Origin of the sequence: Azospirillum sp. TSH20 (assembly GCF_003115935.1) — a bacterium.
Classification (GTDB): Bacteria; Pseudomonadota; Alphaproteobacteria; order Azospirillales; family Azospirillaceae; genus Azospirillum.
This window is the reverse complement of sequence record NZ_LGQU01000048.1, coordinates 1-55,627: the sequence shown is the minus strand read 5'-3', so window position 1 is coordinate 55,627 and position 55,627 is coordinate 1. Positions and strand designations below refer to the sequence as shown.

The 55,627-nt window shown below is 66.6% G+C and carries 57 protein-coding genes, 1 pseudogene and 1 riboswitch (1 of these 59 cut by a window edge); of the genes and pseudogenes, 25 read left to right on the top strand and 33 right to left on the bottom strand.

Translation table 11 applies throughout. The features are described from left to right. The 15 genes from thiC to ffh all read right to left on the bottom strand — a co-directional run. A protein-coding gene (thiC, locus tag TSH20_RS13950) for a phosphomethylpyrimidine synthase ThiC (RefSeq protein ID WP_109075303.1) crosses the window boundary here: on the bottom strand, positions 1-247 show its 5' portion. Its footprint begins 1,493 nt before the window's first position; 247 of the gene's 1,740 nt are visible here — the first part of the coding sequence; it begins with the start codon at positions 245-247; the stop codon falls past the left edge of the window. 119 nt (positions 248-366) lie between these two features. Beyond that, positions 367-500: riboswitch (TPP riboswitch) on the bottom strand. Positions 501-576: 76 nt separating this feature from the next. Then, positions 577-1,563, bottom strand: a complete 987-nt coding sequence (locus TSH20_RS13945; protein ID WP_109075302.1) for a CorA family divalent cation transporter — start codon at positions 1,561-1,563, stop codon at positions 577-579. 55 nt (positions 1,564-1,618) lie between these two features. Then, on the bottom strand, positions 1,619-1,906 hold the full coding sequence (locus TSH20_RS13940) for a hypothetical protein (protein WP_109075301.1): 288 nt from the start codon (positions 1,904-1,906) through the stop codon (positions 1,619-1,621). A 20-nt stretch (positions 1,907-1,926) separates the two neighbouring features. Beyond that, the gene (gene argB, locus TSH20_RS13935; RefSeq protein ID WP_085088015.1) at positions 1,927-2,826 is read right to left on the bottom strand and encodes an acetylglutamate kinase; all 900 of its coding nucleotides are present in this window, start codon (positions 2,824-2,826) and stop codon (positions 1,927-1,929) included. 82 nt (positions 2,827-2,908) lie between these two features. Beyond that, positions 2,909-4,198 carry a cation:proton antiporter gene (locus TSH20_RS13930; RefSeq protein ID WP_109075300.1) on the bottom strand — a complete coding sequence of 430 codons (1,290 nt, stop codon included), beginning with the start codon at positions 4,196-4,198 and terminating at the stop codon, positions 2,909-2,911. 12 nt (positions 4,199-4,210) lie between these two features. Beyond that, complete coding sequence (yihA, locus tag TSH20_RS13925) at positions 4,211-4,894, bottom strand: ribosome biogenesis GTP-binding protein YihA/YsxC (protein ID WP_199231866.1); 684 nt, start codon at positions 4,892-4,894, stop codon at positions 4,211-4,213. Positions 4,895-5,005: 111 nt separating this feature from the next. After that, positions 5,006-6,733 carry a membrane protein insertase YidC gene (yidC, locus tag TSH20_RS13920; RefSeq protein WP_109075333.1) on the bottom strand — a complete coding sequence of 576 codons (1,728 nt, stop codon included), beginning with the start codon at positions 6,731-6,733 and terminating at the stop codon, positions 5,006-5,008. A 55-nt stretch (positions 6,734-6,788) separates the two neighbouring features. Further along, complete coding sequence (gene yidD / locus TSH20_RS13915; protein ID WP_109075299.1) at positions 6,789-7,118, bottom strand: membrane protein insertion efficiency factor YidD; 330 nt, start codon at positions 7,116-7,118, stop codon at positions 6,789-6,791. Positions 7,119-7,133: 15 nt separating this feature from the next. After that, positions 7,134-7,520: a ribonuclease P protein component gene (gene rnpA, locus TSH20_RS13910; protein WP_109075298.1), complete on the bottom strand. Its 387-nt coding sequence runs from the start codon at positions 7,518-7,520 to the stop codon at positions 7,134-7,136. A gap of 8 nt (positions 7,521-7,528) precedes the next feature. Continuing rightward, complete coding sequence (gene rpmH, locus TSH20_RS13905; protein WP_098740538.1) at positions 7,529-7,663, bottom strand: 50S ribosomal protein L34; 135 nt, start codon at positions 7,661-7,663, stop codon at positions 7,529-7,531. Positions 7,664-7,764: 101 nt separating this feature from the next. Next, positions 7,765-8,160, bottom strand: a complete 396-nt coding sequence (gene rplS / locus TSH20_RS13900; protein ID WP_012973145.1) for a 50S ribosomal protein L19 — start codon at positions 8,158-8,160, stop codon at positions 7,765-7,767. Positions 8,161-8,201: 41 nt separating this feature from the next. After that, positions 8,202-9,011: a tRNA (guanosine(37)-N1)-methyltransferase TrmD gene (gene trmD / locus TSH20_RS13895; RefSeq protein WP_109075297.1), complete on the bottom strand. Its 810-nt coding sequence runs from the start codon at positions 9,009-9,011 to the stop codon at positions 8,202-8,204. Next, positions 9,008-9,589, bottom strand: a complete 582-nt coding sequence (rimM, locus tag TSH20_RS13890) for a ribosome maturation factor RimM (protein ID WP_109075296.1) — start codon at positions 9,587-9,589, stop codon at positions 9,008-9,010. Before rimM ends, trmD begins: the two co-directional genes overlap by 4 nt. Positions 9,590-9,665: 76 nt before the next feature. Then, positions 9,666-10,022: a 30S ribosomal protein S16 gene (rpsP, locus tag TSH20_RS13885; protein ID WP_063633821.1), complete on the bottom strand. Its 357-nt coding sequence runs from the start codon at positions 10,020-10,022 to the stop codon at positions 9,666-9,668. Between the two features lie 61 nt (positions 10,023-10,083). Then, positions 10,084-11,469, bottom strand: coding sequence for a signal recognition particle protein (ffh, locus tag TSH20_RS13880; RefSeq protein WP_109075295.1), 1,386 nt, complete (start codon positions 11,467-11,469; stop codon positions 10,084-10,086). Positions 11,470-11,802: 333 nt separating this feature from the next. Between ffh and TSH20_RS13875 the strand changes: the two genes are divergently transcribed. Next, complete coding sequence (locus TSH20_RS13875; protein WP_109075332.1) at positions 11,803-13,155, top strand: pentapeptide repeat-containing protein; 1,353 nt, start codon at positions 11,803-11,805, stop codon at positions 13,153-13,155. Positions 13,156-13,188: 33 nt separating this feature from the next. Here the strand turns inward: TSH20_RS13875 and TSH20_RS13870 are convergent, their stop codons facing one another. The 4 genes from TSH20_RS13870 to TSH20_RS13855 form a co-directional block, all read right to left on the bottom strand. After that, positions 13,189-13,806, bottom strand: a complete 618-nt coding sequence (locus TSH20_RS13870; protein ID WP_247871119.1) for a hypothetical protein — start codon at positions 13,804-13,806, stop codon at positions 13,189-13,191. 146 nt (positions 13,807-13,952) lie between these two features. Next, the gene (locus TSH20_RS13865) at positions 13,953-14,585 is read right to left on the bottom strand and encodes a hypothetical protein (protein ID WP_109075294.1); all 633 of its coding nucleotides are present in this window, start codon (positions 14,583-14,585) and stop codon (positions 13,953-13,955) included. A gap of 31 nt (positions 14,586-14,616) precedes the next feature. After that, positions 14,617-15,945, bottom strand: a complete 1,329-nt coding sequence (locus tag TSH20_RS13860; RefSeq protein WP_109075293.1) for a DUF2336 domain-containing protein — start codon at positions 15,943-15,945, stop codon at positions 14,617-14,619. Continuing rightward, on the bottom strand, positions 15,942-17,663 hold the full coding sequence (locus tag TSH20_RS13855) for a diguanylate cyclase (RefSeq protein ID WP_109075292.1): 1,722 nt from the start codon (positions 17,661-17,663) through the stop codon (positions 15,942-15,944). Before TSH20_RS13855 ends, TSH20_RS13860 begins: the two co-directional genes overlap by 4 nt. Before the next feature lie 237 nt (positions 17,664-17,900). Between TSH20_RS13855 and TSH20_RS13850 the strand changes: the two genes are divergently transcribed. The 6 genes from TSH20_RS13850 to TSH20_RS13825 all read left to right on the top strand — a co-directional run bounded on the left by TSH20_RS13850 (position 17,901) and on the right by TSH20_RS13825 (position 22,010). After that, positions 17,901-18,632 (top strand): pyrimidine 5'-nucleotidase, encoded by a 732-nt coding sequence (locus TSH20_RS13850; protein WP_109075291.1) that lies wholly within the window; start codon positions 17,901-17,903, stop codon positions 18,630-18,632. A gap of 107 nt (positions 18,633-18,739) precedes the next feature. Further along, positions 18,740-19,582, top strand: a complete 843-nt coding sequence (dapD, locus tag TSH20_RS13845; RefSeq protein WP_085087980.1) for a 2,3,4,5-tetrahydropyridine-2,6-dicarboxylate N-succinyltransferase — start codon at positions 18,740-18,742, stop codon at positions 19,580-19,582. A gap of 84 nt (positions 19,583-19,666) precedes the next feature. Continuing rightward, entirely contained in the window at positions 19,667-19,921 is a 255-nt protein-coding gene (locus TSH20_RS13840; RefSeq protein ID WP_109075290.1) for a type II toxin-antitoxin system HicA family toxin, read from the top strand. After that, positions 19,918-20,244, top strand: a complete 327-nt coding sequence (locus tag TSH20_RS13835) for a type II toxin-antitoxin system HicB family antitoxin (protein WP_244560729.1) — start codon at positions 19,918-19,920, stop codon at positions 20,242-20,244. Before TSH20_RS13840 ends, TSH20_RS13835 begins: the two co-directional genes overlap by 4 nt. A gap of 25 nt (positions 20,245-20,269) precedes the next feature. Next, positions 20,270-21,418, top strand: coding sequence for a succinyl-diaminopimelate desuccinylase (dapE, locus tag TSH20_RS13830; protein WP_109075289.1), 1,149 nt, complete (start codon positions 20,270-20,272; stop codon positions 21,416-21,418). A 22-nt stretch (positions 21,419-21,440) separates the two neighbouring features. Then, on the top strand, positions 21,441-22,010 hold the full coding sequence (locus tag TSH20_RS13825) for a hypothetical protein (protein ID WP_109075288.1): 570 nt from the start codon (positions 21,441-21,443) through the stop codon (positions 22,008-22,010). 185 nt (positions 22,011-22,195) lie between these two features. On the opposite strand, the gene cobT is transcribed toward TSH20_RS13825, so the two are convergent. Both cobT and TSH20_RS13815 read right to left on the bottom strand, forming a co-directional pair. Then, positions 22,196-23,221 carry a nicotinate-nucleotide--dimethylbenzimidazole phosphoribosyltransferase gene (gene cobT / locus TSH20_RS13820; protein ID WP_109075287.1) on the bottom strand — a complete coding sequence of 342 codons (1,026 nt, stop codon included), beginning with the start codon at positions 23,219-23,221 and terminating at the stop codon, positions 22,196-22,198. Positions 23,222-23,334: 113 nt separating this feature from the next. Beyond that, positions 23,335-24,381 carry a hypothetical protein gene (locus TSH20_RS13815; RefSeq protein ID WP_109075286.1) on the bottom strand — a complete coding sequence of 349 codons (1,047 nt, stop codon included), beginning with the start codon at positions 24,379-24,381 and terminating at the stop codon, positions 23,335-23,337. A gap of 220 nt (positions 24,382-24,601) precedes the next feature. Between TSH20_RS13815 and TSH20_RS13810 the strand changes: the two genes are divergently transcribed. Then, on the top strand, positions 24,602-26,398 hold the full coding sequence (locus tag TSH20_RS13810; protein WP_109075285.1) for an acyl-CoA dehydrogenase: 1,797 nt from the start codon (positions 24,602-24,604) through the stop codon (positions 26,396-26,398). A 175-nt stretch (positions 26,399-26,573) separates the two neighbouring features. Here the strand turns inward: TSH20_RS13810 and TSH20_RS13805 are convergent, their stop codons facing one another. The 9 genes from TSH20_RS13805 to ykgO all read right to left on the bottom strand — a co-directional run bounded on the left by TSH20_RS13805 (position 26,574) and on the right by ykgO (position 38,260). Continuing rightward, positions 26,574-27,890 (bottom strand): hydroxyacid-oxoacid transhydrogenase, encoded by a 1,317-nt coding sequence (locus TSH20_RS13805; protein WP_109075284.1) that lies wholly within the window; start codon positions 27,888-27,890, stop codon positions 26,574-26,576. Positions 27,891-27,972: 82 nt separating this feature from the next. Beyond that, positions 27,973-30,744 (bottom strand): DUF2339 domain-containing protein, encoded by a 2,772-nt coding sequence (locus tag TSH20_RS13800; protein WP_109075283.1) that lies wholly within the window; start codon positions 30,742-30,744, stop codon positions 27,973-27,975. Positions 30,745-30,876: 132 nt separating this feature from the next. After that, positions 30,877-31,632, bottom strand: coding sequence for a DUF72 domain-containing protein (locus TSH20_RS13795; RefSeq protein ID WP_109075282.1), 756 nt, complete (start codon positions 31,630-31,632; stop codon positions 30,877-30,879). Beyond that, positions 31,632-32,612 (bottom strand): cation diffusion facilitator family transporter, encoded by a 981-nt coding sequence (locus tag TSH20_RS13790; RefSeq protein WP_109075281.1) that lies wholly within the window; start codon positions 32,610-32,612, stop codon positions 31,632-31,634. The genes TSH20_RS13795 and TSH20_RS13790 overlap by 1 nt, the downstream gene beginning before the upstream one ends. Before the next feature lie 224 nt (positions 32,613-32,836). Further along, a complete protein-coding gene (gene pcsA, locus TSH20_RS13780) occupies positions 32,837-33,544 on the bottom strand; it encodes a phosphatidylcholine synthase (RefSeq protein ID WP_109075280.1) in 708 nt (235 codons plus the stop codon). Positions 33,545-33,739: 195 nt separating this feature from the next. Further along, complete coding sequence (gene glcF, locus TSH20_RS13775; RefSeq protein WP_109075279.1) at positions 33,740-35,077, bottom strand: glycolate oxidase subunit GlcF; 1,338 nt, start codon at positions 35,075-35,077, stop codon at positions 33,740-33,742. A gap of 17 nt (positions 35,078-35,094) precedes the next feature. Continuing rightward, the gene (locus TSH20_RS13770) at positions 35,095-36,393 is read right to left on the bottom strand and encodes an FAD-binding protein (RefSeq protein WP_109075278.1); all 1,299 of its coding nucleotides are present in this window, start codon (positions 36,391-36,393) and stop codon (positions 35,095-35,097) included. A gap of 16 nt (positions 36,394-36,409) precedes the next feature. Further along, positions 36,410-37,897 (bottom strand): FAD-linked oxidase C-terminal domain-containing protein, encoded by a 1,488-nt coding sequence (locus tag TSH20_RS13765; protein WP_109075277.1) that lies wholly within the window; start codon positions 37,895-37,897, stop codon positions 36,410-36,412. Between the two features lie 237 nt (positions 37,898-38,134). Further along, on the bottom strand, positions 38,135-38,260 hold the full coding sequence (gene ykgO / locus TSH20_RS13760; protein WP_012973122.1) for a type B 50S ribosomal protein L36: 126 nt from the start codon (positions 38,258-38,260) through the stop codon (positions 38,135-38,137). A gap of 689 nt (positions 38,261-38,949) precedes the next feature. On the opposite strand from ykgO, the gene TSH20_RS13755 reads away from it, so the two are divergent. The 9 genes from TSH20_RS13755 to TSH20_RS34630 all read left to right on the top strand — a co-directional run bounded on the left by TSH20_RS13755 (position 38,950) and on the right by TSH20_RS34630 (position 46,320). Further along, positions 38,950-39,918 (top strand): tripartite tricarboxylate transporter substrate binding protein, encoded by a 969-nt coding sequence (locus TSH20_RS13755; protein ID WP_109075276.1) that lies wholly within the window; start codon positions 38,950-38,952, stop codon positions 39,916-39,918. A gap of 253 nt (positions 39,919-40,171) precedes the next feature. Continuing rightward, a complete protein-coding gene (locus TSH20_RS13750) occupies positions 40,172-40,918 on the top strand; it encodes a response regulator transcription factor (protein ID WP_109075275.1) in 747 nt (248 codons plus the stop codon). Continuing rightward, entirely contained in the window at positions 40,915-42,354 is a 1,440-nt protein-coding gene (locus TSH20_RS13745; RefSeq protein ID WP_109075274.1) for an ATP-binding protein, read from the top strand. Before TSH20_RS13750 ends, TSH20_RS13745 begins: the two co-directional genes overlap by 4 nt. Before the next feature lie 121 nt (positions 42,355-42,475). Next, complete coding sequence (locus tag TSH20_RS13740; protein WP_109075273.1) at positions 42,476-42,694, top strand: hypothetical protein; 219 nt, start codon at positions 42,476-42,478, stop codon at positions 42,692-42,694. 43 nt (positions 42,695-42,737) lie between these two features. Beyond that, positions 42,738-43,298, top strand: a complete 561-nt coding sequence (locus TSH20_RS13735) for a cytochrome b (protein ID WP_109075272.1) — start codon at positions 42,738-42,740, stop codon at positions 43,296-43,298. 192 nt (positions 43,299-43,490) lie between these two features. After that, a complete protein-coding gene (gene radC / locus TSH20_RS13730; RefSeq protein WP_247871118.1) occupies positions 43,491-44,231 on the top strand; it encodes a DNA repair protein RadC in 741 nt (246 codons plus the stop codon). 440 nt (positions 44,232-44,671) lie between these two features. After that, entirely contained in the window at positions 44,672-44,896 is a 225-nt protein-coding gene (locus TSH20_RS13720; RefSeq protein ID WP_282183572.1) for an ATP-binding protein, read from the top strand. A gap of 326 nt (positions 44,897-45,222) precedes the next feature. Further along, positions 45,223-45,774: a YfbU family protein gene (locus TSH20_RS13715; RefSeq protein ID WP_109075269.1), complete on the top strand. Its 552-nt coding sequence runs from the start codon at positions 45,223-45,225 to the stop codon at positions 45,772-45,774. Between the two features lie 12 nt (positions 45,775-45,786). Next, a complete protein-coding gene (locus TSH20_RS34630; protein WP_146205326.1) occupies positions 45,787-46,320 on the top strand; it encodes a hypothetical protein in 534 nt (177 codons plus the stop codon). A gap of 126 nt (positions 46,321-46,446) precedes the next feature. On the opposite strand, the gene TSH20_RS13710 is transcribed toward TSH20_RS34630, so the two are convergent. Then, positions 46,447-46,992: a recombinase family protein gene (locus tag TSH20_RS13710; RefSeq protein WP_109075268.1), complete on the bottom strand. Its 546-nt coding sequence runs from the start codon at positions 46,990-46,992 to the stop codon at positions 46,447-46,449. A gap of 333 nt (positions 46,993-47,325) precedes the next feature. Here TSH20_RS13710 and TSH20_RS34625 point away from each other — a divergent pair, with 333 nt between their 5' ends. From TSH20_RS34625 to TSH20_RS13690, 5 genes are all read left to right on the top strand, one after another. Further along, positions 47,326-47,853 carry a hypothetical protein gene (locus TSH20_RS34625; RefSeq protein WP_146205325.1) on the top strand — a complete coding sequence of 176 codons (528 nt, stop codon included), beginning with the start codon at positions 47,326-47,328 and terminating at the stop codon, positions 47,851-47,853. 483 nt (positions 47,854-48,336) lie between these two features. Continuing rightward, positions 48,337-49,014, top strand: coding sequence for a hypothetical protein (locus TSH20_RS13705; RefSeq protein WP_109075267.1), 678 nt, complete (start codon positions 48,337-48,339; stop codon positions 49,012-49,014). A gap of 52 nt (positions 49,015-49,066) precedes the next feature. Beyond that, entirely contained in the window at positions 49,067-49,429 is a 363-nt protein-coding gene (locus TSH20_RS13700; RefSeq protein WP_109075266.1) for a response regulator, read from the top strand. Positions 49,430-49,591: 162 nt separating this feature from the next. Next, positions 49,592-49,987, top strand: a complete 396-nt coding sequence (locus tag TSH20_RS13695; protein WP_109075265.1) for a hypothetical protein — start codon at positions 49,592-49,594, stop codon at positions 49,985-49,987. Further along, positions 49,977-50,201 (top strand): hypothetical protein, encoded by a 225-nt coding sequence (locus TSH20_RS13690; protein ID WP_109075264.1) that lies wholly within the window; start codon positions 49,977-49,979, stop codon positions 50,199-50,201. The genes TSH20_RS13695 and TSH20_RS13690 overlap by 11 nt, the downstream gene beginning before the upstream one ends. Before the next feature lie 357 nt (positions 50,202-50,558). Here the strand turns inward: TSH20_RS13690 and TSH20_RS13685 are convergent, their stop codons facing one another. Next, positions 50,559-51,788, bottom strand: coding sequence for an integrase family protein (locus TSH20_RS13685; protein WP_158281993.1), 1,230 nt, complete (start codon positions 51,786-51,788; stop codon positions 50,559-50,561). Positions 51,789-51,979: 191 nt separating this feature from the next. On the opposite strand from TSH20_RS13685, the pseudogene TSH20_RS13680 reads away from it, so the two are divergent. From TSH20_RS13680 to tyrS, 3 genes and pseudogenes are all read left to right on the top strand, one after another. Next, a pseudogene (locus tag TSH20_RS13680) lies at positions 51,980-52,153 on the top strand (JAB domain-containing protein); the annotation flags it as partial. 198 nt (positions 52,154-52,351) lie between these two features. Beyond that, positions 52,352-52,945 (top strand): DUF882 domain-containing protein, encoded by a 594-nt coding sequence (locus TSH20_RS13675; protein WP_247871117.1) that lies wholly within the window; start codon positions 52,352-52,354, stop codon positions 52,943-52,945. Positions 52,946-53,177: 232 nt separating this feature from the next. Next, positions 53,178-54,425: a tyrosine--tRNA ligase gene (gene tyrS, locus TSH20_RS13670; RefSeq protein ID WP_109075261.1), complete on the top strand. Its 1,248-nt coding sequence runs from the start codon at positions 53,178-53,180 to the stop codon at positions 54,423-54,425. Between the two features lie 15 nt (positions 54,426-54,440). On the opposite strand, the gene TSH20_RS13665 is transcribed toward tyrS, so the two are convergent. Next, entirely contained in the window at positions 54,441-55,391 is a 951-nt protein-coding gene (locus TSH20_RS13665) for an MBL fold metallo-hydrolase (RefSeq protein ID WP_109075260.1), read from the bottom strand. Positions 55,392-55,627: the final 236 nt, after the last annotated feature.

The window sequence follows — 55,627 nt, the reverse complement described above, 5'->3', positions numbered from 1 at the left end:
CACGCGCCAGGATCCAGTCGCGGCGGTGCTTGGCCAACCCGGCCCGCACGTCGATGGCAACCGACTCGTCGGTGTAAGGGCCGGAGGCGTCATAAACGGTCAGGGGCGGCTCGCCGCCCGACAGCGCGATCTCGCGCAGGGCGACGCGCAGGTCGGGAAAGCGCGTGCCGGACACATGTATTTTCCGCGACGACGGCAGCGGGCCGGTCGAGATGCGGATGGCGTTCTCGTTGAAGTCCTTAGGCATTGGGTTTCTCCGTCGGAGTTGGGCGGACAAACCCGGGACTGCGGACGGAGGTGCGGTATCTTCGTGCAGGCCGTTCCCCGGCATAGCGGGGGCGATGCGGCCGGACGGGGGCGTGGTCGGCCCGTCACGAGGTCCCTCCCTTCGCCGGTATGACCCGGATCAGGTTCGAAGGGTCACCACGCTGCCGGCGACGCTTGGCGCCGTCCGGCCGTTGGTATCTCAGCCCCCTGTCGGGACCCCCCTGGAATGCGCCCATCCTGCCGACGACGGACGCGCCTGTCAAAAGGAAAGCGCCGCGGACGATCCGTCTGCCATATTGTGGAAATGCGCTACATCCAGCGCTTCGACCGCACATAGACCATCGGCAGCAAGGCCGACAGCAGCATCAGCCCCAAGGCGCTGGCATAGCCGAAGGGCGAATGGCTGCCGGGCATGTCGGTGAAGTTCATGCCGCCGATGCTGGCGACCAGGGTCGGCGGATAGAGCAGGACGGTCAGCACCGACACGATCTTGACGATCTCGTTCTGCTCGACATTGATCTGTCCCAACGCTGTATCCAGCGCCAGCGCGACCTTGCCGGCCAGGAAACGGGCATACTGGTCGAGCCCGCGCAGGTCCTGCAGGGTGGTCTTGGCCCAGCGCCGCGTCGCCTTGCCCGAATGCCAGCCGTCGCCGCGCGCCAGAAAGTCGGTCATGCGGGTAAGGCTGGCCAGACTGACCCGCGCCTTGCCGATCAGATGGCCGGCATGGCCGATGCGCTTCAGCGTCTGGGCATCGTCCAGCGTCTCGCCGCGGGAGCGCAGCTTGCGCCCGCGGAAATAGCGGCGGTTCAGCGCATCCAACTCCACCCCGGTCCGCCGCAGCACGACGGAGGTGCGGTCGATCATCCCATCCACCAGCGCCGCCAGAACCAATTCGCCACGGGCGGCCGAGATCTCGCCATGGGTGGCGCGGCGGCGAAAGGCCAGCAGCGCCTGCGGATCGATGTCGTGGATGGTCACCAGCCGCCGCCCGGCCAGCACAAAGCTGACGGTGGCGATGCGCGGCTCGTCGGTGTCGGCCCAGACCAGCGCGGTGACGGTCATGGTCAAGGCGCCGCCGGTCACGCGGAGACGGCTCGACTCCTCGATCTCCGCCATCTGCTCGCGGGTGGGCAGGCCCGTTCCGATCAGCGCCTCCGCCCGCGCCAACTCTTCGGACGTCGGATTGATGAGGTCGAGCCACACGGCGGAGTCGGGCAATGGCGCCGCCTCCTCCGCGGCAGCCTCCCTGACCCAACGCAGCAGACCGCCGTCATTGACGAAGACATGCAGCAAGGCTGTGCTCCTTGCGTCGGTAATCCGCCCCTCTCCCGCCCCGGGAGAGGGCAATTTACGTCAGCCGACCGCCGCGTCGCGGCTTAACGGGTGGCGGCACCTTCTCCCCATTGTCGAGGTCCAGCGCCGCACCCTCGGCCTTCAATGCCTGTTCCAGCTTGCGCCGGAAGGCGCCGCCGTCCCGCTTGGCGTCCAGGAAATGGCCGACCGCCTCCTTCGCCGCGTCGCTGTCGTAGGGAACCTTGCCCAACGCCGCCAGCTTGGCGCGCTCCACCAGCTTCGGGTCCATCTTCTCGCGGATGGCCTTCATCTGGCGGAGCAAATCCTTGCGCAGGTCGGACATCAGTCCCCCTTATTCCGGCGTCAGGCCTTGCCGATCAGGGTGCCGGCGCCGCCCTCGGTGAAGATCTCGAGCAGCAGCGCATGCGGCACGCGGCCATCCAGGATAACAGCGGCGTCGACGCCCTGCTCCACCGCGCCGATGCAGGTCTCGATCTTCGGGATCATGCCGCCCGAGGCGGTGCCGTCGGCGATGGCCTTGTGGGCATCCGCCAGCGACATCTTCTCGATCAGCTTCTTTTCCTTGTCGAGCACGCCGGCGACGTCGGTCAGCAGGAAGAAGCGCGCCGCCTTCACCGCCGCCGCGACCGCACCGGCCGCCGTGTCGGCGTTGATGTTGTAGGTGTCGCCGTTCACGTCGAAGCCGACCGGCGCGATCACCGGGATGATGTCCGACTTGGCGAGGGCCTGCAGAATCTCCGGGTTCACCTTGTAGGGTTCACCGACGAATCCCAGGTCCAGCACCCGTTCGATGTTGCTGTCGGGATCGCGTTGCACGCGCTCCAGCCGGCGGGCGGTGATCAGGTTGCTGTCCTTGCCCGACAGGCCGACGGCGCGGCCGCCGGCGCTGTTGATGGCGGCGACGATCTGCTTGTTGATGGAGCCGGCCAGCACCATCTCGACCACCTCGACCGTCTCCTTGTCGGTGACGCGCAGGCCGTCGATGAAGCTGGACTTGATCTTCAGCCGCTCCAGCATCTGGCCGATCTGCGGCCCACCGCCGTGGACGACCACCGGGTTGATGCCGACCTGCTTCAGCAGCACGATATCGCGCGCGAACAGCTCCGCCAGACCGGCGTCGCCCATGGCGTGGCCGCCGTACTTGATGACGAAGGTGCTCCCGGCATAACGGCGCATGTAGGGCAGCGCTTCGGACAGGGTACGGGCCTTGGCGAGCCACTCGTCACGGGTGGGAGTCTGCACGGGAGGATGCCCTTTGTCGGGATGGAGTGTCGGGTCTCTTTAACGGAAAGGCCGGCCGGTTGCCTAGGGGGCAATTTAACGGTCACATACCCCCACGCCTGCCTCCCGCGGTCGCCGCCGCGGTACAGCCGGCCGGACGCCACAATCCGGCCAGCCGCGTCATCGGCTGCGTCAGCGCGGTGACCGCCACCGCCATCAGCACCATCGCAGAGAAACAGGGACCGGACAGTACGCCGGCCTCCAACAGAACGGTCAGCACGATCACCTCCATCAGCCCCTTGCACGGCATCAGCGTGCCGAGCCTGAGCGCGTCCGGCCAGGACTCGCCGGTCCAGCGGGCGGGCAGCGTGGTGCCGGCCATCTTACCGGCGAACGTGGCGAGGCTGGCGAGCGCAAAGACCGTCCATTGCGCCGGGTCGTCCAGCGTCAAATTCACCTTCAACCCGGTCAGCGTGAAGAAGAAGGGCAGCAGGATCAGCGTGGCGAAATGCTCCAGCCGGTCGAGGATGGCGGCCGCATAGCGGCGCGGCATGGCGCTGCCTGCGATGAAGGCGCCCAGGATGTAATGCAGTCCGATCAGTTCGGTCACCGCCGCCGAAGCCAGCAGCGCCGCACAGGTCACCACCACCGCGGTATCGCCCATCCGCCCATCCGGCGCCACCCGCTCCAGCAGACGGTCCAGCAGCGGGCGCACGACCAGGACCGTCGCCCCGACATAGGCGAAGCCAAGCAGCCCGACTTTCGCGACCGCCCAGGGATCGCCGCCGCCATCGGCCGTGGACCATGCCAGAACCGCGGTGATCAGCAGCCAAAGCAGCGCGTCGTTCACCGCGGCATAGCCCAGCGCCAGACGCCCGACCCGGTCGCCGAGCAAATCCATCTCGCGCAGGATGGCCCCCAGCACCGGCAGAGCGGTGACGCCGACGCAGATGCCGAAGCCGGCGGCGAACAGGCCGGGAGTCGCATGCGGTCCGGTCATGCCGGGAAAGGCGCCGGCCAGCCACCAGCCCAAGGCGCCGCCCAACAGGGTCGGCACCAGCATGCTGGACAGCGCCACGGTGGCGAAGGCCCCTCCCCGCCCGCGGAACTCGGCGGGATCGAGATGCAGGCCGGTGAGGAAGGCAAAGAAAACGACGGCCATCAGGGCCAGACCGGACAGCGGCGCCAGTGCCGTCGGCGCGAACAGAACGCCCCACAAATCCGGCGCCAGCCGGCCGAGCAGCGACGGCCCCAGCGCCACCCCGAACAGGATCTGGATGACCACCATCGGGGCGATGTGGCGCCCGCCGCCGAGCCGCCACAGCAGAAACGGCCCGGCGATCAGCAGCAGGGCCTGCATCAGGAACAGCAGCGCGGGGGAAATGCCACCCACCGCCGCCGGCCCTTATTCGGCGGCCAGGGCGAGCGCCGCGAGGCTGGCGCGCAGCTCGGCGATGCCGGTGCCCTTCTCCGAACTGGTGACATGGATGTCGGGGAAGGCTGCCGGGTGCTTCTTCAGCCCCGCCTGGGTGTCGCGGCGGATCCTGTCCAGATCGGCGGCCTTCACCTTGTCCGCCTTGGTCAGTACGACGACGTAGGGCACCGCCGTGCGGTCCAGCATCTCCATGATCTCATGATCGTTGGGCTTCAGCCCATGACGCGAATCGATCAGCACGAGCGCCCGGCGCAAGGTGACGCGGCCGCGCAGGAACCGGCGGACCATGTCGTTCCACGCCTCCACCTTCTCCTTCGATTCCTTGGCATAGCCGTAGCCGGGCATGTCCACCAGCTTCAGCCGGTCGCCAAGGTTGAAGAAGTTGAGCTGCTGCGTCCGGCCCGGCGTGTTGGAGGTGCGGGCCAGCGTCTTGCGCCCGGTCAGCGCGTTGACGAGGCTCGACTTGCCGACATTCGACCGGCCGGCGAACGCGACCTCCGGCAGGTCGGCCTCCGGCAGCTGATTCAGCGCGTTGGCGCCCCAGACGAAGTCGCACTCCTTGGCGAACAGCAGCCGCCCGGCCTCCAGCGCGGCCTCGTCGAAGCCGGAAACGATGCTGGGGGTGTCGGGGGTCGACGTGTCGGGGGTGGTCATGGCGGGCGCTCTCGTTGGGATCGGCTAAAAAACATACCGCCGGCAGAGGCCCGTCAAGGGTCTTTGCCGGCGGTACGTCTCAGACATTGGGCAGAGGAGGGATCGGGCCGATCAGACCTTCACGCCCATGCGCTTCATGATGGTCCACTGCTGCAGGACCGACAGCGTGTTGTTCCAGGCCCAGTAGATCACCAGACCGGCCGGGAAGCCGGCGAGCATGAAGGTGAAGACGATGGGCAGGAACTGGAACACCTTCTGCTGGACCGGGTCCGGCGGGGCCGGGTTCATCTTCTGCTGGAACCACATGGTCACGCCCATGATCAGCGGCCACAGGCCGAGATGCAGCATGGTCGGCGGGCTCCACGGGATCAGGCCGAACAGGGTGAACAGGTTCGTCGGATCGGGCGAGGACAGGTCGTGGATCCAACCGAAGAACGGCGCATGCCGCATTTCGATGGTCACGAACAGCACCTTGTAGAGCGAGAAGAACACCGGGATCTGGATCAGGATCGGCAGGCAGCCGGACACCGGGGAGACCTTCTCGCGCTTGTACAGCGCCATCAGCTCCTGGTTCATGCGCGCCTGATCGTCGCTGAACTTCTCGCGCAGCTCCTGCATCTTGGGCTGCAGAGCCTTCATCTTGCTCATCGCCTGATAGGACTTGTTGGCGAGCGGGAAGAAGACGGCCTTGACGCAGACGGTCAGCACCAGGATGGCGATGCCGAAGTTGCCGATGACACGACCCAGGAAATCCAGCGCGTAGAAGAACGGCTTGGTCAGGAAGTAGAACCAGCCGAAATCGATCGCGAGGTCGAAGTTCTTGATGTTCAGCTTCTCGGAGTAGCTGTCGAGCAGCTTCACCTGCTTGGCGCCGGCGAACAGGCGGCCGGTGTTCTCGACCGAGGCACCCGGCGCGACCGTGACCGGCGCACCCATGGTATCGGTCTGGTAGCGGTCGGTGTTGGCGACCTGATTGTAGAGGAAGCGCGCGGTGACCTTCTCGTTCGGGTCAGGCACCAGCGACACCAGCCAATACTTGTCGGTGATGCCGATCCAGCCGCCGGTCGTTTCCTTGGAGATGCTGCCGGCCTTGCGGACGTCGTCGTACTTCTCTTCGGTCAGCGAGCCGTTGAAGACGCCGAGCGGGCCTTCATGCAGGATGTAATAGCCCGACGTGTGCGGCGTGCCGGTGCGCGACACCAGGCTGTAGGGCAGCAGCGTGACCGGGTTGGCGCCGATGTTGCGGACCGACTGCGTCACCGTGAACATGAAGTCCGGGTCGACGGCGATCTTGCGCTCGAACACCAGCCCCTGGCCGTTGTCCCAGGTCAGGGTCAGCGGCTTGTCCGGGGTCAGCGCTGTGCCGTCGGCGGTCCAGCGGGTGGTCGCGGTCGGGGTGGCGATGCCGGCGCCCTGCGGCACCCAGCCGAACTCGGCATAATAGGCGGCGGGCGTGCCGGCCGGGGCCAGCAGCACGATCTCCGGGCTCTTCGGGTCCGGCGTCTCGTGGTACTGCGCCAGCGTCAGGTCGTCGATGCGGCCGCCGACGAGGTTGACGGACCCGTGCAGGGCCGGCGTGTCGATCTTCACGCGGGTGCCGGCCGCCAGCTGCTCGGCGAGCAGCTCGGGGCGCTCCTTCGCGACCTCTGCCGTGCCGGGTGGCTGCTGGGCGGGCACGCCGGGGGCCGGCACCGGCACCGACTGCTCCGTCTGGGCGGCCTGCTGGGCGGCGAGTTGCTTCTGCTGCTCCACCCGCGGCTTTTCATAGAAATACTGGAAGCCCAGAAGGATGGCGATCGACAGGGCAATCGCGATGATGAGGTTGCGTTGGTCGGTCATGGCGTCCCGGTTGCCGTGGGGCCTTTGGAAGAAGGGCGGCGTGTGCGCGGCCTTGTTACGGGTTTTCGCCGGGCTGGGCAACCGCCGCATACCCTTTTTCCCGCAGGCCACAGCGATGGGACGCCTGGGGCGCCCCCTGCGGAGCGGGATCGGGCACGGGATCCCATCCCGACCCGCCCCAGGGATGGCAACGCCCGAGCCGGCGCACCGTCAGCCATCCCCCCCGGATGGCGCCGTGCTTTTCCAGCGATTCGATGGCGTAGCAGGAGCAGGTCGGCTGGAAACGGCAATGCCAGCCCACGAAGGGCGACAAGGTCCAGCGATAGAGATAAATGAGCGCGCGGAGCAGGTGCGCGAGCGGGCTGAGGCCGGCGATGCGAAACATGACGTCGCTGGCCTCCTACCCTTCCGCCTCGCGCCACAGGCCGAGGCGCTTCAGCCCGGCGGTCAGGTCGCCGAGCAGATCGGTCCACGGCCGCTCGGCCGTGCCGCCGCGGGCGACCAGGACGAAGTCGTGGCCGGGCGCCGCATGAACGGTCAAAATCTGCCGCGCTGCCTCACGCAAACGGCGGCGGGCGCGATTGCGCACCACCGCGTTGCCGACCTTGCGGCTCGCCGTCAAACCGAAACGGATCGGCGGACCGCCGTCGGCGGGCCGCTGCTTGTCGTCGTGCCGGCGCACCTGGAGGATCAGGCCGGGAGCCACATGCTTGCGCCGTGTCCCGGCCACGGCCAGAAATTCCGGCCGCCGCATCAGGCGCCCGACCTCGTGGTCCGGCGCCGCCATCGCGGGGATCAGGCGCTCAGGACCTTGCGGCCACGGGCGCGGCGACGGGCGATGACCTTGCGGCCGCCGACGGTCGACATGCGGTGGCGGAAGCCGTGGCGACGCTTACGCACGATTTTGGACGGCTGGAACGTGCGCTTCATGGCGCCTACTCCTTAAGCTTTGCTGATGGTGGCGGGAAGAAGACGCCCGGCCGGATGGCCGGGCGCCGAACCTATGAACCTGAAACGAACCGAAAGGCGCCTTACTCGGCAGCCCGGCGGCCGTTGACCATGCCGCGGCCGGTGGTGCGCTCGGCGATGCGGGCGGCCTTGCCGCGCAGATCGCGCAGGTAGTACAGCTTGGCGCGACGGACGGCGCCCTTGCGGACCAGCTCGATCGAGTCGATGCGCGGGGAGTACAGCGGGAACACGCGCTCCACGCCCTCGCCGTAGCTGATCTTGCGAACGGTGAAGGAGCTGTTCAGGCCGGCGTTCTTGCGGGCGATCACGACGCCCTCATAGGCCTGGACACGCTCGCGCGTGCCTTCGACGACCTTCACGTTCACGCGGACGGTATCGCCCGAGGAGAACTCCGGGATCGTCTTGCCACCGAGGGCCTTCTCGATCTGCTCCTGCTCGAGCTGCTGCAACAGGTTCATAGCACTACCCCTTTTCTATCGGCGCGCCTCGCGGCGGACCGTCACTCCGGTTTCGGGTCGCGCCGGCGAGCCTGCCGCCGACCCTTGTTCGTAACAGTTTCTGCCGGACGGCTCGCCTGGTAGAGCGACCACAGGTCCGGCCGTCGGGCCTCCGTGATCTTCTCCGCCTCGGCCAGCCGCCAGGCCTTGACCTTTCCGTGGTGACCGGAGAGCAGAACCTCCGGCACCGCGCGTTCCACACCCTGTCCGTCGGTCCAGACCGCCGGCCGGGTGTAGTGGGGGTATTCGAGCAACCCCCGTTCGAAACTCTCTTCGCCCGCCGTCTCCACGTTGCCCATGACGCCAGGGAGCAAGCGCACCACGGCATCCATCAGGCTGAGCGCGGCGAGTTCCCCGCCGGACAGCACGAAATCCCCGAGGCTGACCTCTTCGAGGCCGTGCGCATCGAGGACCCGCTGGTCCACCCCTTCGTACCGGCCGCAGAGCAGCGTCACCACCGGGGTGGCGGCCAACTCCTTGACCAGTTCCTGGTTCAGCACCCGTCCGCGAGGCGACAGATAGATCGCCCGGCCGCGTCCCGGTGCCCCCACAGGTCCCGCCGTCGCGGTCAAAGCCGCGTCCAGCACGTCGGGCCGCATGACCATGCCGGCCCCTCCGCCGAAGGGGGTGTCGTCGACGGAGCGGTGTTTATCGCGCGCGAACGAGCGAATGTCCACCGATTCCAGTGCCCAGACTCCATTTTCCAACGCCTTGCCGGCCAGCGAGTGGCCGAGCGGCCCCGGAAACATTTCCGGGAACAGCGTCAGAACCTTGGCCGTCCAGACCCGCGGACCGTCGGCGCCGTAATTCACGGCCCCTCCTCCCCGCGCTGGTCTCCGCCCTCTTCCCCCTCGTCCTCCTCCGCCTCGTCACCGGAACCCTCGCGGGCTTCGATCACGGCCGGAAGATCGACGACGATGCGACCGCCCCGGACATCGACCACCGGCACGCAGGCCTTGGAGAAGGGAAGCATCTCCAGCGGCCCGCCGGCGGTTCGAACTTCGAGCACGTCGCCGGCTCCGAAGTCGTAGATCGCCTTTACCGTGCCGTAGACGGTTCCGTCGGCGAGTTCCGCACGCAGGCCGATCAGGTCGGCATGGTAGAACTCGTCCTCGTCCTCCGTCGCCGGCAGGACGCTGCGGTCCACATAGAGCCGCACACCGGCCAGCGCCTGCGCCTGTTCGCGGCTGGTCACCCCGTCGACCTTGGCCAGGAAGTTGTCCTTGACCATGCCCTGGAGCGTCACCGTGAAGCGGCGGGCGCCGTTCTCGTCCGACAGCGGGCCATAGGTCATGATGTCGGCGGGTTCGGCGGTGAAGCTGCGCAGCTTCACCAGCCCCCGCACGCCGTGCGATCCCGCGAACTGGCCGACACAGATTTTGGCGGTCATCGAAGGAGCACCCGGCACGTCGTCACGACCTCAACCCTGCGGGCCAAGAGGCCCACCCTCAACCTCAGCCCCAAGCTCAGCCTTCTGCGGCAGCCGCGGCAGCGGCGGCCTCGGCCTTCAGACGCTCCTGCGCCTTGGCCTTCGGAGCCGACTTCTTCGGGGTCTCGCGGACGGCGGGCTTCTCGACCAGGCCGGCATTGGCCAGGAAGTGCACGACGCGGTCGGTCGGCTGGGCGCCGACCGACAGCCAATGCTTGGCGCGCTCGGCGTTCAGGATGATGCGCTGCTCGTGCTCGCGCGGCAGCATCGGGTTGTAGGTGCCGATCTTCTCGATGAAGCGGCCGTCACGCGGGCTGCGGGCGTCCGCGATGACGATCGAGTAGAACGGACGCTTCTTCGCACCACCGCGAGCCAGACGAATCTTCAGAGCCATTGGTCGAAACTTTCTCTTCTCAAGTCAAACAGGTATCAGGTGATTTCGTAAGGCGGTCAGGTCAGCCGAAAGGCCCCTTGCCGCCAAAGCCGCCGAGTCCCTTCGGCAGCAGATTTCCCAGGCCGCCGCGCAGCATCCCCTTCTTCCCAAGCTTCTGCACCTGCTTCATCATTCCGCGCATGGTCTCGAACTGCTTCAGCAGCTTGTTGACCTCCTGCACCGAGGTGCCGGAACCGGCGGCGATTCGCTTGCGGCGCGAAGCCTTGATGATGTCGGGGTTCTTGCGTTCCGCCTTGGTCATCGAGGAGATGATCGCCTCCTGGCGCTTGATCATCCCGTCGTCGACGTTGGCGTCCTTCAGCTGGTCCTTGATCTTGCCGATGCCCGGCAGCATCCCCATCAGGCCGGACATGCCGCCCATCTTGCGGAGCTGCTTCAGCTGCATCGCCATGTCGTCGAGGTCGAAGCCCTGGCCCTTCTCCATCTTGCGGGCGAGCTTTTCGGCTTCGTCCTTATCGATGGTCTCGACGGCCTTTTCCACCAGCGACACCACGTCGCCCATGCCGAGGATACGGCCGGCGATGCGGTCGGGGTGGAAGGACTCCAGCGCGTCGATCTTTTCGCCGACGCCCAGCAGCTTGATCGGCTTGCCGGTGATCTGGCGCATCGACAGGGCCGCACCGCCACGGGCGTCGCCGTCGATGCGGGTCAGCACGATGCCGGTGATGCCGACCTTGTCGTTGAAGTTGGTGGCGACGGTGACGGCGTCCTGGCCGGTCATCGCATCGGCGACCAGCAGCGTTTCCGCCGGCTTGGTCGCGTCGCGGACCGCCGCGACCTCCGCCATCAGCTCCTCGTCGATGGCGAGGCGGCCGGCGGTGTCGAGCATGACGACGTCATAGCCTTCGAGACGGCCGGTCTCGATGGCGCGTTTGGCAATGGCGACCGGGTCCTGGCCCGGCACGATCGGCAGCGTCGCGACGCCGGTCTGCTCGCCGAGAACCTTCAGCTGTTCCTGGGCGGCCGGACGGCGGACGTCCAGCGAGGCCATCAGGACCTTCTTGCGCTCCTTCGTCTTCAGACGGAGCGCGATCTTGGCGGTGCTGGTGGTCTTGCCCGAGCCCTGCAGGCCGACCATCAGGATCGGCACCGGGGCGGCGGCATTCAGGTTGATGTCGGCGCCTTCGCCCAGCATCTCCACGAGGTTGTCGTGGACGATCTTGATGACCTGCTGGCCGGGGGTGACGGACTTCAGCACCTCCTGCCCGACGGCGCGCTCCTTCACCTGGGTGACGAACTGCTTGACGACGGGCAGCGCGACGTCGGCCTCCAGCATCGCCACGCGAACTTCGCGCAGTGCAGCGGAGACGTCCTCCTCGGTCAGCGCGCCACGGCGGCGCAGCTTGTCGAAGATGTCGCCCAGGCGTCCGGTCAGGCCTTCGAACATGCGTTACTCGTTCCCCAGTTCCGGGTCCAGCGTCAGAGCCGCCACCCGCACAAGCACGAAAGCGCCAGTGCGCGAATTTCGCGGACTGGCGGAGATACCCGGCATGGGGCCGGGGTACCCGGTCTATCGACTTGGCGGAAGACAGGTCGGCGGACCATAGAGAAGCCGGAACCACGAGTCAACCGTTGCAAGCGGTCCTTGGACTCCCGCCGAAGGTCGCCCTTGCGGGGACGCGGTTATCGGTCGCAACCTTGTCACAGTCCGCCGACTCTTAACCAAATTTTGGCGACTCTTTCGGATTATGGGTTACCAAATAGAGAAGGTATGCCGGCGATGTCGTCCGCCCAGGGCTTCGGGTCCAACAGTCCGCGCACCAAGCTGACCCAGAGCCAGCTCAACGCGATCCTGTTGCGGCACCAGGCATTCCGTAAAAGCCAGCCCGGCGGCGTGCGCGCCAACCTGAAGATGCGGGACCTGTCGCATCTCGACCTGTCCGGCATCGACCTGTCCGACGCCGATCTGTCGGGCGCCAAGCTGTTCAGCGCGCGGCTGACCGGCGCCAACCTTTCCAACGCCAACCTCTATGCCGCCGACCTGCGGCTCGCCAACCTTGAGAAGGCCGACCTGCGTCGGGCCGACCTGCGCGGCGCGTGCCTGCGCGGCGCGGTGCTGAGCGAGGCGACGCTGGTGGAGGTCGACCTGCGCGACGGCACGCTGCTGCATTACGACGCCAGCGGCGAGATGTACACGCAGGAGTATGAGGATTCGGTCCTGACGTCGGAACTGACGGCGGCGACCATCCGCGGCGCCGACCTGTCGCGGGCGAAGATCGCCAACGCCTTCGTCATGCAGACCGACCTGACCGACGCCATCCTGCGCGGCACGAAGTTCATGCGCGCCAACCTGACCGGCTCCAACCTAACCGGCTGCGACCTGACCGACGCCGACCTGACGGAGGCCAACCTGTCGGGCGCCCGCTTGTCGGGGGCGGTGATGACCGGCTGCGCCATCAACCGCACCAACTTCAGCGGCGCCACCATGATCGGCGCCATCCTCGACGCCGCCCAGATGCGCTCGCCCAACCTGCAGGCGGCGGTTCTGGCCAAGACGCTGGAGAACCCGGAAGACGACCTGCGCGAGATGCTGATGGAGCATCTGAGCTGGATCGACAGCGGCGGCAAGGCCGGCAAGCGCGCCGACCTGTCGGCGCTGGACCTGTCGGGCCGCAAGCTGGACGGCATCAACCTGTCGGCGGCGATCCTGCAATGCATCGCACTGCGCGGCGCCAACCTGTCGGGTGCGGCGATGGCGATAGCCGACCTGTCGTTGGCTGACATGCGCAAGGCCAACCTGTCGAAGGCCGATCTGCGCGGCGTGAATTTCGAGCGCGCCACCCTGACCGGTGCCGACCTGACCGGCGCCCAGCTTGGCCCCGTCCATATCCAGACGATGAGCGGCCATATCTGGCGCGCCAATCTGCAACGCGCCCGGCTGGGCATGGCGCTGCTGTGCAAGGCCGACCTGCGCAAGGCCAACCTCGCCGGGGCAAATCTGGCCGGAGCCGACCTGACCGGCGCCGACCTGACCGAAGCCGATCTGACCGGCGCCGACCTGACCGGGGCCGTGCTGGACGGCACCACGATGGATCAAGCGATCGTCGAGGAGGCGATCGGGCTGGCCAGTTGAAGCGATCGTCCCGGCTCCGGGTCAGGAGTCGGATCAGACGGGGGTCCCGCCCCGCTTCGCCAGCCAATCGCCGGAGCTGTAGACGCTGCGGACATGGTGGACCAGCAGGTTGCGGGCATCGATCAACTGGCCCATCCGCTCGCGGCAGGCGACGATGCCGGTGTCGGGGTGATAGACCGGCGCCAGTTCACGGAAACGCCGCCTCACCTGATCCTCGTCGAAACACCATTCATTGACGAAACCGAACAGCTGCGCCGCGTCGCGCACTTCGGTGATCTGACCGTCGAGCGGCTGGAAGGACAGGCGCTGCAGCGCGTGGGCCAGCGTCTTGTTGCGGTAGCCCAGCGTCTCCACCGCGGCTTCCAGCCGGCGCACGTCTTCGGCCGGCAGGATGCGGGCGCCCGGATCGGCAAGCGCCAGGGCGGCGGCCAGCGCCCTGCGGATCGCGGCGTCGCAGGATTCCACGCCCTCCACCTCCAGCACCGCTTCCCCGCCCGAGTCGCGCAATCCGGGATCGGCTGCCCCCTCCGGGGCCAGCAGCAGGGCGGCCGTCACGAGCGCCGACACCCCCACCCCGCGCAGGGCGGCAAGCTCCAGCACCGCGGCGCGAAAATGCGCGCCGCAGGGCACGGATCGGCCGGGGGCTGGCATGGGACTGGACTCTTCCGGTGCGGTCATCGTCGGCGCCAACACTTGGTGGAAGCGGGCGCGAATCTACGCAAACTCTTGAATCGCCGCAATCACGCGGATGGACGCGGCCGGAAGGATTTGAGCCGGACGGAGTATCGCACGTGGGCTCAGTGCGTCCTCATCGCCCCCGGCTTGGCCGGCAGGCGGTTGAGCAACTCGTCGATATAGGCGGTCTCGTCCTTGCCGGACATGGCGGCGAAGCCCTTCAGCATCTGGCTGCCGAAGGAGAAGACGCTGGACAGGTCGATGCGCCACGCCCCGCCTTCGCGCACGAAGTCGGCCGGAACCAGCGCCGGCCGGTTGTCGACCATCAGCAGGCCCGATGCCCGGTCACCCTTGACCCGCACCGGCCCCAGAGAGCTGCGGGAAATGACGTTGGGGCCGAGCCAGCCGGCCTTCAGCGCATGGTTGGCGATGTCGCCGACCGACATGCGGCGCAGTTCGGACGGGCCGAGATAGCGGCGCAGACCCATGGCGGCGAAGCGCTCGGCCGGTTCCAGCCGCTGCAGCGGCGCGTCGCCGGGCTGGCGGGCGGCGTCACGCACCGACTCCAGCGCTTTGACCGAGTTGCGGGTGAGCAGCGGGATCACCGCCGACCCCCGCTTTTCGGCCAGCGCGCTGCGGGCGGCGTCGAAGGTCGCGGCGACCTCGCGCTCCTCCGGCGTTTCGCGCGGCGGGGCGGCGAAGCTGGTGGATGCTGCGATCAGGATGACGAAGAAGGCGAGGAAAGCAACACGCATGCCAGGGAAAACCCGAAAACGGTTGGAAACGTCACGCCTTCTCCTCGACGCCGAAGAATTCGAGCTGCCAGCGCATCTCTTCATCGGTCATCGGATAGTGCGTGCCGTCGCGAGCATTAAGCGCCGTTTTTGGCGGAATCTGGGCAAGCCGCAACTGGACCTGCCGGGCGAAGCGCATGGTCAGCCCGGCGCGCCACACCAGCGCGGTGACGGCGCGCGGCGCATGGGTGGCGACGATGCGGTCGACCACCGGAAGCGGGATTTGCGACAGCTCCGCCAGCGCCGCCATGACGAAGCCGCGGTCGCCCTCCACCATGGACCCCTCGATCAGCTTCTCGGTCAGCTTGCCTTCCTTGTTCAGGCGGGCCGCCTTGTCGCTGGGGCGTTCCACCGGCTTCTCCGGCCCGGCGGCACCGCCGACCGCCTCCTCGCCGAAATCGACCGGGCCAAGCGGCTGGCCGGGCGCGGTGCCGGCCGCCGCCTGCCCCACCCGCTGGCGCACCGCCTCCACCAGCCCGCGCGCCGCCTCCGGATCGAGGTCGTCGCGGTCCTGCAGAACCTTCAGCAGATTGTCGGCGACGAAGCTGGCCAGCCGCGCCACCGCACGCGCCGGCAGCCGCGGACGGCGGACCAGCGGCGAATGCCAGGGCTCGTGCTGCGGCGCCTGATCGAGGATGCGGTCGAGCGTCTCTTCGCGGATCTGGGCCGACGGGTTGCCGAGCAGCGCCGTCACCGCCGCCTCGTCGTCGGAGCGCGCGATGGCGTCGGCGACGGAGGCGGAGACGTTGTGCCGGCTGGCGATGGCGGTCATCGCGCCCCGCACCGGCCCCTTCATGATGATGTCGGTCAGATCCTCTTCGGTGAGGATCGGCGAATGCTGCAGGACCGGTGCGCAGACCGACAGCTCCACGTCGCGGGCCAGCCGGTTGATGACGCCGTGCGGGGCGTTGGGCAGGTCCTTCAGCGCCTCGGCCAGGATGCCGCGCACCTCCGTCGCCTGGTCGCGCGCCAGCGTTTCCAGGCATTCCACCGTCAGCCGTTCGATCTGGATCGCCTGATCGGCCGACAGCTCCGGCAGCAGGCGGGCGATCTTCTGCGCCACCGCCTGCCGCACCATGACCTCGCGGTCCTTGGCCAGCAGCAGGTCGGCCTGCCGCGGCGTTCCGGCATTGGTGGCGATCGCGCGCCGCACCTCGGCCGCGGCGTCGGCGGCCAGGAAATACAGCAGCTCCGGCCGGGTCTTGGGATGCTCGGCGACCTTCCGGCGAACCGCCGGATCCTCGCTCTGCACCATCCGCTTGGCGGATTCGTAGTCGGCGGGGTCGAGTGTCTCGGGACGCGGGGAGGCGGGCGGGGTCACGGGGCGGGCTCCGCGGCGGAAATGTCGGACGAAGATACCTGGAAGACCGGAGCCAGGGCGTAATGGCCCTTGCCGCTCTTCTTGGCGTCGTACATGGCGGCATCGGCGCGGTCGGTCAGCTCGCGCACCGTCTCGCCGCGGCCGGGGGTATGCACGGCGATGCCGATCGACAGGCCCAGCGGTTTCTCCGGGCTTGCCGACAGGTGGGCAAGGTCACGCATGCCGTTCAGCAGCCGATCGGCGACGATCCGCGCCTTCTCCTCGTCGGTGCGGCCCAGCCACAGCACGAACTCGTCGCCACCCAACCGTCCCGGCAGGTCGCCCGGCCGCACCCCGGTGGTCAGCAGCGTGCCGATGGCCTTCAGCACCGTGTCGCCCTGCTGGTGGCCGTGCAGGTCGTTGACCGCCTTGAAGTTGTCCAAGTCGACATAGAGCAGGGCCGACGGCCCGCTGTCCGGCCGCGAGATCGATTCCTCCAGCCGTTCGAAGAAGGTGCGGCGGTTGAACAGGCCGGTCAGCCCGTCGCGCTCCGACAGGCGGCGCAGCCGCTCCTGATAGGCGAGATGGGCATGGGCGATGCCGATATGGTCGGCCACGCCAGACATCAACTGGCGGTCGTCGTCGTCCCAGGGCTCCGAATCGCCGGTGCGCCAGACCAGCAGCGCGCCGTTCACCGCCTGCCGGTACTCGGTCCGCTCGCCGATCAGCTGCACGTCGCCCAGCCGGTCGGCCAGTTGCCCTTCGCCATTGGCGATGCGGTCAAGCAGCGCGGTGCCGACCTCCGGCAATTCCGCGCCGAACTCCGCCACCAGCGACAGGGCGACACGACCCCCGCCCGCGGCGCCGGCGCTGCCGCCCCCCTCCTCCGCCCGGTAGATCCGGCAGCCGTCGGCGCTGAGCGCCCGCGCCGTCTCCGTGGCGGCCACCACCAGCGCTTCCGCGGCGTCGAGCCGGTCGCGCAGGGTGTGGACGATGTGGCCGAGCAGCCGTTCGCGATAACGGATGCGCGCCAGTTCGTTGGAGCGCAGCACCTGTTCGGTCACGTCGCGGCAGACGCCGCGGGCGCCGATCCAGTCGCCCTGCGGCCCGAACAGCGGCAGGGCGGAGGCGACGATGCAGGCCGGCGTGCCGTCGGCGCTCTTCAGCCAAAGCTCGGACTGATCGACGGCGCGGCGGCAGTCGAAGGGCATCGGCAGGTCTTCCGCATCCTCCAGCGCCAGGCTGCGCGGGTCGCGGCCGATCAGCGCGTCGGCCGGATAGCCCAGCGCGCCCTTGTGGCTGACGAAGACGAAGGTGCCGTCCGGTCCCGTTTCCCAGGCGAAGTCGGAGGAGACCTCCACCAGATCCTTGTAGCGCCGCCGCGATTCGGTCAGCGTGTGGCGCAGCTGCCGTTCCAGCGTGTCGTCGCGGCCCAACAGCAGGAAGCCGCCGTCGGGCAGCGGCACGCCGGCCCATTCGACGATCATGATCCCGCGCAGCGATTCCACCGGCACCGAGCGCAGCCCCGGCGCCACGCTTGACCCCGACAGCCAGTTGCGCAGTTCCGGCAGCCAGCGCGGGTCGCTGTCCATCATGTCTTCCGCCTCGGCATTGGCTTCGGCGACGGCCAGCGCCGCATCCAGCCGCAGGGCCGGGCCGGGATACAGCGCGACCAGCGTCACGGGGCCGGTCGGACCGGCATTGGTGGCGGAAGTACCGGTGGTCAGGAGAAGGTCCACGGCGATCCCAGATCGGCGGGCCACGAGGCGGACGAGCCGCGCGGCGGGCGGGGTGAAAAACCTTAGGCTGCAAACCGTTATAAGGTCCGGCCCATGCTACCTCTTTAGGGGTTAATCTTCAATCAACCAACGATGCGGGGGAGCCCCCATGGCGGCGGCTCGACCCAAGGGACGGGCCGACGCTGCGACCATGTGAAGCGCCTTGCGGCGGCACGCCGGCGGCCCCATTCTTGGGGGATGACCGTCCCGACCTCCCCCGCCGCTCCGGCGCCCGACTCCGCCACCGGATCCGCCGGCAATCCCCTTGCCGCGCTGCGCGACCGCGCCGTGTGGATCTTCGACCTCGACAACACGCTCTACCCGGCGTCCTGCAACCTGTTCGCCCAGGTCGACCGCCGGATCAACGAGTTCATCGCCGCCCACTTCAACATCGGCATGGACGAAGCGCGGGTGCGGCAGAAGCATTTCTTCCGCGAATACGGCACCACGCTGCGCGGCCTGATGATGGAGCATGACGTCGATCCGGTCGCCTACATGGACTATGTCCACGACATCGACGTGACCGGCGTCCAGCCCTCCGCCCTGCTGGCCGATGCGCTCGGCCGCCTGCCGGGCCGCAAGATCATCTACACCAACGGCTCGGTCCGCCATGCCGAGAATGTCGCCGGCCGGCTCGGCATCCTCGACCGGTTCGAGGCAGTGTTCGACATCGCCGCCGGCGGTTTCGTGCCGAAGCCCGATCCCCGCCCCTACGCCACGCTGGTGGAGCGCCACGGCGTCGACCCGGCCGACGCCTGCATGGTGGAGGACATCGCCCGCAACCTCGCGCCCGCCCATGCGCTGGGCATGACCACCGTCTGGGTCCGTGGCGAGAAGGAGTACGAGAAGGCCGGTGTCGGCGCCGGGATCCACATCGACCACACCGTGGACGATCTGCCCTCCTGGCTGGCCGCGGTGGCGGGGGTGTAGGGCTTTGTCGCAAACCGGCCGATGCCCGCCGCGGGTATGGTTGACAGCGGGCGCGATGCGGCTCCATGGTGCCGTCCCTTGACAATCGACAGCAGAACGACCGCGCCATGAGCCACGCCAGCCTGCAAGCCACCATCGACGCCGCCTGGGAAAACCGGGCCGATCTCACCACCGCCACCACCGGCCCCGTCCGCGACGCCGTGAACGCGGCGCTGGATGCGCTCGATGCCGGCGACCTGCGCGTCGCGGAGAAGACCGCGGACGGCTGGAAGGTCAACCAGTGGCTGAAGAAGGCGGTTCTGCTGTCCTTCCGCCTGAACGCCAACGAGATGATCCCCGGCGGCCCCGGCGGCTCGTCCTGGTTCGACAAGGTGCCGCCGAAGTTCGAAGGCTGGACCGAAGGCCAGTTCCAGAACGCCGGCTTCCGCGCCCTGCCCGGCGCCATCGCCCGCAAGTCGTCCTATGTCGCCCCCGGCGTCATCCTGATGCCGAGCTTCGTCAATGTCGGCGCCTATGTCGACAGCGGCACCATGGTCGACACCTGGGTCACCGTCGGGTCCTGCGCCCAGATCGGCAAGAACGTCCACCTGTCGGGCGGCGTCGGCATCGGCGGCGTGCTGGAGCCGCTGCAGGCCGACCCGGTCATCATCGAGGACAACTGCTTCATCGGCGCCCGTTCGGAGATCGTCGAGGGCGTGATCGTCGAGGAAGGCGCCGTCATCTCCATGGGCTGCTACATCGGCGCCTCGACCAAGATCATCGACCGCCACACCGGCGAGGTCTTCATGGGCCGCGTCCCGGCCTATTCGGTCGTCGTCCCCGGCTCGCTGCCCGGCAAGCCGCTGCCCGACGGCACCCCGGGGCCGAGCCTGTACTGCTGCGTCATCATCAAGCGCGTCGACGAGAAGACCCGCTCGAAGACGGCGATCAACGACCTGCTGCGGGATTGATCCAAACGGAAGAAGACTTTGGGGCGATAGCGCAGGCCGCTATCGCCCTTGCCTTTCCGGCGCCTCCCACAATACCATCGCCGCATGAACAACGCCCATCGCGCGACGCTTGCCGCCATTTTCGCGCGGCCGACCTCCGCTTCGATCCGCTGGGCGGACATCGAGGCGCTGGTGATCGCGTTGGACGGTGTCGTCGAGGAGCGCGCCGGTAGCCGCGTCTGGATCGAGGTCCGCGACCGTGGCGCGGTCTTCCACCGTCCCCATCCCCGGCCGGAGGCCAAGAAGGGCGCGGTGGATGCGGTGCGCAAGTTGCTGATCAACGCGGGGATCACGCCATGACGATGGAATACAAGGGCTATGTGTCCGGTCCCATCGATTTCGACCCGGAGGACGGGACCTTCTCCGGTACGGTTGCCGGCCTGTCTGACGTCATCCATTTCGAAGGCGGCAGCGCGCAGGATCTGTGGGACAGCTTCCGCGGAAGCATCGACGAATATCTGGCGATCTGCGCCGAGAAAGGTCGCACGCCCGACAAGCCTTTCAGCGGCAAGATGCTGGTGCGCGCCACGCCGGAACTGCACCGGAAGGCTGCCTTGCGCGCCGCCGCCGAAGGCATCAGCCTGAGCCAATGGGTCGCCCGCCAGATCGACGCGGCCCCCTGACCGACGAAGACCAACCGGACAGCCCATGACCATCGACCCCGTCGCTCTCGCCCAGGACCTGATCCGCTGCTCCAGCGTCACACCGCGCGACGACGGCGCGCTGAGTGTGCTGGAGGCGGCGCTGACGCCGATGGGCTTCACCTGCCACCGCCTGCGCTTCCAGCAGGAGGGGACGGAGCCGGTGGAGAACCTCTATGCCCGGCTCGGCACCGAAGGACCCAACTTCTGCTTCGCCGGCCACACCGACGTGGTGCCGCCGGGCGACAAGGGCTGGACCGTCGATCCCTTCGCCGGCGAGGTGATGGGCGGACGCCTGTTCGGCCGCGGCGCCGTCGACATGAAGGGCGCCATCGCCGCCTTCGTCGCCGCCGTGTCGCGCCGGTTGCAGGATGGGCCGCCCGCCGGATCGATCAGCCTGCTGATCACCGGTGACGAGGAAGGGGTGGCGATCAACGGCACCCGCAAGGTTCTGGACTGGCTGGCCGAGCGCGGCGAGCGCATCGATGCCTGCGTGGTGGGGGAGCCGACCAACCCCAAGGCGCTGGGCGACATGATCAAGATCGGCCGGCGCGGCAGCCTGAGCGGCTTCCTGACCGTGTTCGGCGCGCAAGGGCACGTCGCCTATCCGCATCTGGCCGACAACCCGCTGCCGCGGCTGGTCCGCATGCTGGCCGCCATCACCGAACACCCGATGGACGAGGGCACGGCGCATTTCCAGCCCTCCACCCTGGCGCTGACCACCATCGACGTCGGCAACAAGGCGACCAACGTCATCCCGGCGCAGGGGAAGGCGACCTTCAACATCCGCTTCAATGACGCCCACACCCCGGCCAGCATCGAGGCGTGGCTGCGCCAAACCTTCGACGCCATCGGCGGCGCCTATGAACTGGAGATCTATTGCTCCGGCGACAGCTTCGTCACCCCGCCCGGCCCGCTGACCGAGCTGGTGGCGGAGGCGGTGGAGGGGGTGACCGGGCGCCGGCCGGACTATTCGACCACCGGCGGCACGTCGGACGCCCGCTTCATCAAGAATGTCTGCCCGGTGGTAGAGTTCGGGCTGGTCGGCCAGACCATGCACAAGGTGGACGAATATTGTTCGGTGGAGGATCTGCGACAGCTGACCGCCATCTACGAATCGATCCTGAAGGGCGTGTTCACGCGCCTTGCCGGGTGAGAAGCCTGACCGGGACACCACGATGCCGCTGACCACCCCCGCCATCCTGTCCGCCCTGTCCGGCGCGTGGCGGCTGGCCCGTTTCGACCGGACGGGGATGGAGTTCTTCGACCGCACGCCGGACGGTGCGCTGAACTCCTTCTACGCCGCGCTGGTGGTGCTGCCGGCCTATGCGCTGCTGCTGGCGATCCGGCTGTGGGACCAGCTGGATGGCACGCCGATCCTGCAACTGGTGACGGTGGAGGGCATCGCCTACGTCGTCAGCTGGACCGCCTTCCCGCTGGCCCTGTTCCGCATCGCGTCGCTGCTGGGCAGGGAGCAGCTCTATCCCGGTGCGCTAACCGCCTACAACTGGTCGGCGGTGGTGCAGATGATGATCTACCTGCCGACCATCGTGCTGTCCGCCACCGGCCTGCTGCCGTCGGGAGTGTCCGAAGCGCTGGTCTTCGGCGTGATGATGGCGATGCTGACCTACCAGTGGTTCGTGCTGCGCACCGCCCTGTCGCTGTCGGGGCTGGCCGCCGCGGCCCTGGTGATGCTGGACCTGTTCCTGTCGGCGGCGATCAGCGATCTGGCGGACGGGATGCTGTGAGGGTCTGATTTGCCATCGGCGTTGCCCCCTCCCCATCCCTCCCCCGCTTCGCGGGAGAGGGGGCAGGATGCTTGTCACCGTGACGTAAACGCCAGAGCGGCGGCAGTCCCCTCTCCCGCCAAAGGCGGGGGAGGGTTAGGGAGGGGGCAATAGAACTAGAGGGGGCAAAAGGCCCCCATGCCCCATCACCCCTGCGTGCTGACGCCCGCTTCGGCGAAGGTCGCCATGCCGGCGTGGCAGGCGACGGCCGACTTCACGATGTTGATCGCCAGCGCCGCACCGGAGCCCTCGCCCAGCCGCATGCCGAGATCGAGCAGCGGCTCCTTGCCGATGGCCTGCATCAGACGGGTGTGGCCCGGCTCGACCGAGCGGTGGGCGACCATGCAGTGATCAAGCGCGCGGCGGTCGGCCTTGTAGAGCACCGCGGCGGCGGCGGTGCAGGCGAAGCCGTCGAGCAGCACCGGAACGCGGGCGACGCGGGCGGCCAGGATGGCGCCGGCGATGGCGGCGAACTCGTAACCGCCCAGGCAGCGCAGCGCCTCGAACGGGTCGTCCTTGGCCTGCGGGTTGGCGGCGACGCCGGCCTCCACCGCGGCGATCTTGCGGGCGAGCCCCTCGTCGTCGATGCCGGTGCCGCGGCCGGTCCAGTCGGCCGCCTCGCCGCCGAACAGCGCGAGGCAGAGCGCCGCCGCCGAGGTCGAGTTGGCGATGCCCATCTCGCCCAGCGACAGCAGCTGGACGCCCATCTCCACCGCCATCATGCCGTAGGCCATGGTGCGACAGCATTCCTCCTCACCCATGGCCGGGCCCTGGGTGAAGTCGGCGGTCGGGTTGTCCAGGTCCAACTCGTAGACGCGCAGGTCGGCGTCGGCCACCTCGCAGAGCTGGTTGACCGCGGCGCCGCCGTTCTGGAAGTTGGCGACCATCTGCACCGTCACCTCGGCCGGATAGGCCGAGACGCCGCGGGCGGCGACGCCATGGTTGCCGGCGAAGACGGCGACGCGCGGGCGGCGCACCTCGGCCGGGTGCTGGCCCTGCCAGGTCGCCATCCACTGCGCGATCTCCTCCAGCCGGCCGAGCGAACCGGCCGGCTTGGTCAGCTGCCGTTCGCGCTGGAGGGCCGCGGTGCCGGCCTCCAGGTCGGGGCCGGGCAGGTTGCGCACGAGCGCGCGGATTTCCTCGAAGGTGACGGCGGGCTGCTGGTTGCTCATGTTCGGTCCTGAGGGGTGAGCGCCAAAAAACGGCGCGACCTTGCACCCATCCGGCCGTCAAGTCAAAGCGCCAGAGTAGGGCATTTTGACCCCGCCTCGTCGCGCTTCCGTCTTCACGCCGCCTTGGCGACGGCATCGGTCCCGGCGGCACCCGCGGTGGCCGAGGCGACCGGTGTCGCCGATTCGGACCCGACGATCCGGCCCAGCCCCAGCCCGAAGCCCATGGCGACGCCGGTGCCCGCCGTCTGGTCGGTGCGCACCGGTTCGTCACGCATGCGGCGGTGGTCCTTGTCGCGCAGGCGGGCCGGACGGCCGCTGACGCTGTCGACCTCGTCCGGCGTCTCCAGCGCGTTCAGCGCCAGCACCTGATAGATCGACAGCGGCGTGCCGTTCAGCGACTTGGCCGGCGCCATCGGCACCTGGGTGGTGAAGCCGTCCGGCATGTCCTGCTTGCGCACCGCGTCGTTCACCACCTGGGCCGGGGCGAAGTTGGCCAGCGGGTTCTCCGAGAACTTCGAGGCGAAGCGGTCGTAGATCTCCTTCAGCGACTTCGCCTTGCCGGTGGTCTTGTCGTAGAAGACGTTCTTGTTGGCCGCCGCCGCGTCGGGGAAGACGTCGCGGGCGGTGCGGCCGGGGTTCTCCTGCATCGCGTTCAGGAACTTCGACGCGCCGCCGGCCCCCAGGAAATGCGCCAGATACAGCTCGGTCGAGCCGATCTTGCCGTCCACCGTCTCCTCCAGATACTCCTTGTTGTCACGGGTGTATTCCGCGGCCATCAGGGCCGACGCGGTCGGGTCCTTGCGCAGCTCCAGGATCTCCTTCTTCATCGCCGGATCGGCGACATAGGGCCGGCCGTCGCCGCGGGTCTGGATGGCGTTGGCGTATTTGCCATAGCCATGGTCGGCGCCATGATCCTTCATCGTCTGCAGCCAAGTGCTGTCGATGAACTGGTAGAGCCCCGTCGCCGAGGAGGAGGAGGACTTTATGTCCGTGCGGTACCCGCTCTCCACGGCAGCTTTTTCCATGAGGTAGGAAAAATCGACCCCCGTCTTCGCGCTGGCATTGCGCACGGCGGCCTCCACATTGGCCGGGCCACGGGTGGCGCCAGCGGCCTGGGTGGCTGCGTTGCTGAGGTTGCCGAGGGCGGAAGCGTAGGTCATGGGTCGATCCCCGTGTGATGGCCCCGATGGGAGGCGGCCACTCCCTTGCAGACGCCATGCCAAGCAGACGGAGGCTTGATGACGCCGCGGAGCGCGCCTAGCCTTGTCATGACGCGGCATCCCGCCCTCTCGCCAAGCGCCATCCGATGCTGTATGTTAACGTATAGGTAAACCAAACAATCCTTCCCCTACAAATCCGCTCTGGGAGACTCGCCCCGCCATGACCTACACCGCTCCGGTCGACGATCTGCGCTTCGTCCTGAACGAGGTGGTGGGCCTCGACGCCATCGCCGTCCTGCCCAACTGCGACAGCGCCGCCCCCGATCTGGTCGACGCCATCCTGGAGGAGGCCGGCAAATTCGCCTCCGGCGTGCTCGCCCCGCTGAACCGGGTGGGCGACAAGGAGGGGGCGAAGCTGGAGAACGGCGTCGTCCGCACCGCCACCGGCTGGAAGGAGGCCTATGGCCAGTTCACCGAGGCCGGCTGGAACAGCCTGCCCTTCGAGCCGGAGTATGGCGGACAGGGCCTGCCTTGGACGGTCGCCTTCGCGGTGAACGAGATGTGGCAGGCCGCCAACCTGTCCTTCGGCCTGTGCCCGCTGCTGACCCAGGGCGCGGTGGATCTGCTGACCGAGCATGCCAGTGCCGAGCAGAAGGCGGTCTATCTGTCGAAGATGATCTCCGGCGAATGGACCGGGACGATGAACCTGACCGAACCGCAGGCGGGCAGCGACCTCGCTGCGGTTCGGACCAAGGCGGTGCGGGCGGAAGACGGCAGCTATCGCATCACCGGCCAGAAGATCTTCATCACCTATGGCGAGCATGACCTGACGGAGAACATTGTCCATCTGGTGCTGGCCCGCCTGCCCGACGCCCCGGCCGGCATCAAGGGCATCAGCCTGTTCATCGTGCCGAAGTTCCTGCCCAAGCCCGACGGCACGCCGGGCGAGCGCAACGACCTGCGCTGCGCCAGCCTGGAGCACAAGCTGGGCATCATGGCCAGCCCGACCGCGGTGATGGCCTATGGCGACGACGAGGGCGCCATAGGCTACCTCGTCGGCGAGGAGAACCGCGGCATCGAATACATGTTCACGATGATGAACAACGCCCGCCTCGGCGTCGGCATCCAGGGTGTGGCGATTGCCGAGCGCGCCTATCAGCAGGCCCGCGACTACGCGAAGACGCGGGTGCAGAGCAAGGATCTGGCCGATCCCAAGGGCTCCGGCGTCGCCATCATCAAGCATCCGGACGTGCGCCGCATGCTGCTGGACATGCGCGCCAAGACCGAGGCCGCCCGTGCCCTGGCGCTCTATGCCGGCACGCAGTTGGACATCTCCCGCCACCACGAGGATCCGGCGGTGCGCGCCGCAGCATCCGCGCGGGTCGACGTGCTGACCCCGATCGTCAAGGCGTGGTCGACCGACATTGGCTGCGAGGTGGCCTCCACCGGCGTGCAGATCCATGGCGGCATGGGCTTCATCGAGGAGACCGGCGCCGCCCAGCATTACCGCGACGCCCGCATCACCCCGATCTATGAGGGCACCAACGGCATCCACGGCAACGACCTGACCTTCCGCAAGACCGGCCGCGACAAGGGCGCGGCAGCGAGAGCCTTCGTCGCCGACATGCGGGCGACGGTGGAGGAACTGGGGTCCGCCCCCGGCGACGACCTCGCGGTGATCCGGACCGAGTTGTCGGCCGGGCTGGACGCGCTGGACAAGGCCATCGACTGGATGGTGGCGACCCAGGCGGAGGGCGACCTGCAAGGCGCCGCCGCCGGTGCGGTGGCGTATCTGAAGCTGTGGGGTACGGTGGCGGGCGGCTGGATGCTCGCCCGCTCGGCGATGAAGGCGATGGAGGGCATGCGCCAGCCCGGCGCCAACGCGTCCTTCCTTGAAACCAAGCTGATCGTCGCGCGCTTCTACGCCGAGCAGGTCCTGGCAACCGCCCCCGCCCTGCTGCCGACCATCGCCAGCGCCCGCAACACGGTGATGGCGCTGAGCGAAGAGCAGTTCTGACGGTTTGCTGCCTTACCCTCTCCCGCCCCGGGAGAGGGAGGGACCCGCCGAAGGTGGGAGGGTGAGGGGTGATGTGGACATGGACTTTCAATCCTTGATCCACCCCTCACCCTTCCCATGCTGCGCATGGGCCCCTTCCCTCTCCCGGGGCGGGAGAGGGCATCTCAGGCCCCCCTCACCAGTAACGCATCGCATCCGCATACAGCCCGCGCAGATCGTCCTCCGACACCGGGCGCGGGGCGATGGTCAGCAGGCGTTGCTGGGCGGCGGCGCCCTTGACCAGACCCGGAATGTCGGCCTCGCCATAGCCGAGCGCCGACAGCCCGTTCGGCAGGCCCGTCGCCCGCATCATCGCAATCAGCCGCGTCGCCAGCAACTCGCCGCCATCCTCCGGCGAGGCGCCGCGGGTGTCGGCCCCCAGCGCCTCGGCAGCGCGGAGATGGGCCTCCGGAGCGGCCGGGCCGGTGAAGCGGAAGGCGGCGGGGGCGTTCAGCACCACCGAGATGCCGTGCGGAACCATCGGGTCCACCGTCTCGTAGCCGGTCGCGGTGAAGCTGTGGTTCATCCCGGCCACCGAATAGGACATGGCGTGCGGGATGTGCACCCCGGCATTGCCGAAGGCCAGACCGGCCAGAGTCGCCGCGAACATCAGCGCGTCGCGGGCCTCGGCACAATCGGGGTCGTTGACCGCCCGTTCCAGCCATTGCCCGCCCAGCCGGATCGCCTGCAGGCTGCCGATGTCCGACCACGGGTTGGCGCCCTGGTAGGGCGGACGGGCGGTCGGCGATTCAGGTTTCGGGCGGGAGCGGAAGGGGCGCGCGGTGTGGCTCTCGATGGCGTGGGTCAGCACGTCGAAGCCGGTGGCGGCGATGGCGCCGGGCGGCAGGCTGTCGATGGTGCGTGGATCGACGACGGCAAGGCTCGGCCGCAGGTAGCGCGACGAGATGCCGGTCTTCACCTGCTTTTCCACATGGTCGAAGATGGCGACGCCGGTGGTCTCGCTGCCGGTGCCGCAGGTGGTCGGGCAGGCGATGTGGGGCTTGACCGGGCCGGGGACCGGGATGCCCTCCCCCAGCGGCTTGTTGACGTAGGCGAGGAAGTCGGCCGGATAGGTGGCGTAGAGGTTCGCAGCCTTGGCGGTGTCGATCACCGATCCGCCGCCGATCGAGACATAGCCGTCGAAGCCGCCGTCCCGCGCGAAATCGGCAGCGTCGAGGAAGGAGGCGCTGGTCGGCTCCACCCGGCAGCGGTCATAGACCACCGGATCCATGCCCGCCCGTTTCAGCGAGTCGAGCGCCATGGCGAAGGGCGCGGTTGCGGCAACCCGCGGGTCGGTGAACAGCGCCACCCGCGTCATGCCCAGCGAGACCGCGTCACCGCCCAGTTCGGCCAGCATGCCGGGGCCGAACTTCATCCGCGCCGCCTCGACGGTGAAGCCCTCCTCGCCGTCAGGCAGGATGGGATAGGCGTTGCCGTGCGTGTCGCTTGCCATGAGCGCTGCTCCTCCGGTTGCACGGGCCGGGTTTGTCCCCGGCCCATCCTTGCCCGTATGGGAGCGTCCCGCGCCCGGCCTGTCAATGCGTCCGTTGGTCCAACAGATCATCTGTGGGTGGGAGCGGCGGCTCCGAAGGCGCACCGGCGGGCGGCGGGCGCAGCAGCCGCTGATAGAGCCAGCCGGTGCCGACCAGACAGAGGCCGAGGCCGAGGAAAGAGGCGACGCGGTACATCCCCTCCAGGTCGGACATGTCGCTGAGGAACACCTTGGCGACCACCGCCAGCACGAGGACAAGCCCGGCATGGCGCATCCAGCCCCAGCCGAAGCGGATCCCCACCACCAGCATCGCCACCGCGAACAGCAGGAAGCCGGCGGAATAGCTGTACCATTCGGCGTCCGACATCTCGTAGCCGGACAGGACAGGACCCTGGAAGGCGCGGCGGATCTCCAGCGCCAGATTGGTGGCGATCAGCAGCAGCGGCAGAACCGGCGCTGCGCTGCGCAAGGACCGCGACGGCGGCGGGTCGTACCAGAGATAGACCAGCCCCAGCACAGCCGGCGCGCCATAGGCCAGCAGCAGCCGGTTGACCGCCGGCCAGGTGCCGACCCATTCGTCGTTCCACAGCGGGTTCAGCGCGGTCAGATGCAGGAAAACGGCGTTGAAGGCGGCCAGCAGCACCAGCAGGCGCCGACCCCACACCGCGACGGGCCGCGCGCTCCACCGCCGGTCGGCCGCCAGCAGCAGGGCGAGGCTGAGCCAGGACAGGGTGTGCAGCGCCACCTCCGCCAGGGTGGACGGCGCCTCATCCAGGCTGCCGGTCATCCAGCGGTGAATGCCCAGCGACAGCATCAGGGTGGTGAAGATCAGGGCGCCGGCCTCCAGCACCATCACCACCAGATCGTCGCCTCTGCCGCCCTTATCTTGGCCATCCGGCGCCGAGCGCATCCAGCGCGCCGCCGCCAGGAATCCCAGCGCCGGCAGGCCATAGCCGTAGGCGATCCAGCCATAGCCTTCGTAATCCAGCACATACGGATTGACCGCCAGCCGCACCAGCACCGCAACCGCCACCAGCAGGGTGACGCCGCGCAGCTCGCGCAGGTTCAATTGCCGCTCCAGCCACGCCAGTACCGGCACCTGCATCGCGAGCGCCACGGTCAGCCACGCCTCCTGCAAGACCATGGTGGCGCCGAGCGCGATGGCACCGGTGGCTCCGGCGGCGAAGGCGGCCAGCCCCAGCGAGGCGCCCGGCCGGTGGCGGTGGCGGGCCAGCGGCGTGGTGGCGCCGACCAGCAGAGCGGCAAGCCCCAGCGCCGCGGCCGGCCAGCCGATGGCGGTCTCCGGCGGCGCCACCAGGGCATAGGCCAGCGTCAGCAGGGCCAGCGGCACCAGCGCCGACAACGACGCCCACAACGCCGCCCGCCGCGCCTCCCACAGGGCGATGAAGCCGCCGATGCCGAACAGGGCGGCGAATCCGCCCGCCACCCACAGGAAATGCGCGACCGCCGCCGGATAGCCGGCCGGATCGGCAACGATCAGCGGCTGGCCGTCCGCGTTCAGCGGCGGCGGGCTGGCGGGGATATAGGGCAGGCTCCAGGGCGCCAGCGCCAGCAGCACGCTCAGCGCGGCGATCCAGGCGACGCCGGCGACCCGCTCCGTCCGCCGGCCGGCGACCATCGCCAATAGGGCGAACAGGCCGAGCGCGACCAGCGACACCGAGCCGTGGTCGTCGATCCAGGTGACCGCAGCGACCAGCAGGCCGAACACCCGCATCGCCATCATCGCCAGCCGGTCGGCGGGATGGCGCTGCTTGCGCCGGATCCAGTCGGGCAGCGCGCGGCGCCAGCCGGTGGCGGGTGCGGGCTCGGGCGGCGTCTGGTCCAGCACGCCCAGCACCGCCGGCACCAGGAACAGCGCCGAGGTCAGCAGCAGGTAGATGCCGGTCGGCAGCGCGTCGCCGCTGCGCCAGGGGTCGATCAGCCAAAGCAGCGGCCACAGCGCCGCGCCGGTCAGCGCCCCCCAGCCGAGCCAGCGCCAGCCGCGATACAGCACCACCGCCATCCCGGCCCCGTTCAGCGCCAGCAGATAGGCGAACAGGCCCCAGGCGTCGGGATTGTCCGTCGACACCAGCAGGGGAGAGACATAGCCGGCCAGCAGACCCAGCGCCGCGATGAGCGGCCCCTGCAGCAGCGACAGCCCGATGCCGATCAGCGACAGCGCGGCCAGCAGCGCGAAGGCGACCAGCGGCGCGAACAGGCCGAACAGGGCGAAGCCGCCATAGACGCTGATGAAGGCGGTGAACAGGCCGGCGGCGGTCAGCGCCGGCGGCACGTAATCCGGCTGCAGGGCGGCGACGGCGCGCTGCATCGGCCGGCGGCGCAGCCACTCTCCCCCCACCATCAGCCCGAAGCCGGCGAGCAGCCCAAGCGCGACGCGGACGCTCGGCCCGAGCCAGCCGTGATCGACCGACAGCTTGATGAAGAAGGCCGCTGCCAGCGCCATGGTGCCGCCGCCGAGCCAGATCAGCCAGCGCGAGGCCAGCGATTCCTCCAACTCGCGCCAACCCGCCCGCGCCGGCGCCGGTGCGGCGGGTTCCGGTGGCGGAGAGGCCGCCGCTTCTTCCGCTTCGGACGCGAAGACCGGTTCGCCGACCTCCGCCTCGGAAAGCGCTTCGACCTCTGGGACGGCCTCTTCGGTGGGTGCAGTCTCGGCGACGGAGGGTGGCAACGCGCCGGCCAGCGCCTCGTCCAGCCTGCCGCGCAGGAGGGCGATTTCAGCCGCCTGTGCCTTCAACCGCCGGTCCAGCCGATGGGTGATGAAGCCGAAGATCAGCAGTAGAACAACGAACTCCATGACCGCACCGCCTGCACGACGTTGCCCCTCTATCGGGGGCGTTTTGCCGCAGCATAGCCTTGCAACAATGCACTGTCTCGGTCGTGCTGGAGGCTCCCTCCAAAGGAGAGTCCGCCGATAATCGAGCGTTTCTCAGCGCTGGGCGACGGGCGGTTCCATTCCCAGCCGCGCCATCGTCGCCAGCGCGTCGTCGACGGCGTGGAAGTCGGCGGTGTTGTCGAAGACGCACCAGACCGGCCGCAGCGCAGCCTCCGCCGACAGCTTCTCGGCCAGCGCGTCAAGCACCGCCGGCTCGTAGGCGGAGCGGTAGATCACCGGCGACCCGTGCAGCCGCCAGTACCGCATCCCATCCCAGCCGCCCGGCTCGCCGGCTCCCGGCACCGGGGCAGGATCGGCGGCGACGCGGGCGACGCGATGGGCGGCCAGCAGCGCTTCGGCCGCGTCGGTGAACCAGGAGGCGTGACGCGGCTCGCACACCACATCGCCGTCGAAACGGGCGCGCAGCAGGGCGAAGAAATCCTCCGCCACCCCACGGTCGAACCGCAGGCTGGGCGGCAGTTGGACCAGAAGCGGACCGAAACGGTCGCCCAGCATCCCGGCCTCAGCCAGGAAGCGGTCCAGCGCCGCCTCCGTGCCGACCAGCCGGGCTTCGTGGCTGATCGCCTTGGGCAGCTTCACCGCGAAGCGGAAGCCGAGCGGGGTGGAGGCCGCCCAGCGCGCCCAGGTCTCCGGCTTGTGCGGGCGATAGAAGCTGCTGTTCACCTCGGTCATCGGCATGACGCGGGCGGTGCGTTCCAGATGGGTGCCCTCGACCGGGAAGGCCGGGGCCGAGAGCTTTGGGATGCTCCAGCCGGCGGTGCCGATGCGGATCGGGTGGGCCGTCGCCATCACTCGGCGGGAAGCCCCTGCGCCGGGGCGGTTCCGTCATCCGCCTGCCGGCCATCCTCCTGCCGGCCCCGGCGGGCGCGCAGCGACTCGGCCTCGACGAAGATTCGGCGGACGACCGGGTATTGGCTGCGGATGCGGCTTTCCAGTGTGCAGACGGCGTCCTCCACCTCGCGGGCGTTCAGGCTGTCCTGGAACTCCACCGACAGGTTCAGCAGCACGTCGTCGGGGCCCATATGCATGGTCAGCACGTCGAGCGGGCGCTTCACCCGCGCCTCCTCGCCAACGATGCGGCGGATGCCCTCGACGATGCGGCGGTCGGCCGACTCGCCGATCAGCAGTCCCTTCGACTCGTAGGCGAGCAGCGCGGCGACGATTGCCAGCACGACGCCGATGGCGATGGAGGCATAGGCGTCGTAGATGGGATCGCCGGTCACCTCGCCCAGATACAGGCCGATGCCGGCGATCAGCAGGCCGATCAGCGCCGCGGTGTCCTCCAGCAGGACGACGAAGACCGACGGGTTCTTCGAGCGGTGGAGCGCCGACAGGATGCCGACGCCGCTCTGGGTGCGGCGGAACTCGCGCAGCGCGACGAACCAGGAAAAGCCTTCGAACAGCACGGCGAAGCCCAGCACGGCGAAATTCACCCAAGGGCTTTCCACCGGCTCCGGGTTGGACAGGGCGTGCCAGCCGTCATAGACGGACAGGCCGGCGCCGATGCCGAACAGCAGCACGGCGACCACGAAGGACCAGAAATACACCTCGCGCCCATGGCCGAAGGGATGCTGCGGCGTCGGCGGACGGCGGGCGCGGCGGATACCGTAGAGCAGCAGCAGCTGGTTGCCGCTGTCGACGACGGAATGGATCGCCTCGCTGAACATGGCGGCGCTGCCGGTCATCGCGCTGGCGACGAACTTGGTCAGCGCAATCATCAGATTGCCGCCGAGCGCGGCGAGCACGACCTTGGTGGAGCCTTCGGCCAAAGCGGGAACCCTTCGCTGGAGCGGATGCCGGACTGCCCATGAGCAACGTCCGCCGGCCGTCCCGGTTCCCTGACAATCCCCTCTCCCCCCCGGGGAGAGGGTTAGGGTGAGGGGGGCGCATGGCGGGGATCAGCCGGAATGCCGGCGCTCCGGATACCCGACAAAGCCACGCCGCGGCTCCCCCTCACCCCGACCCTCTCCCCGGGGGGGAGAGGGAGATTTCATCAGGGACCGCGCAGAGTCCGCCAGGCGCAGACCGCGGCGTAATAGACCGAGGTCGCCAGCCACAGGCCGAACAGCCAGCCCGGCCGCGCCGGCTCCAGCACCACCAGCGCGATGCAGCAGAGCAGCCAGACCGTGGTGACGCCGATGTTCAGCGGCATCAGCGCCTTGACGCGGAAGGGATGCAGGAACTTGACCGTGGTGAAGGTCAGCAGCCCCAGCGCCACCACCACCGCAGCGTTGAACCAGGGGCTGAGGTCGAGCAGCCACAGATAGAGGGCCACAACGTTCCAGATCGCCGGGAAGCCGACGAAATAATTGTCGCCGCTCTTCATCCCGACATTGGCGAAGCAATAGAGCGCGGTCAGCAGGACCCAGGCGGCCAGCGCGATGCTGATCAGCCCCTCCGGCAGGAGGCCGAAGCGGTGCATGAACACCGCCGGCACGACGACATAGGTCAGGTAGTCGATCACGAGGTCCAGCGCCGACCCGTCGATGCCCGGCAGCACCTGCTTGACCGAGACGCGGCGGGCCAGCGTGCCGTCGACGCCGTCGACGACCAGCGCGATGCCCAGCCACATCAGGCACAGCTTGGCGTCGCCCGCCGCCGCCGCCAGCAGACCGAGCAGCCCCAGCACGGCGCCGCTGGCCGTGAAGATGTGAACACCCCAAGCCGACAGGCGTTGGGTGATTCCGTAGGCGGCGCTCATGCTGATGTTTTCCGTGGGTGGCAAGGACAAGGTGATGACCTGAACGGGGCGGGGATGGGAGGATGGGCGGTGGAGCGGGCGGATTTTCTGGCACAGATGAACTTAGATAAACACAGAATTGTGGGGGTACGGAACCCCCGGCTCCGCCCACGCTGACGTGCGCCCCGGTCCTTGCCGCCCTCCCCACCCTGCCGCTCAGGCCGCCCGCGCGCCACCCTGGCGGAAGGCGGCGCGGCCGGCCAGCGCGTCGGGCATCGGGCCGCCGGTCGCCCAATCCAGCAACTCCACCGTGTGGACCACCGGCAGTCCGGTGCCCGACGCGATCTGGGTGATGCAGCCGAGATTGCCGGCCGCCACCGCCTGGGCCTGCGTGCTTTCGATGGCGGCGACCTTACGGTCGCGCAGTTCCCCCGCCAGTTCCGGCTGCAGCATGTTGTAGGTGCCGGCCGACCCGCAGCAGAGATGGGCGTCCGGAATCTCCTTCACCAGGAAGCCGGCGGCACGCAGCAGGGCGCGCGGCGGCTCCTTGATGCGCTGGCCATGCTGCATCGAACAGGCGGAGTGGTAGGCGACCGCCTGCCCCGTCTCCACCACCGGCCGGGCCAAGCCGATCTCGTCCATCAGTTCGGTCACGTCCTTCGCCAGCGACGCCACCCGTGCCGCCTTGGCGGCATAGGCGGAGTCCTCGCGGAACATGTGGCCGTAATCCTTGACGCTGGTGCCGCAGCCCGATGCGTTGATGACGATGGCGTCCAGCCCCTCGCCGTCGATCTCCTTCGTCCAGGCGTCGATGGTCTTCTTTGCGGCGGAGTGGGCGAGGTCCTCCTTGCCCATGTGGTGCGTCAAGGCGCCGCAGCAGTCGGCGCCCTTGGACACCACCACCTCCACCCCGTGGCGGGTCAGCAGGCGGATGGTCGCCTCGTTGATCTGCGGCGCCAGCACCTGCTGGGCGCAGCCGATCAGCAGGGCCACGCGCTTCCTGCGCGGCCCTTCCGCCGGATGGGTGCCGGGCCGGTCGCTGTAGCTCGGAGGCGGGACGCTGGACGGGGTCAGCGACAGCATGGCCGACAGCCGCTTCGGCAGCATGACGCGGAACGGCCGGCCCAGGGAGGCGCCGAGCGATGCGCCCAGCAGGGCCATCCGGAACAGCCGAGGATTCGGCAGCACCCGCGCCAGCAGGTCGCGCACCGCCCGGTCGGCCGGCGGACGGCTGTGGGTCGCCTCGATATGGGCGCGGGCGTGATCGACCAGATGCATGTAATGGACGCCCGACGGGCAGGTCGTCATGCAGGACAGGCAGGACAGGCAGCGGTCGATGTGCTTGACCGTGGTGTCGGGCGGCGGGCCGCCCTTCTCCAGCATGTCCTTGATCTGGTAGATGCGGCCGCGCGGGCTGTCCAACTCGTCACCCAGGATGGTGTAGGTCGGACAGGTCGCGGTGCAGAAGCCGCAATGCACGCATTTGCGCAGGATCTGGTCCGATTCGCGGATCGCGGCATCGGCCAGTTGGGCCAGCGAGAAGTTCGTTTGCATCGAGATCGGTCTTCCCGTTACAGCCCCGCATACATGCGGCCGGGGTTGAGGATGCCCTTGGGGTCGAAGCTTTCCTTGACCCGGCGGCTCAGCGCCATCAGCGGCTCGGGCAAGGGCTGGAACACATCGGTCGCCGCGCGCACCGCCTCCGGCGCCCGCACCAGCGTGGCGTGACCGCCGGCGGAGAGAGCCGCACGGATGGTTGCCGCCGAGTTGGGCGGCGCCGTCAGCCAGACCAGCCCGCCGCCCCAGTCATAGAAGACCTCGACGTCGAGCGTCCGGCGGATGGTCTCGACGGTGGAGGGGCCGGTGGAGGGGGGGACGGAGAGTTTCCAAAGGTGGGAGGTGTCGCTGCGGTTGCCCCCACCCCGACCCTCCCCCGCTGGGCGGGGGAGGGAGTCAGGTGCTGATGCGGCAGAGCGACGATAGTCCCCTCCCCCACCCAGCGGGGGAGGGTTAGGGTGGGGGTCCGTACCCGCACCCAACCACCCCCCATCCCGAACCTCGCGCCAGAGCGCCAGCGACTCGTCGCGGCCCAGCACGGCGTCGGCCCGAAGCTCCTCGCGCAGCATGGTGACGCGCGCGGCGACCGAGGGGCCGAAGCCCTCCAGCCGCACCAGCGTCACCGCCCCGCCCGCTCCCGCCACGTCGAACACGCCCGACCGCGCGGCGACCGCCGCCGGCAGATGGGCGGCGCCCGACACCTCGTAGGGGCTGCGCAGCGCGCGGTCGAGCATCGCCACCGCCGCCGCGTCGTCCAGCCCGAACAGCAGCAGAGTCGCGGTGTCCTCCGGCGCCGGCAGCACCTTGACCGTGATCTCGGTCAGCGCAGTCAGCGTGCCGAAGGAGCCCGCCATCAGCTTGGGCACATCATAGCCGGTGACGTTCTTCACCACCTTGCCGCCGCCCTTGTAGGCCTCGGCCCGGCCGCTGACGCCGGCGATCCCCAGCGTGTGGTCGCGGGCCGATCCGGCGGAAATGCGGCGCGGACCGGCCTGCCCGCTGGCGACCAGACCGCCCAAAGTTCCTCCTTCGGGAGGCTCGAAGGCCAGATGCTGCCCACGGTCGGCCAGCAGGACGCGGATGGTGTCCATCGGCGTGCCGGCCAGCGCGGTCAGCACCAGTTCCTCCGGCTCATAGGCGATGACACCGGACAGGCCCGACAGGTCGAGCACATGGCCGGCCTGCACCGGGCGGCCCAGCCCGCGGCGGCTGCCGCTGCCCAGGATTTCCAGCGGTTCGCCGGCCGACAGAGCCCAGTGCACCGCGTCGGTCACCTGCGCGGCGGTCTCCGGCTTCAATGTGGTGATGGTCATGACGGACAGCGGCCCTTCAGAAGCGCGGGATGTCGGGGAAGCGCAGTTCCCCCTGGTGGACATGCAGCCGGCCAAGCTCGGCGCAACGGTGCAGCGTGGGGAAGACCTTGCCGGGGTTCAGCAGACCGTCGGGGTCGAAGGCGCATTTCAGCCGCTGCTGCTGCTGGAGGTCGGCCTCGTCGAACTGGTCGGTCATCAGGTCGCGCTTCTCGACGCCCACGCCATGTTCACCGGTCAGCACGCCGCCGACCTCGACGCACAGGCGCAGGATGTCGTTGCCGAACTCCTCCGCCGCCTCCAGCTCGCCCGGCTTGTTGGCGTCATAGAGGATCAGCGGGTGCAGGTTGCCGTCGCCGGCATGGAAGACATTGGCGACGCGCAGGCCGCAGCGGTCCGACATCTCCTGCATCCGTTGCAGCACCAGCGGCAGCGCCTTGCGCGGGATGGTGCCGTCCATGCAGTAGTAATCGGGGCTGATCCGCCCCACCGCCGGGAAGGCCGCCTTGCGCCCGGCCCAGAAGGCCAGCCGCTCCTCCTCGCTGGTCGACACGCGGGCATAGCAGGCGCCCTTGTCGCGGGCGATGGCCTCGACCCGGTCGATCAGGTGGTCGACCTCCGCCGCCGGGCCGTCCAGCTCGACGATCAGCAGCGCCTCGACGTCCAGCGGATAGCCGGCATGGACGAAGGCCTCCGCCGCGTGGATGGCGGGGCGGTCCATCATTTCCATGCCGCCGGGGATGATGCCGGCGGCGATGATCGCCGCCACGCAGTCGCCACCCTGCTCGCTGGTCGGGAAGCCCAGCAGCACGGCGCGGGCGGTCGCCGGCTTCTTCAATATGCGCACCGTGACCTCGGTCACCACGCCCAGCAGCCCTTCCGACCCGGTGATGATTCCCATCAGGTCGTAACCGCCGGCGTCCAGATGCTTGCCGCCCAGCCGGATGACGGTGCCGTCCATCAGCACCATCTCCAGTCCCAGCACATTGTTGGTGGTCAGCCCGTATTTCAGGCAGTGCACGCCGCCGGAATTCTCGGCGATGTTGCCGCCGATGGTGCAGGCGATCTGGCTGGACGGATCGGGGGCGTAATAGAAGCCCTCATGCGCCACGGCGTTGGAGATGCCGAGATTGGTCACCCCCGGCTGCACGGTGACGCAGCGGTTGGCATAGTCGATGTCGAGGATGCGCTTGAACTTGCCCATCCCCAGCAGCACGCCGTCGGCCAGCGGCAAGGCGCCGCCGGACAGCGAGGTGCCGGCGCCGCGCGGCACCACCTTCACCCCCATCGCCTTGCAGGCCTTCAGGACCTGCGACACCTGCTCCACCGTGCTGGGCAGAACGGCGACCATCGGCAGCTGGCGGAAGGCGGTCAGGCCGTCGCACTCATAAGCGCGCAGCTCGTTCTCGTCGACGATCACGCCTTCGCCGGGAACGATGGCGCGCAGCGCCTCCACGATCTCCCGGCGGCGGGCGATGATCCCGCTGTCCGGCACCGGCATCTTCATGGCGGGCGGTCCTTATCCCGTTGCGGCGAACTCGTCCGCCACACGTACCATCCGCCGCGATCCTAATACAAGACGATGCCGTTCCCGATTCCGGAGGCCCCGATTCCGGAGGCCCCGACACCGAAGCCCCAAAACGCAAGAGCCGCACCCGAAGGCGCGGCTCTTGCGTAAACACCCGATGACGGGGAGGCTGGGCGCGATGCCCGGCCTCGCAGTCGATCGACCCTTGCGGATCGATCAGCCCTGGCGGGCCTTGAAACGGGGGTTCTGCTTGTTGATGACGTAGACGCGGCCCTTGCGGCGGATCACGCGGCAGGCCTTATGGCGCGTCTTCATCGACTTCAGGGAGTTGACGATTTTCATGATGCTGTTCCTGAACGCTCGGCGGCTCGATTGAAGGCGCGCACCATAGTGCGGTGCCCACCAACTGTCAACGCCCGGGAATGGCCCGGAATGCCGTCCTTTTCCATCGGCCTGCCGCCGCCCGTTCCGCCGTCCGCGGCCCATCCGGCGCCACAGCCGCGAGTACCGATGAATGCGTCGCATATCACAGGCCGATAAAGATTTCGTTGCCCTCCCGAATAAAGGGAAAACCCCGACGCCAAGGCGCCAAAGCATATCGGGAACCTGCAACTCTGCGTTAAGGGTCGTCGGCGGCCGGGCGGCGGAAGACGACTGTCCGACGACGATTCTCGACTTCCCATGGCCAGGAACGGCAAAGCAAAATCTTCTGACTTCCGCGACATATTTACAGTACATATTTGGGCAAGCCCATCCCTGTCATCAATCATACCTGAGCTTCTGCGGTGTATTGACGCGATGACGCGAAGCCATATGCTTCAGCATTGAAGGATTGTTCTTGCTGAATTAGGAACAATCCCAGATATTCCGCGGAAGCCGGACCGTCGCCATGGGCGATTACAGCGAACCCGCCGGAATGGCTGCCGTTTTGTGCCGAATCGGCCCGGATGCCGCTCCTTGCCGCCCGGCAAGCCGCCTCCGGCCCGCCAGCGTGGCGCATCGCAGCACGGCGCATCGTCGAAGGGGGGACCATGACGTTCTGGAAAGCTCTGACCCTGGCATCCGTGGCCGGCGCCCTGTTCCTGTCGGCGACGCATGCCCGGGCGGCCTATCCGGACAGGCCGGTCACGATGATCGTCGCATTCGGCACGGGCGGCGGCACCGACCTGCTGGTCCGTGCGCTGGCGCCCTTTCTCGAGCGGCATCTGGGCAACGGCGCCCGGATCGAGGTGGTGAACAAGCCCGGCGCCGGCGGCGAGATCGGCTTCGCCGCCATCGCCGACGCTGCTCCCGACGGCTACACCATCGGCGCCATCAACTCGCCCAACGTCAATGCCATCCCGATCGAACGTCAGGCCCGCTATTCGCTGGACCGGCTCGACCCGCTCTACAATCTGGTGGACGATCCCGGCGCCTTCGCCGTCCATCAGGACAGCCCGTTCCGCTCGCTGGCCGACGTCGCCGCCTTCGCCAGGGCCAATCCCGACAGCGTGACGGTCGGCACCACCGGCATCGGCTCCGACGACCATCTGGCGATGCTGATGTTCCAGCGTCAGGCCGGCGTGACCTTCACCCATGTGCCCTTCCAGGGCTCCGCCGCCAACGAGGCGGCGCTGGCCAACAAGAAGATCATGCTGAGCGGCGTGAATGTCGGCGAGGCGATGCAGTACAAGAAGAAGGACCGCATCCGCATCCTGGGCGTGATGACCGAGCGGCGGCAGGAGCAGGTGCCGGACATTCCCACCTTCGCGGAGCAGGGCTTCCCCACGCTGATGTCGTCGTTGCGCGGCATCGCCGCCCCGCGGGGCCTGCCGCCCGACGTGCAGGCGAAGCTGATCGATGCGCTGGCCGGCGCCACCAAGGATCCGGCCTTCCAGGCCAGCATGAAGGATCTGTATCAGCAGCTTCGCCTGCTGCCTCCCGACCAGTACGCCGCCGAGCTGGCCAGATCGACCAACGCCCTGCGCGACCTGTGGGCCACCGCGCCCTGGCTGAGGTGAGAATTTATGAGCTTGTATCGACTCCTGCCGACGTCTCTCGGCCGTCATTCCCGCGAAGGCGGGAATCCAGCCAATTCAAAATCTTAGGCATGGAACCGCCTGGTTCCCCGCCTTCGCGGGGATGACGGCCGGTAACAGCCTCGACTCGCAAAATCCGAACCCGCCCTGCCCCATCCCGCCTCGCTTGCAGTCGCCGGGCAAAAGGCGGAAAGTCGCGGCGACCGCATCCCGCCCACGGCTCCGGAACTTCCCCTTGCGGCTGCTGCTGATCGAAGACAACCGCCGGCTGGCGTCCCTGACCGCCGAGGGGCTGCGCAAGGCCGGATTCGCCGTCGACCTCGTCCACAGCGCGGAGGATGCGTCGGCCGCCCTGGCGGTCGCCGGTTTCGACGCCGTCCTGCTCGACCTCGGCCTGCCCGACGCCGACGGGCTGACCCTGCTGTCGGCGCTGCGGGCGCGGGCCGACACCACCCCCGTGCTGATCCTGACCGCCCGCGATGGGGTGGACGACCGGGTCAGGGGCCTGAACCTGGGGGCCGACGACTATCTGCTGAAGCCCTTCGCGCTGGAGGAGCTGGTGGCCCGCATCCGCGCCCTGCTGCGCCGGCCGGGGGCGGCGCTGGGCATGGTGCTGCAGCAGGGCAACGTCGCCTTCGATTCGGCCGCCCGGCTGGCGACCGTCGCCGGCCGGCCGCTGGACCTCAGCCGGCGCGAGCTTGACGCGCTGGAGCTGCTGCTGCGGCGCGCCGGCCGGGTGGTGTCGAAGCCGGCGCTGGAAAACGGCCTCTACGGCTTCGGCGACGAGGTCGGATCGAACGCGGTCGAGGTGCTGATCCACCGGCTGCGCAAGCGGCTGCAGGCCGCCGGTGCGACCGCCGGCGTCCAGACCCTGCGCGGCATCGGCTATATCCTGACCGAAGCCCCGGCGGAGGTTGGCGGGGAGGACGGGGGCAGGGAGAACGGGGGCCAGGAGAACGGGGGCCAGGAGAACGGGAGATGAGCGCCGGCGCGAAGGAAAACCGCCCGCCGTCCCTGCTGGCGGCCATCGCGCGCTGGCTGGTGCTGGTCACGTTGCTGGCGGTCGCCACCACGGCGCTGCTGCTCTATGTCGAGTTCAAGGGCACCCACGACCGCATGCGCCAGCGGACCCTGTCCGGCGTCGCCCGCGTCATCGAGAAAGCGATCCGCGGGCCCGACGACCAGAAGAAGGATGGCCGGCTGAACACCGACCTGCCCGAGTCGGTGCGCGCGATGCTGCGGGTGAATGCCGCCTCCTTCGCCGTGGTCGATGGGAATGACCGGCTGCTGCTCGGCTCCGACGGCGTCGATGGACCGCTCGACCCCAGCGCGACGGACCGGCCGCGGAACGTCTTCCGCGTGCCGGCGCAGAATGGCGAACCGCCGCTCTACGGGCTCAGCCACCGCATCACCGTCGGCGGCCAGCCCTATTGGATCCAGGTGGCCTCCGCCGAGGAGGAGCTGCACATCGAATGGCTGCTGGAGGAGTTCGTCGAGCATTTCGGCTGGATCTGGCTGCCCTTCGCCCTGGTGCTGATCCTTGTCAACCTCGTCATCATCCATCGCGGCCTGCGCCCCCTGCGCCGCGCATCGGCCCGCGCCGCCGCCATCGGGCCGGACAGCGTGTCGGAACGGCTGCCGGAACAGGGCATGCCGCGCGAGGTCCTGCCCCTGGTCCGCGCGGTCAACCAGGCGCTGGACCGGCTGGAGGCCGGCTACGAGGCGCAGCGCGGCTTCATCGCCGACGCCGCGCACGAGCTGCGCACGCCGCTGGCGGTGCTGGACGCCCATCTGGCGCTGATCGGCACCCCCGGCGCCCCGATCCGCGAGGATGTCGCCGGCATGGCCCGGCTGGTGGACCAGCTGCTCGATCTGGCCCGGCTCGACGCCCTGCTGATCGCCCCCGACGATATGGTCGATCTGGCCCGGCTGGCGGTGGAGGTCTCGGCCCACCTCGCCCCGCTGGCACTCGGACAGGGGCGCCTGATCGAGGTGGTCGGCGACGACCGGCCGCTGCCGGTGCGCGGCGCCCATGATCCGCTGTTCCGCGCCCTGCGCAATCTGGTGGAAAACGCCGTCTGCCATGCCCCCGCCGGCAGCACGGTCAGCGTCGAGCTGGCGGTTTCGGCCACCGGCGAGCCGGTGCTGCGGGTGATCGACCGCGGCCCCGGCATTCCGCCGGACCTGCGCGCCCATGTGTTCGAACGCTTCTGGCAGGGCGGCCGGGACCGCGCCGACGGCTCCAAAGGTGCCGGATTGGGCCTGTCCATCGTCGCCCGCACGATGGCGGCCCATGGCGGCAGCGTCTCGGTCGAGGACACCCCCGGCGGCGGCGCCAGCTTCACCCTGCACTTTCCGCCTATGCAGCGGCGAACCGACGCAGGGCGCCCGATCCCGGCTGTCTCCGGCGCCCCGTAAGCCACATGTAAGCTTGGCAGGATAGACCGGTGGGGAATGCCCCTCCCCAGCCGCGCCGGCGTGACCGGCCCCGGCTCCCCACGCCGCTCTTGCCCCACCGCTCTTGCCAGGATGACCGCCAATGCTGTCCGCCACGTCCTCCGCCTCCCTGCCGTCGATGCCGTCGCCGCTGCAGAGCCGCCCGGCAACCCCGCCGGCCCCCACCGGGATCGACAGCGACGGCGACCGGGACAACGACACCCGCGAGAGCGCCGCCGCCCAGGCCACCGAGTCGCGCGGGTCCGCTCCCAGCCTGCCCGCCGACCCCAACCGGGGCCGCACCCTGAACATCACCGCCTGAATGGAGGCGCGATCAACGCCGCCTTTCCACAGGAGTCCGTCCGATGCCCAACACCTACAGCGCAACCCAGAAAACCCTGCACTGGCTGATCGCCCTTCTGATCGTCGGCGTCTATCTGCTGACCTTCGGCGAGGACTTCTATGAACGCGGTCATCCGATGCGCGCCACGATCTGGTGGCTGCACATCTCCTTCGGCCTGTTGCTGTTGGGGCTGGTGCTGGCGCGGATCGGCCTGCGCTTCACCCGCGGCACGCCCGCCCTGCCGCCGGAGATGACGCCGGTCGAACGCGGCGCCTCCCAGGCCGTCCATCTCGGGCTCTACCTCCTGATGCTGGGCATTCCGCTGGTCGGCGTGGTGCTGACCTGGCTGCGTGGCGACACGCTGTCCTTCTTCGGCCTGTTCACCATCCCCTCCCCCGTCGAGGCCGACCGCACGCTGGGCCGCTCGGTGAAGGAGATCCACGAGCTTGGTGCCAACCTGATCCTGGCGCTCGCCGCTCTGCACGCGGCGGCGGCCCTGTGGCACCACTTCGTCCGCCGCGACAACGTGCTGACCCGCATGCTGCCCGGCCGGGGAAGCGAACAGCACGGCCTCGCCGACTGAACCAGGGGCGACCCACGGCTTTCCTCATCCGCGCGAGCGCGACCCCTGTGCGCTCGCGCGTTCAGACGCTATAGTTGTCTCCATACAGATGCATGGCGATGACCGATGGCAGGACACAGGACGGCAGGACAAGCTTCGGGGGGACGCGGCCGGAAGGCGCGCGGAACGGCGGGCAAGGACGGCGGCGCGCAGATGGACGACGCCGGCCTGACCGCCGGCCTCCTGCCCCTCCCGGACCTGCTGTCGTCCCGGATCGATACCGCCTCCAATGCCGCCGCCAATGCCGCCACCGGCTCCCCATCCCCCGCCGCGGACAGCGGGGCGGAGGACGGGACGGAGGACGGCGATCCCCATTACCTCGACCACCGCAACCGGCTGCGCCGCCGCTTCCTCGACCGCGGCGCCGACGCGCTGGAGGATTACGAGCTGCTGGAGATGGTGCTGTTCGCCGCCAGCCCGCGGCGCGACGTGAAACCGCTGGCCAAGCTGCTGATCCGCACCTTCGGCGACCTGTGGGGAGTGGTTAACGCTCCGCCCGAACGGCTGCGCGGCCTGAAGGCGGAGGGCGTGTCTCTCGGCACCGACAATGCCGTCGCCACCGTGCGCATCGTCGGGGCGGCGGCCCTGCGCGCCCTGCAGCAGCGGGTGATCGACCAGCCGGTGCTCGCCTCCTGGCAGGCGCTGATCGACTATTGCGCCGCCGCCATGGCGCATGAACCGACGGAGCAGTTCCGCCTGCTGTTCCTCGACCGCAAGAACAAGCTGATCGCCGACGAGGTGCAGCAGCGCGGCACCATCGACCACACCCCCGTCTATCCGCGCGAGGTGGTGAAGCGGGCGCTGGAGCTGTCGGCGGCGGCCGTGATCCTGGTGCATAACCGCGTCAAGCCATTTTCCGCCGCCGATTCAGTTGCTTATGGACCTGCGCTCTAAAGAGTAAGCAACAGGTGAGCGGTAGCCTTGCCCATTGGGTTAGGCGACTGGAACCGAAGAATAAGTTATCCACAGGATTCTGGTGGTCGGCGCATCGTCATGTCGATACCTACAGGGTGTGGCAAGGAGTGAAAGCAACTCCCGCCATGACAAGGTTAAGATCACGACCCACTGGAGTTCAACTATGTCTCTGCTCTGCACGAAGAAGGCTGCCGATCTATTAGGCGTTCACCCCAACACGCTGGTGAAATGGCGTATCTCTGGTAATGGTCCGTCGTATATTAAGATGGGTCGGGTGGTGAGATACAAGCCATACGTTCTTGAAGCGTGGATTACCAAGAACACTCGCAAGCCCACATCAGCAAAAAACCTGTAAAAAGCATGATTACACAACAGGCGTTATCTGACAGAAGCTCTGCCCCATCCCGTTCGACATAGACGTGGGGGCTGCCAAACTCCCACGGGATCAAGCGGTCACGGTGAACCTCATCGTTACGGAAGGGCTCAACAACACCTTCAACTTCGCCTTCCCAAACGAGCGTCCCGGCACCATCACGATCCGCTTCCAGCACGACGGCGGCAACTTCGTGCTGAGCGTGGCGGACGATGACGTCGGCTTCGATCCAACTACCCCGCCACAGGGTACGGGCTTAGTCATCGGATGATCCAAGGCTTAACCACCCAGCTTATCGGGCAAGTAGAGATACGCCACGGCGAGGGCAACGGCGGGACGGTATGCCTGATGCAGTTTCCGGCCCGCACGCCACTCGCTGAGGCTAAGCGGATGAGCACGTTGCTACCCGAGGCGGAGGGCGCACGTAGGGCACGGGCATAGCGCACTACGCCCGTTGGACCAAAAATGGGGGAACGCTCATCATGCAAGTTTGAAAAGGACTTCAACCAACCAAAGACCTGCGGTCGGTTGACATCGCCACGGTAGATTGGTCAAAATGTACCCCAAATGAAGTAACCCACAAAGAGGATTTCCCAGATGCCTGAAGATGAATTCAAGCTGAGCCGGTTAGAGCGGTATTTCCTGATAAATCAGCTCAGAATCCTTGAGGCATTGTATCCTGACGAAGCGGATGAACTTGCAGTCCAGAGAGAGTCCCTGGAGCGAGGGTACGAGATGCTTTACTCATGGAATGTGAATCACATCTATGACGGCAACGATGTGATGACCAAAGAAGAAACTTTGGAGGTGTGGGATACCTTCGACATGTTCGATGCGCTAAACAGGGCATTGGAAGAGTACAAGGATTTTGATGCTAGCCAATATCCATGGACTAAGTTCGCAGGGTACGATGGCAACAGCGAGACCAAGTTCATGTCATTTGCCGCTTTCACAGTGGAAAGGTTGAAGAGATTCGACTACCTACCGATGTCGCGGGAGGGATATTGGAATTCACATAGGCCGATGCGTGAGATTTATCAACGCATGAGGAATGAGTGGAAAAGAATCCCACGAGAACAACGCTTCAACCTCAGTCGGCAACAGGTCACTGAAATACTTCAGACGTCAATTGATCATAATTATTGTTAAGAGATAACGATAATGAGCGGACAAGAAGAGGTTGATTTCTGGACAAGCGCGGCGAATTGGACACTTTCATGGGGCGGCTTTTTTTTAACGCTCGGCGGGTTTGTTATTTCTGTTTGGACGGTCGTATTGGCGACTTCAGTCAAGAAGATGGTCCGTATAATCATCAGCCGCAGCAACGCTCAAGAGGACGGCGATCGCCTGAAGGCAGTCATTGCTCAACTCAATGAAGCGAAAGAAATTGCAATACGAAGAAAGACAGGACCGTCGTCCATTAATAATGCAGGCACGAAGAACCAACGGGACATTCAGAAGATCGTTGAAGCCCACGACGCTCTGCTAACAAGATTTCCAATCGAATGTGATCAAAAGCTTAGGGATGATGCCGCCAAAGCGGCAACTGATCTAGGCAATTCAATACAGGACATCAACGGAAACAATATGGCTGGATGGAACTCCGCACTCGCCACGCTACAGACTCTGATTCCTCAACTTGATCAGGCTGAAAGGAAAAACCGCAATCAACTGGTGCTTCCACTAGGCGAATGACAGGCTGCCGTGTCGGACGACACGGCACGCTATACCCTAAGGCACTTCTTGAAAGCAGCCTTGCAGGCTTTCCGAATGGTGTTATCGTTGACCGCCCTCCCAAGGCTGCGGGAACACACCGGACGGTCATGCGTCTCCAAGGAGGCGGTAGACGCTGGCACGACTGATTCCCAGACGCTTGGCGATCTCAGAGCCGCCAAGCCCGTCAGCCTTCAGCTTGCGAACCTCCTCCATGCTGATCGCGGGCGGGCGGCCTTTATAGACCCCTTCTGCCTTTGCCTTGGCGATCCCTTCAAGCTGACGCTCCTTGCGCAAGTTCGTCTCGAACTCGGCGAAGACGCCCAGCATGTCCAGGAAGGCTTTTCCGGCGGCGGTGCTGGTGTCGATGGGTTGTTCGGTCGCCTTCAGCGCCACGCCCTTCGCCTTCAACTCGCGAACGATGTCCTGAAGGTCACCGATGGACCGGGCAAGCCGGTCAATACGAGTGACCATGAGCGTGTCGCCCTCGCGCACGAACTGCATCAACGTGTTCAACTCGTCACGCCCGTTGCGGCTGGTACCGCTGACCTTTTCGGCACGGATCACGTCGCAACCAGCGGCCCTCAGGGCTTCGACCTGCACCGTGTGATCCTGATCCGAGTGGCTGACTCGGGCGTACCCATAGACCGCCATGCCGTCCTCCCGCTGTCTTGTTTGGCTCTAGACCCTTTCCTTATGATGTCTCGCAATTCCAGAGTCAACCCAAATAAGACATACCAATCCTATGTCGAGGTGTCTCATCAGACCGTCTTGTATGGGTGTACGCTATGAAGACAAGGCCGCGAGGCATGTATTTTATCAACAGATTGAAGATGATGATGGAAAGACACTGGACAAAGATACTCGGGTTTGACGAACACTCTCTTTTTGGTGCAGTCTTCCTATAGCATGCCCGCTAGCGGCGAGTGGGAAAAATTTCATTAACTGGGAAGTGAGCAAATGAGGACGAAAAGAGAAGTGGCGGACTTGAGTTCGCTGCCAAACTCCAAAACCGAAGCGTTATCTGTAGGGGAAACTTTATTCTACACCGGTGTTCCATGTAAAAATGGGCATTTTGATGCACGCTACACAAAAAATGGCGGATGCAGGCAGTGTCAAATAGAATCTTCGGCTAAAAGCCATGCTTCAAAAGGGGGGCACTATGAATACCAAGTGCGTTGGAGGAAAGAAAACTATCAGAAATACAGAGAGCAGAACAATAGAAGCGTTTCCTCACGCAGCAAAATCATTGCACAAATGCCCATTTCAGCACGCCAATGGGATGAAATACGCGCGCTAGAAGAAAGAGCACGGGAGATTTCACTTGAGCAAGGAGAGCCTTATCACGTTGACCATATAATCCCCATCAAAGGTCGAGTCGTAACGGGATTGCATTGGCCGTCTAATATGCGAATAATCAGGGGAGGTGAAAACCAAAGAAAAAGCAGTTCACTACCACCGGAGCATGATTGGGTTGATTACTCCGCCAGCGCATGGAAACCAAGCAATAGTTGATTGAAAAATAGCCAACTCACTGAACGTGTGCGTGGCAACCAAACTTGTACTTCGCTGGAGCCTATATTTGAATGAAAGACGGCTATTATTCAGTCCCTGCAATCCGTCCCTGACGAACGTGATGGTTAGCAGCCCCAGCACGTTCGACAGCGCGCATTTTGAGTTATGCGAGTGCAAGCCCACAATGGCTGTGCATGTCGGTAATACAACAATCTATAGTTAGGTTGTCGCCGCACCTTTCGGTCGATACCTATTAATTAACTGGCACTTCTGAGGACGGCAAAGTGCTGTTCGGTGCTAGGAAAAATGCGGAATCCGCACTCCCAAACCACAACCAAGTCAAATAGTATCAACTTATAGCGCATTCCGCCACTATGCGGCCATATAGGTAGACGTCTAACGCTTCCGCCATGGCCATTTTTCCCGTGGTAGGAACATGTACTAACTAGTTGAATCCTATTGTGATTTAGGAATACAAACGACATGAACAAAACTCCATCGACCAACATTGCGCCTGAGCATGCTATCAACTTCTTCGAAGGGTTCGCCTTCGCTGAAGATCAAGGGTACTCAATGACCGCCCATGCGACAATCATCCTGAACTTACTTCCCAACTACCCACGGGCGGGTTCACTTGCTGACCAATGCCACTTTGCTATCAGGATCACGGCCAGGATCAAGAAGCGGTTCAGCGACTGGATCAGCTACTACAAGGTGCCGAACCACCACGCCTTCGTGTTGGAGAACCCACCGCATGAGATCGCGAACCTCGTCAAGCGCGTCCATGTTCATATCGCCTTCCACGTTCCGGATCATCTTCGAGAGCGCTTTGAAGAGGTAATCAAAGACGCCGTGTTCGAGGGAGTTGGTAAGCGGACGAGGAAGAGGATCAGCAATGTGGTCAAGATCACCTACCACCCGCGCACGTGGACCTTGGCCGCGTACTTCCTAAAGGGGGCCGATCCAGCGACAACGCTTCCCGGGCAGCCGGACGTGTTCTTGCGCCACGTCCTTCGCGTCCGCGCACGCGCCGTGGCGCAGGACCCTCTCCAATGGGCGCAAGGGCGGATCATTGGCAAGCGTTGCGGTCTGTCGAAGCAACTCGACCGAGCGGCGCGGGCGAAGCGGCTTCAGCCTCCCCCTCTTCAACTTGCCGCGTAGAACGGTTGTTGGTGAATTGGACACTTCTTGATTGCGGGTTTAAGGTTCCGTCATGTCCTATGAGCGCATCCACATCCTGGTCGTGGACGATGAGGCATTGGTCGCCATGACGGTCGCGGAGACCCTTCGTGAGGAGGGTTTCCGCGTAACTGTCGCTCATGACGGTCACGAGGCGCTGGCCGTGGAGAAACGTGACCCATCCGACCTGCTCGTCACCGACCTCCGGATGCCGCGCCTCGACGGGAATCAGTTGATCGCGCTCGTTCGCGCGGAGCGTCCTGACATGCCCATCTTGGACATGAGCGGATACAGCTACGTCTACCCGACCGAGGCCCCCGACCGCTTAGTGCTGCTCCGCAAGCCGTTCAACGCAAACCACTTGGTTCGCATTGTCCATGACCTATTGAAGTTGTAGCCGTTTATGCGATCAGAAGAATTCGTCGATGAAGTAAATACCTTGTCGGACTAGTCCAACACGTCCGACATATGGAGGGTAACTTGATTGACACCGAACGTTGTGCAACTGCAAGATCATTCGATTGCTGACCTTCTTCGCAAGCACGCGAAGACAACTGGGATGTCGCAGAGCAAGCTCGCGACCGACCTTATTGCCGAGGCTCTGTCCGCCCGTGAGCGCGCCAAGAAGAAGGCTGAGCTTGACGCCGCAATTCGCGATGATCGCGATGACGTCCTCACCTGGAAAGCCGAGAAGGCTAAAGCTGCGCCGCTCGATGATCCAGAGGGAGCCGAGCTTGACCAGGAACTGCATGACCTGATCCGGCGGTGCGGTCTCGACCTGTATCACGGGCTGCCCGCCAAGCGCATCATGGAGGGCTTGCATTCCGGCGACATGAACCTGATCCGCACGAACCTCATCAAGTTCGTCCGCGATCACGAGCGGCAGGTTGCTCTCATGGATCGGGTGGCGAAGGCGGTCGAACGCCTTGCCCAAGAGGTGCGCCATGACCGCTGAACCACGCTGGGCCTGTCGCTTCGCGTCCGAGCGAGAAGCCGAAGAGGTGCGGCTTCTCGCGGCATTGGTGGCGAACTTCACTAACACCACGGTCGGTACCACCGTCCATGTTGCCCTTCGCGCCCACGCCGAGCAGCGGTTGGGCCGCGAACTCGTCGGCGCAATCCTCCAGGCGGGCAAGCAGCTTCGCAAGGACGCCCCTGGACGCTCGTAGGAGCGTCATCTAGCCAAGCTTTGCAAGGAGAATGCGGTAAGTGTTGCCCTGCTCCTGGGAAGCCTCTGGCAGCTTCCTGTACGAGATTTGATGGATCGGCCACTGCCCCCTTGGAGGGAGCAGTGGCCAACGGCTGGCGCATGTTCACCTACCCTGCCTGTTGTCTGCCGGTCATCGACAAGCCACCCCTTCGCAATTACGACCTTCGAGCGAGACTTAGATACCTTGTGGATGTGTACAAGGGTGTTTCGGACGGCATTGACAAGACGCCCAGGGTGATTAGCAACAGGCGACATGAAAGAAAGGAAGGTCGGTCACCTCATAGTGATGACCGACCTATTATCCACTATTGTTAAATCACGCTGTCACAGATATCTTTGTTGCTGCTTTGATAAGACCGGACACCACATTGGAGTGCTCGGCAGCCCTTTCGTCAATAGCTACCAGATAGTGCCGCTCGATTGTTTGAGAGGAGGCATGCTTAGTCATCTCCTTCACATGATCCACGGACAAGCCGCTCTTGAATGCCAAGTTGATGTATCCAGACCTCAGGTGACGAAGATCAAGATCAACGTTCGCGACGCGCTGAACTGTCGCCCATGTCTTCGCGAGCCAGTTGGATGCGGTGCAACGCCCTCGTCTTGGAAAGACATAATCACCTCCGTCACCACGGGCGTTATGCAAGCTCTCAGCACGCTCTACGATGTCAAGTACCTCCGGTGTCAAGTGAAACACTTTTGGTTCTGCGCTCCGCTTGTATGTCTTGTGGTCATCAAGAAGTATGATCTTCCTATCCTTGTAGACTCTGTCTCGCCGAATTCGAACTGCCTCGACCGGTCGGCACCCAGTGTACACAACGAAGGCACAAGCAAGCAGCCGAGATGGATCATTTCTCCGGTTTCGCATAAGTTGGTCTATCGCGCCCTGAATAGATGCATACTCGACCTCTGAAATGCGTCGCCTCTGGGGGGTTGACGGTTTCAAGTCTATCTTCAAGGCTGGACAGGAAAGAACATCCGGCACCCGACCATATTTGGCACCCCACGTCCAAGAACTTCGAATGTAGGTGACTACAAGGTTGTGGTTGCCCCTCTGGCGCTCGAACGGTTGTAGCGCCTGCCTTATGTCAATGGACGTGACTTCTGCTATTGGCTTCGACCATAGTTCTTTACCAACCATTCGCCGGACCCGTTCGACACTGCGGACAGTTTGAAGGGAACACCCCTTCTTAACGTACTCCTCCAAGTAGGCGTCAAATAGGTCTCCTAGCGTTCCAGCCCTGCGCCGTTCGAGCTTCTCGGCAGCGGGGTCATCACCACGGGCGATTTTGCCCCATGCCACCTTCGCTTCGTTCCGAGCGTGGTCAAGGGTCAGCTTGCCATACTGGCCGATAGTGCATTTCCGTGCCCGGCCTTTGAATCGATAATGCAAGACGAACGTTATGACGCCGGTTGCCCTCAACTGCACCGCAAAGCCTGGGATATCTGAGTCCCACTTAGTAACATAGCCAACCCGACCGACTTGCTCTTCCGTCGGCGCGGGAAGCCGATCCAGAAAACTCTTCGTGAACTTCACCTTCTCGGGCACTTTACTCTCCAGTGTTGATTTGCGCTTACCGTATAACCGGTAGGTATGCTCCTCGCCTGAGTAAGCACAGGGTGATTCGAGAAGCGGAGACACACGGCGTTCCTGGGAGTAATGGAGAGTTCGCGATCGGCTGGTGTTCAGCAAGAACCCGGTCAAACTCTAGGAAAACCGCCATCTTCTGGAGGTTGAGAGTAGTTTTGGTGCACAACCACCCCTCCGGCGACCCCACCCCCAGCCGCGCCGATGTCGAGATGACCAAGGAGATCGTCCGCGCCGGCAACGCCATCGGTCTCGTCGTCCACGACCATCTGGTGATCGGCAAGGGCGGCCGCCACACCAGCTTCAAGGCGCAACGCCTGCTGTGAAAGCCCGGCTCTCTCGCGTTCCCCTTCTCCCGCTTCCCATGCAGCCGCGCCATGCATCGCCACTTTGCATTTGCGAATCGGTCGCCATTTTGTTGACCTGACGGTGCCCCGCCGAAGGAATCGACCGCCAGCATGTCCTCCTCGCCCTTGTCCTTGAAGCGCCGCAGCCTGTTGATCGGGTGCGGAGCGCTGGTTCTGATGTCCGACCGCGCTCTGGCCGCCCCCGCCGCGCCGCGCCGTCTCAGCCTGAAGAACCAGAACACCGGCGAATCCTTCGACGGCCCCTATCGCGACGCCTCCGGCCCGCTGCCCGATGCGATGGCCGATCTCGCCAAGTTCCTGCGCGACCACCACGCCAACAAGGAAGGGCCGGTCGACGTCGGCACGCTCGACTTCCTGGCCGACATACTGGAGGCGGTGGGTCAGTCCAAGGCGACCATCCTGTCGGCCTTCCGCACGCCGGAAACCAATGCCATGCTCGCCGCCCGCAGCCTGGGGGTGGCGGAACACAGCCAGCATCTGCTCGGCCGCGCCCTGGATGTCACCCTGTCGTCGCGCCTGCCCGACGCGCACCGTAGCGCGCTGGACCTCAAGCGCGGCGGCGTCGGCTGGTATCCGCGCTCTCATTTCCTGCACATCGACACCGGCCCGCTGCGCAGCTGGGAAATGTTCGGCCGGAATCTGGACGGGCTGTTCGCCCCCGGCGCCCGCAGCCCCCGCCTGCGCAGCGTGTCCCAGCGCATGCAGCTCCACCGCGCGCTGGCCCGCCGGCAGATGCTCGGGCGGCGGTGAGCGGGGGCCTGCATTGACCTGATGGGGGTGGATCTTTCCGGCATCCCCAGGTAGGACTGCCGCCATGACCGACCGCATCGCCCTCACCACCCCGATGTATTATCCGCCGCTCGCATAGCGCGGCGTCGATCGGTCATACCCGAAACCATGCCGTCGCAAGTCCGGCGGCCATGGTTCTCTCACGCGACAGAGACAGTCTCCGGACGGCCCGGCCAACCGTAGAGACGTCCCGATGCCGACCAGTTCCAGTGCCGCCGACTTCCTGCGCATCCTGCGCGAACGCGGTTTCCTCCACCAATGCAGCGACCCGGCCGACGACCTGTCGGGCCTCGCCGCCGCGGCGCCGGGCGGGGTGCTGACCGCCTATGTCGGCTTCGACGCCACCGCGGCCAGCCTGCATGTCGGGCATCTGCTGTCGATCATGGCGCTGCGCTGGCTTCAGCGCACCGGCAACCGCCCCATCGTCCTGATCGGTGGCGGCACCACCAGGATCGGCGATCCCAGCTTCCGCGACACCACCCGGCCGATGCTGGACGATGCGCAGATTGCCGCCAATGCCGCCGGCCTGCGCGGTGTCTTCGGCCAATATCTGACCTTCGGGGACGGCCCCACTGATGCCGTCATGGTCGAGAATGTCGACTGGCTGGACGGGCTCGACTACGTGCCCTTCCTGCGCGACGTCGGCCGCCATTTCACCATCAACCGCATGCTGAGCTTCGAGTCGGTTCGCCAGCGGATGGAGCGCGAACAGCCGCTGACCTTCCTGGAATTCAACTACATGATCCTCCAGGCCTATGATTTCCTGGAGCTGTCGCGGCGCCACGGCTGTCTGCTGCAGATGGGCGGATCGGACCAGTGGGGCAACATCGTCAACGGCATCGAGCTGGCCCGCCGGGTCGATCGGCGCGAGCTGTTCGGCCTGACCACGCCGCTGCTGACCACCGCGTCGGGCACCAAGATGGGCAAGACCGCTGGCGGTGCGGTGTGGCTGAACGTCGACGCGCTGAGGCCCTTCGATTTCTGGCAGTTCTGGCGCAACACCGAGGATGCCGACGTCGGCCGCTTCCTGCGCCTGTTCACCGAACTGCCGCTGGACGAGATCGGCCGGCTGGAGCGGCTGGAAGGCGCCGAGATCAACGAGGCGAAAATCATCCTGGCGACGGAGGCCACCCGCCTGTGCCATGGCTCTCAGGAGGCAGACCGGGCAGCCTCCGCCGCTGGCAGCCCCTTCGCTCCTGACCGGGACGGTCTGCCGGAAGTCACTCTGCGGCTTGCCGAGGGGACCGATGGCGTGCCGCTGGTCGATGCGCTGGTGGCGGCCGGCCTCTCGGCCTCCAAGGGCGCAGCGCGACGCCTGATCCGCGAGGGCGGCGCCCGTCTGGATGGCCAGCCGGTGACGGATGAGGCGGCGGCGCTCACCGCACCGGCCGTCCTGTCGGCCGGCCGCAAGCGTCATATCCGCCTGATCCTGGCTCCCTGACTGGAAACGGTGGCGTCAGCCCTCCAGCTGGCGCCACATCTCCATGTCGCGCTCGGCGGTCCAGATGCGGGGATCGACGTGGCCGGTCGCCTCGTCATAAGCGCGGGTGACGTTGAAGGGCATGCAGTGGTCGAAGATCACCCAATGGCTGAACTTCGGCTTCAACGCGGCGTAGGTGTCCTTGTAGATGGTCCGCAGGTCCTTGCCCTGGGCCACGCCCTGCTTCACCAGTTCGAACAGCTCGCTGGTGAAGGCGCGGGTGCCGCGCAGCCCTTCCTGCACCTGCTCCGCCGTGGTCAGGGCGGCGCCGCGGCCGGGCACCAGCTTTTCCGGCTTCAGCGCGGCGATGGCATCGAGCGTCGCCGGCCAATTGGTGAAATAGGCGTCGCCGCAATAAGGCGTGGCGCCGTATTCGACGAGGTCGCCGGAGAACAGGATTTTCTGCTGCGGCAGCCACACCACCGTGTCGCCCTTGCTGTGGCCACGGCCGAGTTGCAGCAACTGCACCTCCAGCGACCCCAGCCACATCGTCATCTTGCCGCTGAAGGTGATGGTCGGCCAGGTGAGGCCGGGCACCGATTCGACGGCGCGGAACAGGCGGGGGAAGCGGCCGATCTCGCTTGCCATGTCAGCCTCGCCGCGCTCGACGATCAGGTCGCGGGTGTCCTCGCTGGCGATGATCTGCTCCGGCGCGTAGCCCGACGCGCCGAGAACGCGCACCGCATGGTAATGCGACAGCACGACATGGCGGATCGGCTTGTCGGTGACCTCGCGGATGCGGCGGATGACGTCCTGCGCCATCACCGGCGTCGCCTGGGTGTCGATCACCATCACCGCATCGTCACCGATGACAATGCCGGTGTTGGGATCGCCCTCCGCCGTGTAGGCATAGGCGTTGTCCGACAGCTTGTCGAAGCTGACGGTCTTCTCGTCCAGGTCGGCGTGCGAGGCGAAGTTCTTGGACATCCGTTTTCTCCACAGACGCGGCCGACGCCCCCAACCCTCAAGGTGGCGCGACCATCATTGATCGGTTGGGCCAACCATATCGTTGCATCTGAAACCATGCAATGCGTTTGCGGGGCTGGAATGGCACCTGTACCGCCGGAGACCATGAACAGCAAAAAGCCCGCGCTCCTTGCGGAGGCGGGCTTTTTGTTGATTTGGTTGCGGGGGCAGGATTTGAACCTGCGGCCTTCAGGTTA

What these genes read in the sequence shown, in the direction of transcription:
- TSH20_RS13940 (WP_109075301.1), bottom strand. Translation starts at nt 1,906, where the DNA reads ATGTCCGACCTGCGCAAGGATTTGCTCCGCCAGATGAAGGCCATCCGC.
- yihA (WP_199231866.1), bottom strand. Translation starts at nt 4,894, where the DNA reads ATGACCACCCCCGACACGTCGACCCCCGACACCCCCAGCATCGTTTCC.
- yidC (WP_109075333.1), bottom strand. Translation starts at nt 6,733, where the DNA reads ATGACCGACCAACGCAACCTCATCATCGCGATTGCCCTGTCGATCGCC.
- yidD (WP_109075299.1), bottom strand. Translation starts at nt 7,118, where the DNA reads ATGTTTCGCATCGCCGGCCTCAGCCCGCTCGCGCACCTGCTCCGCGCG.
- rnpA (WP_109075298.1), bottom strand. Translation starts at nt 7,520, where the DNA reads ATGGCGGCGCCGGACCACGAGGTCGGGCGCCTGATGCGGCGGCCGGAA.
- rpmH (WP_098740538.1), bottom strand. Translation starts at nt 7,663, where the DNA reads ATGAAGCGCACGTTCCAGCCGTCCAAAATCGTGCGTAAGCGTCGCCAC.
- rplS (WP_012973145.1), bottom strand. Translation starts at nt 8,160, where the DNA reads ATGAACCTGTTGCAGCAGCTCGAGCAGGAGCAGATCGAGAAGGCCCTC.
- rimM (WP_109075296.1), bottom strand. Translation starts at nt 9,589, where the DNA reads ATGACCGCCAAAATCTGTGTCGGCCAGTTCGCGGGATCGCACGGCGTG.
- rpsP (WP_063633821.1), bottom strand. Translation starts at nt 10,022, where the DNA reads ATGGCTCTGAAGATTCGTCTGGCTCGCGGTGGTGCGAAGAAGCGTCCG.
- ffh (WP_109075295.1), bottom strand. Translation starts at nt 11,469, where the DNA reads ATGTTCGAAGGCCTGACCGGACGCCTGGGCGACATCTTCGACAAGCTG.
- TSH20_RS13875 (WP_109075332.1), top strand. Translation starts at nt 11,803, where the DNA reads ATGTCGTCCGCCCAGGGCTTCGGGTCCAACAGTCCGCGCACCAAGCTG.
- TSH20_RS13870 (WP_247871119.1), bottom strand. Translation starts at nt 13,806, where the DNA reads ATGCCAGCCCCCGGCCGATCCGTGCCCTGCGGCGCGCATTTTCGCGCC.
- TSH20_RS13865 (WP_109075294.1), bottom strand. Translation starts at nt 14,585, where the DNA reads ATGCGTGTTGCTTTCCTCGCCTTCTTCGTCATCCTGATCGCAGCATCC.
- TSH20_RS13850 (WP_109075291.1), top strand. Translation starts at nt 17,901, where the DNA reads ATGACCGTCCCGACCTCCCCCGCCGCTCCGGCGCCCGACTCCGCCACC.
- dapD (WP_085087980.1), top strand. Translation starts at nt 18,740, where the DNA reads ATGAGCCACGCCAGCCTGCAAGCCACCATCGACGCCGCCTGGGAAAAC.
- TSH20_RS13840 (WP_109075290.1), top strand. Translation starts at nt 19,667, where the DNA reads ATGAACAACGCCCATCGCGCGACGCTTGCCGCCATTTTCGCGCGGCCG.
- TSH20_RS13835 (WP_244560729.1), top strand. Translation starts at nt 19,918, where the DNA reads ATGACGATGGAATACAAGGGCTATGTGTCCGGTCCCATCGATTTCGAC.
- dapE (WP_109075289.1), top strand. Translation starts at nt 20,270, where the DNA reads ATGACCATCGACCCCGTCGCTCTCGCCCAGGACCTGATCCGCTGCTCC.
- TSH20_RS13825 (WP_109075288.1), top strand. Translation starts at nt 21,441, where the DNA reads ATGCCGCTGACCACCCCCGCCATCCTGTCCGCCCTGTCCGGCGCGTGG.
- cobT (WP_109075287.1), bottom strand. Translation starts at nt 23,221, where the DNA reads ATGAGCAACCAGCAGCCCGCCGTCACCTTCGAGGAAATCCGCGCGCTC.
- TSH20_RS13815 (WP_109075286.1), bottom strand. Translation starts at nt 24,381, where the DNA reads ATGACCTACGCTTCCGCCCTCGGCAACCTCAGCAACGCAGCCACCCAG.
- TSH20_RS13810 (WP_109075285.1), top strand. Translation starts at nt 24,602, where the DNA reads ATGACCTACACCGCTCCGGTCGACGATCTGCGCTTCGTCCTGAACGAG.
- TSH20_RS13805 (WP_109075284.1), bottom strand. Translation starts at nt 27,890, where the DNA reads ATGGCAAGCGACACGCACGGCAACGCCTATCCCATCCTGCCTGACGGC.
- TSH20_RS13800 (WP_109075283.1), bottom strand. Translation starts at nt 30,744, where the DNA reads ATGGAGTTCGTTGTTCTACTGCTGATCTTCGGCTTCATCACCCATCGG.
- TSH20_RS13795 (WP_109075282.1), bottom strand. Translation starts at nt 31,632, where the DNA reads ATGGCGACGGCCCACCCGATCCGCATCGGCACCGCCGGCTGGAGCATC.
- pcsA (WP_109075280.1), bottom strand. Translation starts at nt 33,544, where the DNA reads ATGAGCGCCGCCTACGGAATCACCCAACGCCTGTCGGCTTGGGGTGTT.
- glcF (WP_109075279.1), bottom strand. Translation starts at nt 35,077, where the DNA reads ATGCAAACGAACTTCTCGCTGGCCCAACTGGCCGATGCCGCGATCCGC.
- TSH20_RS13770 (WP_109075278.1), bottom strand. Translation starts at nt 36,393, where the DNA reads ATGACCATCACCACATTGAAGCCGGAGACCGCCGCGCAGGTGACCGAC.
- TSH20_RS13765 (WP_109075277.1), bottom strand. Translation starts at nt 37,897, where the DNA reads ATGAAGATGCCGGTGCCGGACAGCGGGATCATCGCCCGCCGCCGGGAG.
- ykgO (WP_012973122.1), bottom strand. Translation starts at nt 38,260, where the DNA reads ATGAAAATCGTCAACTCCCTGAAGTCGATGAAGACGCGCCATAAGGCC.
- TSH20_RS13755 (WP_109075276.1), top strand. Translation starts at nt 38,950, where the DNA reads ATGACGTTCTGGAAAGCTCTGACCCTGGCATCCGTGGCCGGCGCCCTG.
- TSH20_RS13745 (WP_109075274.1), top strand. Translation starts at nt 40,915, where the DNA reads ATGAGCGCCGGCGCGAAGGAAAACCGCCCGCCGTCCCTGCTGGCGGCC.
- TSH20_RS13740 (WP_109075273.1), top strand. Translation starts at nt 42,476, where the DNA reads ATGCTGTCCGCCACGTCCTCCGCCTCCCTGCCGTCGATGCCGTCGCCG.
- TSH20_RS13735 (WP_109075272.1), top strand. Translation starts at nt 42,738, where the DNA reads ATGCCCAACACCTACAGCGCAACCCAGAAAACCCTGCACTGGCTGATC.
- radC (WP_247871118.1), top strand. Translation starts at nt 43,491, where the DNA reads ATGGACGACGCCGGCCTGACCGCCGGCCTCCTGCCCCTCCCGGACCTG.
- TSH20_RS13715 (WP_109075269.1), top strand. Translation starts at nt 45,223, where the DNA reads ATGCCTGAAGATGAATTCAAGCTGAGCCGGTTAGAGCGGTATTTCCTG.
- TSH20_RS34630 (WP_146205326.1), top strand. Translation starts at nt 45,787, where the DNA reads ATGAGCGGACAAGAAGAGGTTGATTTCTGGACAAGCGCGGCGAATTGG.
- TSH20_RS13710 (WP_109075268.1), bottom strand. Translation starts at nt 46,992, where the DNA reads ATGGCGGTCTATGGGTACGCCCGAGTCAGCCACTCGGATCAGGATCAC.
- TSH20_RS13705 (WP_109075267.1), top strand. Translation starts at nt 48,337, where the DNA reads ATGAACAAAACTCCATCGACCAACATTGCGCCTGAGCATGCTATCAAC.
- TSH20_RS13700 (WP_109075266.1), top strand. Translation starts at nt 49,067, where the DNA reads ATGTCCTATGAGCGCATCCACATCCTGGTCGTGGACGATGAGGCATTG.
- TSH20_RS13695 (WP_109075265.1), top strand. Translation starts at nt 49,592, where the DNA reads ATGTCGCAGAGCAAGCTCGCGACCGACCTTATTGCCGAGGCTCTGTCC.
- TSH20_RS13690 (WP_109075264.1), top strand. Translation starts at nt 49,977, where the DNA reads ATGACCGCTGAACCACGCTGGGCCTGTCGCTTCGCGTCCGAGCGAGAA.
- TSH20_RS13675 (WP_247871117.1), top strand. Translation starts at nt 52,352, where the DNA reads ATGTCCGACCGCGCTCTGGCCGCCCCCGCCGCGCCGCGCCGTCTCAGC.
- tyrS (WP_109075261.1), top strand. Translation starts at nt 53,178, where the DNA reads ATGCCGACCAGTTCCAGTGCCGCCGACTTCCTGCGCATCCTGCGCGAA.
- TSH20_RS13665 (WP_109075260.1), bottom strand. Translation starts at nt 55,391, where the DNA reads ATGTCCAAGAACTTCGCCTCGCACGCCGACCTGGACGAGAAGACCGTC.